At 64.9% G+C, this 44,437-nt stretch carries 36 protein-coding genes, 1 tRNA gene and 1 pseudogene; 22 read left to right on the top strand and 16 right to left on the bottom strand.

Annotated elements, in window-relative coordinates; translation table 11 throughout:
- Positions 1–95 precede the first annotated feature (95 nt).
- The 3 genes from B7Z76_RS11975 to B7Z76_RS11985 all read right to left on the bottom strand — a co-directional run bounded on the left by B7Z76_RS11975 (position 96) and on the right by B7Z76_RS11985 (position 3,316).
- Positions 96–563 (bottom strand): GNAT family N-acetyltransferase, encoded by a 468-nt coding sequence (locus B7Z76_RS11975; RefSeq protein ID WP_174503958.1) that lies wholly within the window; start codon positions 561–563, stop codon positions 96–98.
- A gap of 194 nt (positions 564–757) precedes the next feature.
- Entirely contained in the window at positions 758–1,927 is a 1,170-nt protein-coding gene (locus B7Z76_RS11980; RefSeq protein WP_291344164.1) for an iron-containing alcohol dehydrogenase, read from the bottom strand.
- A gap of 6 nt (positions 1,928–1,933) precedes the next feature.
- Positions 1,934–3,316, bottom strand: a complete 1,383-nt coding sequence (locus B7Z76_RS11985; protein ID WP_291344166.1) for a glutamine synthetase family protein — start codon at positions 3,314–3,316, stop codon at positions 1,934–1,936.
- A 206-nt stretch (positions 3,317–3,522) separates the two neighbouring features.
- On the opposite strand from B7Z76_RS11985, the gene B7Z76_RS11990 reads away from it, so the two are divergent.
- The 3 genes from B7Z76_RS11990 to B7Z76_RS12000 are packed head-to-tail and all read left to right on the top strand — an operon-like array spanning position 3,523 to position 7,597.
- The gene (locus B7Z76_RS11990) at positions 3,523–4,584 is read left to right on the top strand and encodes an AraC family transcriptional regulator (RefSeq protein ID WP_291344168.1); all 1,062 of its coding nucleotides are present in this window, start codon (positions 3,523–3,525) and stop codon (positions 4,582–4,584) included.
- Positions 4,585–4,605: 21 nt separating this feature from the next.
- Positions 4,606–6,156, top strand: coding sequence for an amino acid permease (locus B7Z76_RS11995; RefSeq protein ID WP_291344170.1), 1,551 nt, complete (start codon positions 4,606–4,608; stop codon positions 6,154–6,156).
- Positions 6,137–7,597, top strand: coding sequence for a gamma-aminobutyraldehyde dehydrogenase (locus tag B7Z76_RS12000; RefSeq protein WP_201712615.1), 1,461 nt, complete (start codon positions 6,137–6,139; stop codon positions 7,595–7,597). The genes B7Z76_RS11995 and B7Z76_RS12000 overlap by 20 nt, the downstream gene beginning before the upstream one ends.
- A gap of 97 nt (positions 7,598–7,694) precedes the next feature.
- On the opposite strand, the gene B7Z76_RS12005 is transcribed toward B7Z76_RS12000, so the two are convergent.
- The gene (locus tag B7Z76_RS12005; protein WP_291344173.1) at positions 7,695–9,059 is read right to left on the bottom strand and encodes an aldehyde dehydrogenase family protein; all 1,365 of its coding nucleotides are present in this window, start codon (positions 9,057–9,059) and stop codon (positions 7,695–7,697) included.
- Between the two features lie 202 nt (positions 9,060–9,261).
- On the opposite strand from B7Z76_RS12005, the gene B7Z76_RS12010 reads away from it, so the two are divergent.
- Both B7Z76_RS12010 and B7Z76_RS12015 read left to right on the top strand, forming a co-directional pair.
- Complete coding sequence (locus tag B7Z76_RS12010) at positions 9,262–10,383, top strand: alpha/beta fold hydrolase (protein ID WP_291344175.1); 1,122 nt, start codon at positions 9,262–9,264, stop codon at positions 10,381–10,383.
- A gap of 342 nt (positions 10,384–10,725) precedes the next feature.
- Positions 10,726–10,854, top strand: a pseudogene (locus B7Z76_RS12015) (IS630 family transposase); the annotation flags it as partial.
- 368 nt (positions 10,855–11,222) lie between these two features.
- Here B7Z76_RS12015 and B7Z76_RS12020 read toward each other — a convergent pair.
- The 4 genes from B7Z76_RS12020 to B7Z76_RS12035 form a co-directional block, all read right to left on the bottom strand.
- Positions 11,223–12,377 (bottom strand): aliphatic amidase, encoded by a 1,155-nt coding sequence (locus B7Z76_RS12020; RefSeq protein ID WP_236656390.1) that lies wholly within the window; start codon positions 12,375–12,377, stop codon positions 11,223–11,225.
- Complete coding sequence (locus tag B7Z76_RS12025; RefSeq protein WP_201712616.1) at positions 12,337–14,010, bottom strand: cytosine permease; 1,674 nt, start codon at positions 14,008–14,010, stop codon at positions 12,337–12,339. Before B7Z76_RS12025 ends, B7Z76_RS12020 begins: the two co-directional genes overlap by 41 nt.
- Before the next feature lie 120 nt (positions 14,011–14,130).
- Positions 14,131–15,021, bottom strand: coding sequence for a DNA-binding response regulator (locus B7Z76_RS12030; protein ID WP_174503964.1), 891 nt, complete (start codon positions 15,019–15,021; stop codon positions 14,131–14,133).
- Positions 15,018–18,374, bottom strand: coding sequence for a hybrid sensor histidine kinase/response regulator (locus B7Z76_RS12035; protein ID WP_291344199.1), 3,357 nt, complete (start codon positions 18,372–18,374; stop codon positions 15,018–15,020). Before B7Z76_RS12035 ends, B7Z76_RS12030 begins: the two co-directional genes overlap by 4 nt.
- A gap of 202 nt (positions 18,375–18,576) precedes the next feature.
- Between B7Z76_RS12035 and fmdA the strand changes: the two genes are divergently transcribed.
- The 3 genes from fmdA (at position 18,577) to B7Z76_RS12050 (ending at position 21,344) form a co-directional block, all read left to right on the top strand.
- The gene (fmdA, locus tag B7Z76_RS12040; RefSeq protein WP_174503966.1) at positions 18,577–19,809 is read left to right on the top strand and encodes a formamidase; all 1,233 of its coding nucleotides are present in this window, start codon (positions 18,577–18,579) and stop codon (positions 19,807–19,809) included.
- A gap of 14 nt (positions 19,810–19,823) precedes the next feature.
- A complete protein-coding gene (locus B7Z76_RS12045) occupies positions 19,824–20,153 on the top strand; it encodes a zinc ribbon domain-containing protein (RefSeq protein WP_174503967.1) in 330 nt (109 codons plus the stop codon).
- A gap of 192 nt (positions 20,154–20,345) precedes the next feature.
- A complete protein-coding gene (locus B7Z76_RS12050; protein WP_291344177.1) occupies positions 20,346–21,344 on the top strand; it encodes a HoxN/HupN/NixA family nickel/cobalt transporter in 999 nt (332 codons plus the stop codon).
- Between the two features lie 48 nt (positions 21,345–21,392).
- Here the strand turns inward: B7Z76_RS12050 and B7Z76_RS12055 are convergent, their stop codons facing one another.
- On the bottom strand, positions 21,393–22,394 hold the full coding sequence (locus tag B7Z76_RS12055; protein ID WP_291344179.1) for an alpha-E domain-containing protein: 1,002 nt from the start codon (positions 22,392–22,394) through the stop codon (positions 21,393–21,395).
- 1 nt (position 22,395) lies between these two features.
- A complete protein-coding gene (locus tag B7Z76_RS12060) occupies positions 22,396–23,892 on the bottom strand; it encodes a circularly permuted type 2 ATP-grasp protein (protein ID WP_291344181.1) in 1,497 nt (498 codons plus the stop codon).
- 236 nt (positions 23,893–24,128) lie between these two features.
- Between B7Z76_RS12060 and B7Z76_RS12065 the strand changes: the two genes are divergently transcribed.
- From B7Z76_RS12065 to B7Z76_RS12080, 4 genes are all read left to right on the top strand, one after another.
- Positions 24,129–26,270 (top strand): circularly permuted type 2 ATP-grasp protein, encoded by a 2,142-nt coding sequence (locus B7Z76_RS12065; RefSeq protein ID WP_174503971.1) that lies wholly within the window; start codon positions 24,129–24,131, stop codon positions 26,268–26,270.
- Positions 26,267–27,109: a transglutaminase family protein gene (locus tag B7Z76_RS12070; RefSeq protein ID WP_174503972.1), complete on the top strand. Its 843-nt coding sequence runs from the start codon at positions 26,267–26,269 to the stop codon at positions 27,107–27,109. The genes B7Z76_RS12065 and B7Z76_RS12070 overlap by 4 nt, the downstream gene beginning before the upstream one ends.
- A gap of 258 nt (positions 27,110–27,367) precedes the next feature.
- A complete protein-coding gene (locus B7Z76_RS12075; RefSeq protein WP_291344184.1) occupies positions 27,368–30,835 on the top strand; it encodes an ATP-binding protein in 3,468 nt (1,155 codons plus the stop codon).
- Positions 30,822–31,739 carry a response regulator gene (locus B7Z76_RS12080; protein WP_291344185.1) on the top strand — a complete coding sequence of 306 codons (918 nt, stop codon included), beginning with the start codon at positions 30,822–30,824 and terminating at the stop codon, positions 31,737–31,739. The genes B7Z76_RS12075 and B7Z76_RS12080 overlap by 14 nt, the downstream gene beginning before the upstream one ends.
- A 22-nt stretch (positions 31,740–31,761) precedes the next feature.
- On the opposite strand, the gene urtE is transcribed toward B7Z76_RS12080, so the two are convergent.
- From urtE to urtA, 5 genes are all read right to left on the bottom strand, one after another.
- A complete protein-coding gene (urtE, locus tag B7Z76_RS12085; protein ID WP_174503974.1) occupies positions 31,762–32,469 on the bottom strand; it encodes an urea ABC transporter ATP-binding subunit UrtE in 708 nt (235 codons plus the stop codon).
- On the bottom strand, positions 32,453–33,214 hold the full coding sequence (urtD, locus tag B7Z76_RS12090; protein ID WP_174503975.1) for an urea ABC transporter ATP-binding protein UrtD: 762 nt from the start codon (positions 33,212–33,214) through the stop codon (positions 32,453–32,455). Before urtD ends, urtE begins: the two co-directional genes overlap by 17 nt.
- A 12-nt stretch (positions 33,215–33,226) precedes the next feature.
- On the bottom strand, positions 33,227–34,330 hold the full coding sequence (gene urtC, locus B7Z76_RS12095) for an urea ABC transporter permease subunit UrtC (protein ID WP_174503976.1): 1,104 nt from the start codon (positions 34,328–34,330) through the stop codon (positions 33,227–33,229).
- Positions 34,331–34,340: 10 nt separating this feature from the next.
- Positions 34,341–35,249 carry an urea ABC transporter permease subunit UrtB gene (gene urtB, locus B7Z76_RS12100; RefSeq protein WP_174503977.1) on the bottom strand — a complete coding sequence of 303 codons (909 nt, stop codon included), beginning with the start codon at positions 35,247–35,249 and terminating at the stop codon, positions 34,341–34,343.
- A gap of 82 nt (positions 35,250–35,331) precedes the next feature.
- Entirely contained in the window at positions 35,332–36,528 is a 1,197-nt protein-coding gene (gene urtA / locus B7Z76_RS12105) for an urea ABC transporter substrate-binding protein (protein WP_174503978.1), read from the bottom strand.
- A 292-nt stretch (positions 36,529–36,820) separates the two neighbouring features.
- Between urtA and B7Z76_RS12110 the strand changes: the two genes are divergently transcribed.
- The 10 genes from B7Z76_RS12110 (at position 36,821) to B7Z76_RS12155 (ending at position 43,570) form a co-directional block, all read left to right on the top strand.
- Positions 36,821–37,591 carry an urease accessory protein UreD gene (locus B7Z76_RS12110; RefSeq protein ID WP_291344190.1) on the top strand — a complete coding sequence of 257 codons (771 nt, stop codon included), beginning with the start codon at positions 36,821–36,823 and terminating at the stop codon, positions 37,589–37,591.
- Between the two features lie 12 nt (positions 37,592–37,603).
- Positions 37,604–37,906: an urease subunit gamma gene (locus B7Z76_RS12115; RefSeq protein WP_174503980.1), complete on the top strand. Its 303-nt coding sequence runs from the start codon at positions 37,604–37,606 to the stop codon at positions 37,904–37,906.
- A gap of 95 nt (positions 37,907–38,001) precedes the next feature.
- Positions 38,002–38,310 (top strand): urease subunit beta, encoded by a 309-nt coding sequence (locus B7Z76_RS12120; protein ID WP_241419521.1) that lies wholly within the window; start codon positions 38,002–38,004, stop codon positions 38,308–38,310.
- Positions 38,310–40,031 carry an urease subunit alpha gene (ureC, locus tag B7Z76_RS12125; RefSeq protein WP_174503982.1) on the top strand — a complete coding sequence of 574 codons (1,722 nt, stop codon included), beginning with the start codon at positions 38,310–38,312 and terminating at the stop codon, positions 40,029–40,031. Before B7Z76_RS12120 ends, ureC begins: the two co-directional genes overlap by 1 nt.
- A complete protein-coding gene (locus tag B7Z76_RS12130) occupies positions 40,031–40,480 on the top strand; it encodes an urease accessory protein UreE (RefSeq protein ID WP_291344195.1) in 450 nt (149 codons plus the stop codon). The genes ureC and B7Z76_RS12130 overlap by 1 nt, the downstream gene beginning before the upstream one ends.
- Complete coding sequence (locus B7Z76_RS12135; protein ID WP_174503984.1) at positions 40,477–41,172, top strand: urease accessory protein UreF; 696 nt, start codon at positions 40,477–40,479, stop codon at positions 41,170–41,172. Before B7Z76_RS12130 ends, B7Z76_RS12135 begins: the two co-directional genes overlap by 4 nt.
- A complete protein-coding gene (ureG, locus tag B7Z76_RS12140) occupies positions 41,169–41,819 on the top strand; it encodes an urease accessory protein UreG (RefSeq protein WP_174504887.1) in 651 nt (216 codons plus the stop codon). Before B7Z76_RS12135 ends, ureG begins: the two co-directional genes overlap by 4 nt.
- A gap of 83 nt (positions 41,820–41,902) precedes the next feature.
- The gene (gene cynS / locus B7Z76_RS12145) at positions 41,903–42,352 is read left to right on the top strand and encodes a cyanase (protein WP_174503985.1); all 450 of its coding nucleotides are present in this window, start codon (positions 41,903–41,905) and stop codon (positions 42,350–42,352) included.
- Between the two features lie 206 nt (positions 42,353–42,558).
- A complete protein-coding gene (locus B7Z76_RS12150) occupies positions 42,559–43,068 on the top strand; it encodes a hypothetical protein (protein ID WP_291344197.1) in 510 nt (169 codons plus the stop codon).
- A 199-nt stretch (positions 43,069–43,267) separates the two neighbouring features.
- Entirely contained in the window at positions 43,268–43,570 is a 303-nt protein-coding gene (locus B7Z76_RS12155; protein WP_174503988.1) for a hypothetical protein, read from the top strand.
- 768 nt (positions 43,571–44,338) lie between these two features.
- Here B7Z76_RS12155 and B7Z76_RS12160 read toward each other — a convergent pair.
- Positions 44,339–44,428 (bottom strand) — tRNA-Ser (locus B7Z76_RS12160).
- Positions 44,429–44,437 lie beyond the last annotated feature (9 nt).

Raw genomic sequence — 44,437 nt, forward strand, 5'->3', positions numbered from 1 at the left:
CCATCGCCACACGATATGACAAAACCGCACGAAATTTCCTCGCTGGTATTTGCCTCGTCCTCGCCGTCACATCATGGATCAGTTGAGTCCAGAGCCTAGGCCGGCGGATAGCGCATCAGCGTGATCGGCTTGCCGACGTAGCTGTCCAGCTCGATGGTCTGCCAGCCCAGTCGTTCGTAGAGCGCGGCCTGGTCGGCGGTGTAGAGGTAGAATGGCACATCCAGCTTGCCGGCATAGTCCATCACGTGTTTGACCAGCGCGCCGCCGATGCCGCGGCGGCGCCATTGCGGCAGGACCAGCACGTTGGCCAGCCAGGGGCCGAGCGCCGGGCGGGTTGGCAGGTCGTGCGGCACGATGCTGGCGATGCCCACCAGTTCGCCGTCGATGCGGGCACCGAAGAATTTGGGAATGGTGACCGCTGCATCGCGCGAGCGCGCGATGTCCTGCTGGTTCTCCGCCCATGTCTCGTCCGACTCGAATCGCGCCCATTCCTGGTAGATCCATTCTGCGGCTAGTTCTGATTCGCGGCCTTCGCGGAGTACGGAAATGTCATGGTTGCTCATCGTGGTCTCCGTCACATTTCGCAGTCACTTTCAAGGATCATAGCTGCTGTCGGCCGGCGCAACAAAGACCGGCAATGACACCAAACCCGTCATCACGACCCGCGATACTCCCCCTGACCGGTCACAATCAGGGGAGCGTGTCGGCCGGGCGTTTGTCCTCGGCGCCGGCGCCCGTTCCGGAAGACGGCGGCGGTTCAGCGGGACAGTCCGTCAAGCCGGCCTTCGAGGGCGGCGACGAGGATGCGGCGCAGGGCGGCGGCGTCGGCCGGGCGGGGGTTGTCCGGCGTGTTGGGATCGCGGAAGGCCTGCTCCGACAGCGCATCGAGCATCGGCGCGGTGACGCCGAGCGCGTCGACCGTGTGCGGGATGCCGAGCGTCTTTCGCAGGTCGATCACCCAGTCGCGGACGCCTTCGAACCCGCCTTCGATGCCGAGGCTGCGGGCGAGCTGCACGATTTTCGGCTCGATCGCCTGGCGGTTGAATTCCAGCACGTAGGGCATCAGCACGGCGTTGGTCAGGCCGTGATGGGCGTGGCACTGCGCGCCGATCGGGTGGCTGAGCGAGTGGATCGCACCGAGGCCCTTCTGGAAGGCGGTCGCGCCCATCGAGGCGGCGGCGAGCATGGTGCCGCGGGCCGCGAGGTTGCGGCCATCGGTCGTCGCGGTGACGAGGCTGCCATGGATCAGCCGCATCCCCTCGACCGCGACGCCGTCCGCCATCGGGTGCCAGGCGTCGATGCAATAGGCTTCGAGATTGTGGGCGAGCGCGTCCATCCCGGTCCAGGCGGTCAGGGTCGCGGGCAGGCCGAGAGTGAGTTCGGCGTCGAGCACGACGAGGCGCGGCAGCATCTGCGGGTGCAGCAGGATCACCTTGCGGGCGGACTGCTCGTCGGTGATGACCGAGGCGCGGCCGACTTCCGAGCCGGTGCCGGCGGTGGTCGGCACCGCGAGAATGGGCACCATCGGCCGGTCGAGCGCGGGGGCGGCGAGGGTGATCTCGAAATCCCAGAGCGGCCGGTCGGTCGCGGCGGCGAGGGCGATGGTCTTGCCGCAATCGAGCGCGCTGCCGCCGCCGATCGCGACGACGAGGTCCGCCTCATGCGCGCGGAAGGCGGCGACGCCGGCGGCGACGTCGCTCGCCAGCGGGTCGGGGTGGGTGCCGGTGAAGCGCGCGGTGGCGATGCCGGCGGCGGCGAAGCCGGCTTCCAGCGGCGCGAAGAAGGGTAGTTTCGCCACCTGCGCGTCGGAGACCAGCAGCGCGCGGCGGGCGCCGAGATCGCGCGCGCGGGCGGCGAGTTCGCCGATGCGGCCCGGCCCGGCCAGCACCTCGGTGGGGAAGCGCCAGGTTCCCTGCAGAATGGTCATCGCGGGTTACATCCTTTCAAAGCAGCGTGTGCGTTCCCAGTCGGTCACCGCGGCGGCGAAGGTCTCGACCTCGACCTCGGCCATCCTGGCGTAATGCGCGACCACCTGCTCGCCGAACGCCTCGCGCGCGAAGGCGCTGTGGCGCCAGAGGGCGAGGGCGTCGGAAAGCGTGCGGGGCACGCGCGGCAGGTCGCCATGATAGGCGTTGCCGGTGAAGGCCGGTTGCGGCGGCAGCCGGCGTTCCATGCCGTCGAGCCCGGCGGCGATCATGCCGGCGAGGGCGAGGTAGGGGTTCACGTCGCCGCCCGGCAGCCGGTTCTCGACGCGCAGCGACCGCCCGTGGCCGAGCACGCGGAAGGCGCAGGTGCGGTTGTCATGCCCCCAGACCAGGCCGGTCGGCGCGAAGCTGCCCACGGCGTAGCGCTTGTAGGAGTTGATGTTGGGCGCGAACAGGACTGACAACTCGGCGGCATGGGCGGCGAGGCCGGCGAGGAAATGGTCGAATTCCGGCGCGTGGCCCTCACCGGCAGCGAAGACCGGGCGGTTTGCCGCGTCGCGCAGGCTGAGATGGATGTGGCAGGAATTGCCCTCGCGCTCGTTGAACTTCGCCATGTAGGTGATGGCGTGGTCCTGCGACTGGGCGATCTCCTTCGCGGCTTCCTTGTAGATCACGTGGCCATCGGCGCATTCCAGCGCCGGGGCGTAGGCGAAGTTGATCTCGTGCTGGCCGAGATTGCACTCGCCCTTGGAATTCTCGACGCGGATGCCCGACGCTTCGAGCGCGTTGCGGATGGCGCGGATGACCCTTTCCACCTTGGCGGTGCCGAGGATCGAATAGTCGACATTGTAGAGATTGGCGGGATCGAGGTCGCGATAGCCGCGCCGCATGCACTCCTCGTAGGTATTGCGGAAGAGCATGAATTCGAGCTCGGTCGCGGCGAGGGCGGTCAGGCCGGCGGCGGCGAGGCGGTCGAGCTGGCGGCGCAGGATGCTGCGCGGGGCGACCGGCGCGGGGCTGCCGTCATGCAGCGCGATGTCGCAGAGCACGATCGCGGCGCCCTCCTGCCAGGCGGCGCGGCGCAGGGTCGAGAGATCGGGGCGGAAGACGAAATCGCCATAGCCGCGATCCCACGAGGCGAAATCGTAGCCGGAGACCGGCGTCATCTCGACATCGACGGTGAGCAGGTAGTTGCAGCCCTCCGAGGCGTCGGCCAGGACGTTGTCGAGGAAGAAGCGGGGCATCACCCGCTTGCCCTGCAGCCGTCCCTGCATGTCCGGCGCGGCCATCACGATCGTGTCGATCGCCCCGGCATCGACCGCGGCGCGCAACTCGTCGAGACTCATGCCGCCGGACGCGGTGATGGCTTGTGCAGCAAGATCGTTGTTCATGATCGCACCTCCCGGCGAAACATCGCACGGGGCCAGTGTGGCGTTCTTGACATTCGGCGACAAGCGGCTTGTGCGCGCGGGTTTGTGTTCAGATGTCAAAGCGGGCCGGGGCGGAATTTGCCACAGTCGGACCACTGCCGAATTTCGTTGCGCAACGGCCGCGCCGACCGGCATTCTGGCGCGGCACCGACGGATTGAAGGGGATCATGGGTCTGCCTGCCGCCGCGTCCGGATCGACCTCCTGCCATGTGCTCGCCGCCGCGGCGTCCGGGGTGACTTCGTTCATCCGCGATGCAGGGGCAGACCCGGACCTGGTGCTCGGCGAGGCGGGGTTCGACCCGCGCGACCTTGAAGATCCGCGCGCGACGGTGCCGCTCGCGCGCTATGTCGCGATGATGGAACGGGCGGCGGCGCGCAGCGGGGATTCGCAATTCCAGCCCGAGGCGCTCGGGCTGATCGGCCAGCTCGCGCTGGCGGCGCCGGATGTCGGCACCGGGATTGCCGCCTTCGCGCGGCATTTCATCCAGCACCAGCAGAACACCGAAACCCGCCTCGCGCGGGAGGGACGCGCGCTGCGGCTGGAATACCGGATCGTCGATCCGCTGATCTGGTCGCGCCGGCAGGATGCCGAGCTGACGATGGGGATGTTCGCCAACCTGCTGCGGCGCGCGCTCGGCAGCGCGCTGGAGATCGAGGAGGTGTGGTTCGAGCATCCGGCGCCGGAACAGGCGCAGGCGCATGCGGCGGCGTTCGGCGCGCCGGTGTTCTTCGCCGCGCCGGCGAACGCGATCAGCTTTCGCGCGGCGGGGCTGGAGCGGCCGATGCCGGCGCGCGACCCGGCGCGCTTCGCCGCACTGGCCGAGGAGCTGCGCCGGATCGGCGGCGGCGGCGCGCCGCGCGACCTGCTCGGCGCGGTGACGAGCGAGATCCGCCGGAAGCTGCCCGAGGGGCCGGCCGGGATCGACCGCGTGGCCGCGAGCCTCGGCCTGCCGCGCTGGACGCTGCAGCGCCGCCTCGCCGAGCACGGACTCACCTATTCGGACTGCATCGACCAGGTGCGGGCGCGGCTCGCGCTGATGTATCTCGCCGAGCCGCATCTCTCGATCGCCACGATCGCCGAACTGCTCGGCTATTCCGAGGTGAGCGCCTTTTCGCGGGCCTGCCGCCGGCTGCACGGCGCCTCGCCCGAGGCGGTGCGGCGCAAGCTCGGTGCCCGCACGGCGCCCGACAGCACGACCGGGCGGGAAAGCCCGGCGCACACGGCCTGACGGTCAACATGGGAGACGGAGATGTCGAACGACCAGAATGAGGCGCGGATCCTCGCGGAGGATACCGCAACGCTGCACAAGATGGGCTATGCGCAGGAACTCTCGCGGCGCATGCACGGGTTTTCCAATTTCGCCATCGCCTTTTCGATCATCTGCATTCTTGCCGGCGGAATCACCTCGTTCCAGGCGGCGTTCTCGGCTGCCGGGCCGGGGGGCGTGTTCATCGGCTGGATCGTGGGGTCGATCTTCTCGATGGTGATCGCGCTGTCGATCGCGCAGATCGCCTCGGCCTACCCGACGGCGGGCGCGCTCTATCACTGGTCCTCGATCCTCGGCGGGCGGGGCTGGGGCTGGGCGACCGCCTTCGTCAACCTGCTCGGGCTGATCTTCGTCGTCGCCTCGGTGAATGTCGGCGCCTACGACCTGTTCACCAGCCTGATCCTCGGCAACATGTTCCATATCGACACGTCGCACTGGGGGTTCTGGCAGCAGACCGTCGCCGTCGTCCTGATCACCGCGAGCCAGGGCGCGTTCAACCACATGGGCATCCGCACCACCACGCGGCTGACCGATTTCTCCGGCTACCTGATCTTCTTCATCGCCATCGTGCTGACCATCGCGATGCTGGTGGGCGCGCAGCATTACGATTTTTCGCGGCTGTTCACCTTCATCAACTATTCCGGCAAGGCCGGCGGCGGCGTGGTGCCGCATAGCGGCAACCTGTTCTACCTCTTCATGCTCGGCCTGCTGCTGCCGCTCTACACCATCACCGGGTTCGACGGCGCGGCCCACACCTCGGAGGAGACGGTGAACGCACGGCGCACCGTGCCGCGCGGGATCATCAATTCGGTGTTCTGGTCGTTCGCCTTCGGCCTCGTGATGGAGGCCGCGATCCTGCTGGCGATGCCGGATCTCGGCAAGGCGGCGGCGCAGGGCGGCAACGTGTTCTTCAACCTGCTCGCCGGGTTGCCGGTGATCCTGCCGGTGAAATACCTGCTCTATGTCGGCATCGTCGTCGCCAACTATCTCTGCGCGCTGGCGGGGGTGACCTCGACCTCGCGGATGATCTTCGCCTTCGCCCGCGATGGCGGGCTGCCGGGCCATGCGATCTGGCGGCGGGTAAGCCCGACGCACCGCACACCGGTCGGCGCGATCTGGCTGACGGCGGGGCTCTCGGTCGCGGCGACGCTGTATTCGCCGGCCTTCGCGGCGCTGGCGGCGGGCTGCGCGATGTTCCTCTATATCTCCTATGCCATGCCGGTCGCGGCCGGCCTGCTGGCGGAGGGCAAGACCTGGACCGAGTTCGGCCCGTTCCGCCTCGGCGCGCTCTCGAAGCCGCTCGCGGTGATTTCGATCATCGGCGTGTTCGTGCTGATTTATATCGGCATCCAGCCGCCCAACGACATCCTGATCACCTACGGTCTCGGCCTGATCGTGCTGATGCTGGTGCTCTGGTTCGGGGTGGCGCGGGTGCGCTTCCCCGGCCCGCCGATCAGCCGCGAAGCGATCGCGCGCCGGGCGGCGGAAATCGCGGCCGAGGAACGCGCGGTTCATGAAGGGGCGGGAGGCTGAGATGGCCGCGACCCTGCCCACACACCTGCTGATCGGCGGCGCCTTCGAGCCGGGCGCGGGCGCGCCGGTTCCGGTGATAAATCCCAGGACCGGTGCGGTGATCGTCGAGATCGCCGAGGCGGATGCCGGCCAGGTGGCCCGCGCGGTGGAAGCCGCCGGGCGCGCCTTTCCCGCTTATGCGGCGCTGCCGCCGGGCGAGCGCGCGGCGATGCTGCTGCGCCTCGCCGATGCGATCGAGGCGGAGGCGGAAGACTTCGCCGCGCTGGAGGCGCTGAATTGCGGCAAGCCGCGCCCGGCCGTGCTGCGCGACGAGATTCCCGCCATCGTCGACTGTTTCCGCTTCTTCGCCGGTGCTGCGCGCTGCCTTTCGGGCAGTGCGGCGGGCGAGTATCTCGCCGGCCATACCTCGATGATCCGGCGCGATCCGATAGGCCCGGTCGCGCAGATCGCGCCGTGGAACTACCCGCTGATGATGGCGGCGTGGAAGATCGCCCCGGCGCTCGCCGCCGGCAACACGGTCGTGCTCAAACCCTCGGAACTGACGCCGCTGACCGCGCTGAAACTGGCGCGTGTCGCCGCCGGCATTCTGCCCGAGGGCGTGCTCAACGTGATTTCGGGGCGCGGGACGAGCACCGGCCAGGCGCTGATCGACGCGCCCGGGATTGCGATGATCTCGCTGACCGGCTCGATCGGCACCGGCGAGCGGGTGATCCAGGCAGCGTCGGCCTCGATCAAGCGCACCCATCTCGAACTCGGCGGCAAGGCGCCGGTGATCGTCTTCGACGATGCCGATATCGACGCCGCCGTCGCCGCGGTGCGGGATTTCGGCTATTACAACTCCGGGCAGGACTGCACGGCGGCCTGCCGGGTCTATGCCGGTGCGAAGGTCTATGACCGGTTCGTGGCCGACCTCGCCGCGGCGGTGGCGCAACTCCGCTATGACCGGGCGGATGATTCGGAAAACGACATCGGCCCGGTGATCTCGGCGGGCCAGCGCGAGCGGGTGGGCGGCTTCGTCGCCCGCGCGGCCGCGCTGCCGCATGTCGAGATCGTCGCCGGCGGGCGCGACGCGGCGGGGGCCGGGTTCTACTACGAACCCACCGTGGTCGCCGGCGCGGCGCAGGACGACGAGATCGTGCGCCGGGAGGTTTTCGGCCCCGTCGTGTCAGTGACGCGCTTCACCGATCCCGAGCAGGCGATCGTCTGGGCGAACGATTCCGATTACGGCCTCGCCTCGTCGGTCTGGACGCGCGATGTCGGGCGGGCGATGCGCCTGGCCGCCGGGCTGCGCTACGGCGCGACCTGGGTGAACTGCCACTTCATGCTCGCCAACGAAATGCCGCATGGCGGGCTGAAGCGGTCGGGCTACGGCAAGGACCTCTCGGCCTATGCGCTGGAGGACTATACCGTGGTCCGCCACGTCATGGTCCGGCTGGACTGATCCTGCCCGCGCCGGACGATGCGTTAGAGCACGTTCCGATCCATCCGGATCGGATGTCGTGCTCTATCTTGTTGATAATTAGAGCATCTTTATCCGATCAGATGATTCCATCTGATCGGATGAACAGGGTGCAGCCGCGGCCGGAATCCTTCACCCCGACCCAGGCCAGCGCCGGGTCGAGATAGTCGCAGCGGTTCATGAACACGGTGCCGGTCTCGATCGCGCCACCGATGCGGGTTGCGGCCTCGATGTCGCGGGTCCAGACCGAGGCGGTGAGGCCATAGGGGCTGTCGTTCATCAGGCCGATCGCCTCCTTGTCCGAGCCGACCTTCATGATGCCGACGACCGGGCCGAAGCTCTCGCTGCGCATCACGTCCATCCGGTGATCGACATTCACCAGCACCTGCGGCGCGAGATAGGGCGTGCCGGGTCGGCTTGCGGGGAACCGCGCCTCGTCGATCAGCGCCGTGGCACCGGCGGCGAGGGCGTCGGCGATCTGGCCGCGCACGAAATCGGCGCCGGCGGCGTTGACCATCGGGCCGAGCGTGGTCGCGGCGTCGAGCGAATGGCCGAGGCGATAGGCGTTGGTGGTCTCGACGACGCGGGCGATGAAATCGTCATATACGGCGGCATCGACATAGATCCGCTCGATCCCGCAGCAGGACTGGCCGGAATTGAAGAAGGCGCCGTCGACCAAATTGTCGGCGGCGTGGACGATGTCGGCATCGCGCCGGACATAGGCGGGATCCTTGCCGCCGAGTTCGAGGCCGATGCCGGCGAAGCGGTCGGCGGCGGCGCGGACGACGCGATGGCCGGTCGCCACCGAGCCGGTGAAGGCGATGAAATCGACGCGCGGATCGCGGATCACCGCCTCGGCGTCGGCATTGGCGAGGTGGAGCACCTGAAAGACATGCTCGGGCAGGCCGGCGGCGGCGAAGGATTCTGCGAAGCGCTCGGCGCAGAGCAGCGTCTGCGAGGCCTGTTTCAGCACCACGGCGTTGCCGGCGAGCAGGGCGGGGACGACGCTGTTGACGGTGATCAGATAGGGGTAGTTCCAGGCGCCTATGACGAAGACGACGCCGAGCGGCTCGCGGGTGATGAACCGCTCGAAACCGGCGACCGGCGTGGGTCGGACCGGTGCGAGCGACGCCGCGGCGAGCGAGATCATCATCCGTGCGCGTTCGGCAACGCCGCGGATCTCGCCCGGCGTCTGGCTCACCGGACGTCCCATCTGCGCGCTGATCTCGGTGGCGATCGCGGCGCCATTGGCGGTGAAATGCGCGACGAAGCGCTCGCAGATCGCCATCCGCCCGGCAAGGTCGACGCGCCGCCAGGCCTTCTGCGCGGCGGTGGCCCGCTCCAGCGCCTGCTCGATCTCGGCCGGCCCGGCAAGGGCGCGGGCGGCGACCTCGGTGCCATCGGCGGGGGAGAGGATGCGGTGAATCCGGGGATGCTCGGCCACGGTTGGACCTCCATTCTGCGCTTGATCAGTCTGCCATGCCGCCGCGCGGCCCGGCAATGGCATCAGAGCGCAGACTGGCGGGCGGCTTGCCAATGCGGGCCTGGCAATCGCAAGCCAGGATGATCGCGGCAGAGTCGTGAAACCGGCTGGCGCGATCTGTGGTCTTCTGGATAATTATACGTGCCGGACGCCAGGATATCTGATGCTTTCCGGCGCGATGCCCGGCATGCGGGCAGGACAGGAGACAGACGTCATTGCAATGCGCCGAGCGTGTATTCGGCCACTTCACGGGGAGAGATTCACGATGACCATCGACTATCAGATTCACGACCTTGGTGATTTTCGTCTGCAGGGCGGGGCCACGCTGCGCGGATGCCAGCTCGCCTACAAGACGTTCGGCACATTGAACGCCGACAAGAGCAATGCCATCGTCTATCCGACCTGGTATTCCGGCCAGCATCATGACAATGAGTGGCTGATCGGTGCCGGGCGTGCTCTTGATCCGGCAACGCAGTTCATCATCATCCCGAACATGCTCGGCAATGGCCTGTCCTCCTCGCCAAGCAATACGCCGGAACCTTACAACGGACCGCGTTTCCCGAAGGTGACCGCGTATGACAACGTGCGCGCGCAGCATCATCTCGTCACTGAAAGATTCGGCATTTCACGGCTCCGGCTGGTCACCGGCTGGTCGATGGGCGCGCTACAGACGTTTCACTGGGGGGCGATGTATCCCGACATGGTCGAACGGATCGCGCCATTCTGCGGATCGGCAAAATGCTCGCGCCATAATTTCGTGTTTCTCGAAGGGGTGAAGGCGGCGCTCACGGCCGATGCCGCGTTTGCCGAGGGCTGGTATACGACCAAACCGGCGAAGGGCCTCAGGGCGATGGCGCGCGTGTATGCCGGGTGGGGGTTTTCCCAGGCTTTCTATCGCGAGGAACTCGACCTGAAGACGCTTGGCTATTCCTCGCTGGAGGATTTCCTGATTGCCTTCTGGGAGGGGTTCTTCCTGCCCAAGGACGCGAACAATCTGCTGGCCATGCTGTGGACCTGGCAGAATGGTGACATCTCCGCCAACGAGCTCTATCACGGCGACTTTCGCAAGGCGCTGGGCGCGATAAAGGCCAAGGCGCTGGTCATGCCTGGCCAGACCGATCTGTATTTTCCGCCGGAAGACAGCGCGTTCGAGGTGAAGCACATGCCGAATGCGACGCTGGTGCCGGTTCCATCCATCTGGGGGCATTTCGCTGGCGGACCTGGGACCAGCGTGCAGGATGTCGAATTCATCAACCAGAAATTGAAGGAACTGCTCGCCAGCTGACGCTTGGCACGCCACCTGCGGACGCGTGGCCCGTGATCGAAAGCGCCAAAGCCATGTCGCATTTCGATCAGGCCGCGTGTTCAAGGGCGAGGCCACTCCGCCCGGCGCGGATGGTCTCGGTCTGGCGTTCTGCGGGCGTAGTGCGGGAATTCAGGCCATCGGCGTTTGGATCGCTTGAGTTTGATGGCGAAGAAGGTGTCCATCCTACAAGCAAATTAATATATCGATCAATCTCAATATAAAATTCATGATAATGTGAAAATACCTTTTTATCTACCCTGCAATTTTTCCTGCTTCGTTCGAATTCGAACCCATCGCAGGATGGCGCTTACCGACAACTGACTCTCCAACCGAGAGTGCCGAAACCACGACGACATCGTCGTTCACTGCTGCCACGCTTGGAACCGCCTTGTCGATCAGCTCTGGAGCTTCATGTCCATCGGACTGCGCCAATGGGCACACGGCTCCTGATCAATAGTATTTCCGATTGACCGGCTCAAGTGAGTGGTTAATGATGAACGTTAGTACATTCTTGTCTCCGCCGCCATGGTCGCCCCCCCCCCCGATTCCGCTTCGCTCCATCGACGGCCACTGAGCGGCCTTATCTTCCTGGCATTCGGAGGACTGATGATCTGCTTGGCTCTGACCGGCCACTGAACTTGTACCTTGCTATGATCAGAGCCTCCCTCGCACAGCTATGTGTCAAGTGACAGGCAGTTCCTTAAACATTGGCATTGTGCAACGTCTCTCATTGAACGGCCACACCCTCGCCATAAAAATGCCAAGGCAGAATCGCTTCCGCTCCATCCTCCCGCTGACGCCAGGTTGAGTACGAGCGCTCACTCGGCCGCGAGCCTGACCTCAATCGGGATGCCCTCGATCGGACATTCCTCGGTCCCGAGGCTCGGCCGTGTAAGACCTTCGACCTTCGCGCGTACCGCCTCAGGATTTTCAATCCACTCGCGATAGAAATCGTAGGGGCAGACTGCCTTGCCAGGCTCGTTTTCGTGAGAATTCACCATTCCGGTATATCCACGATGGAGCAGTTTGAAGAGGTGGTTCTCCGACTGGCCATTACGGCGTGCATCACGCAGTAGGGACTTCGAAAGTTGCGCATACTGGATGCCATACTCCTCCTCCCCGCACTCGCCGAGCGTGCGCCCGTCGAACCCGATGATCGCGGAGTGTCCGAAATAGGAATAAACCCCGTCGAAGCCAGAGGCGTTGGCAACCGCGACATAGACATTGTTGGCCCAGGCCATGGACTTGGCCATCATGACCTGCTGGTCCTTTGCGGGATACATGTAGCCCTGGCAGCGAACAACCAGTTCCGCCCCCTTCATCGCGCAATCGCGCCAGATCTCCGGATAGTTGCCGTCATCGCAGATGATCAGGCTGATTTTCAGGCCCTTCGGGCCCTCGGTGACATAGGTCGTCGACCCTGGATACCAGCCTTCGATCGGCGTCCATGGCATGATCTTGCGATATTTCTGGACGACCTTTCCTGTGTCGTCGATCAGGATCAGCGTGTTGTAGGGCATCTTGCGCGGATGCTCCTCATGACGTTCTCCGGTCAGCGAAAACACGCCCCAAACCTTTGCCTTGCGACAGGCTTCGGAAAAGATCTCGGTTTCGTCGCCGGGAATGACGGAAGCAGTCTCCAACATCTCGTTACGGTCATACATGATGCCGTGCGTCGAATACTCGGGGAATATTACCAGGTCCATGCCGGGCAGACCGGATTTCATCCCGATCAGCATTTCAGCGATCTTCTGTGCGTTGGCCAGTACCTCGGCCTTGGTGTGCAGCCGGGGCATCTTGTAGTTGACGACCGCGACTCCGACCGTGTCGTTGCTTGCGGAAATATCACCATGCAGCATGAGCTTTTGTCCTTGAGAGGTGAAAGGGACGTGGCGGGCCGCCGGCCCAGCCACGCGAATCAGCAGCGGGCGATCAAACCGTCGGCGAGCCGAACGACAGCGATGGCGCGGCATGCGGCTTCTTGCACATGTCAGCACAATCGCTGTCGAGCGAGCAGCAGAGCGAGCAGATGCTGCCCTTGTGAAATGGGCATCCGGTCATGTCCTCCGGCTCGTATTCGAAGCCGCAGGCAACGCAGTTCATCGCGGTATGCCCGACACCCGGATGATAGGAGGGGTCACGCGCGATGTAGTATCTACCCTTAGTGATGACCGCGACGATCGGCGACAGCACGAACGCAACGGCCAAAGCGATGAAGGAGGAGAAGGCGGCCGCATAGGCGCCGAAGACACCGAAGAACGCGAGCACCGAGATGATCGAGGCGATCACCATCGAGCCGAACCCGACCGGATTGAAATTGTAGAGATGCGCACGCTTGAACTCGACGTAGGACGGGCTGAGCTTGAGCAGCGGCTTGTTGATCACGAGATCCGCCGTCACCGCGCCGATCCAGGCAACAGCGACGTTCGAGTAAAAGCCGAGGATCTTGCCGAGGAAGTGGAACATGTTGAGTTCCATCATCGTCAAGGAAATGCCGATATTGAGGAAGATGTAGACGAAGCGCCCCGGATGAGCGTGCAACAGGCGGGAGAAGAAGTTGGACCACGAAAGCGAGCCTGAATAGGCGTTCGTGACGTTGATCTTGATCTGGGAGAGGATGACGAAGAATGTCGCCACGCTAATCGCCAACATCCCGGCGCCGAACATCGAAGTGAAGCCGGCATGATACATCTGGATCGGCTCGTTCGCCTGCGCCAACGGGGTTCCGTGTGATACCGCGACGGAGGCAAAGAACGAGCCCATGAGCTGTTTGGTGGCACCGAGAATGACCCAACCGGGGCCGGCGCCGAGCACGGCGAGCCACCAGCCGATCGAGTTTTTCTCCGTCTTGTCCGGCATGAAGCGGAGATAGTCGGCTTGTTCGCCAATCTGCGCGATCAGCGACAGTGCGATCCCGGCGGCGGAGCCGAACAGCAGCGGATTGAAGCCTGAGCCGCTCGGCGACGAACCGGCGAAGCCAATCCAGCCAGAAATAGCATGCGGATCGACGGCGAGCACTGCGATCGGCGGACTGAACAGCAGAAACAGCCAGATCGGCTGGGTCCACACCTGCAGCTTGGAAAGCAGGGTCATACCGAAGGCAACGAGCGGAATGATCAATAGCGAGCCGACCGCGTAGCCGACGGGCAGCGGGATACCGAAATAGAGGTTGAATGCCTGCGCCATGATCGAACCTTCAAGAGCAAAGAAAATGAAGGTGAAACTGGCATAGATGACCGAGGTTATGGTCGAGCCCAGATAGCCGAAACCCGCACCGCGGGTAAGCAGATCAACATCGACATTGTATTTCGCGCAATAATACGCGATCGGAATGCCGGTCAGGAAAATGACCGTCGCCGCCGCGAGGATGCCCCAGAACGCGTTGGCAAAGCCGAACTGCACGGCGAGAGAGCCGCCGATCGCCTGGTCGGCAAGATAGGCAATCCCGCCCAGTGCTGCCGAGAACACGGCATATTGCGACCAGGTCCGGAAGCTCCGGGGCGCGTAGCGCAGGGAATAGTCCTCGATGACAGGATTATTGACGAAGCGGTTGTAGGAACGCCGCGGCGCGGCGGGAGACATCTTGCCCGGTGTCGTTGTCGACATGGTTCTGCCTTTCGAACGGAATAGAAGAATGCCGTGAATGGCAGAAGCAGATCACAGGACGCGCGCTTCGGGGCATGGGCCGTATTGCGATCCGGCCTTCGTGGAATCGCGTAATCGGGGCTACGTAGACCCGAGCGCCTTGAGAGCGGCGACGACGGCAGTCGCGCGGTTCTCGACACCAAGCTTGACGAATATCTGTTCGAGATGCTTGTCGACCGTACGTGGACTTACCGTGAGGATTGTCCCGATATCGCGGTTCGACTTGCCACGCGCGAGCCAGAGCAGCACCTCAGCCTCACGCGGCGTCAGCGCCGCATGTGCCCGGAGCCGCGCGAGATCGCCGGCCACATCCTCGACTGTGACACGGAGCAGAAACTCATCCGCACCAATCTGGCCAAGCAGCACGAGTTCCACCGCGCGCCCGCCGGGGTCGAGCAGCCGGGTCTCGCTGCTGACTTCACGGGCGATGCGCTCGGTCAGCCAGTCGGCCGCCGTCTTCGGCAGCCTTTCGCCAGCGCCGAGTCCGGTCAATTCAGCTGCCTGTCGGGTGCTCCACAGTACTTGCCCGCCGCGATCGGCCGCGAGGAGGAAGCGACCAGACGCATCCATTGCCGCCTGCACGCTTCGGGTGAGCCCTGCATTGGCAAGATGTACTTTGAGCCGCGCGACGACTTCATCCGGCCGGACCGGCTTGGTGACATAGTCGACGCCGCCAGCCTGCAATCCGTCGATCACGTTGTTAGTCTCGGTGAGGCCGGTCATGAAGATGACCGGCACGAGGCCGCACCCCGGAATCTGCTTCATCCGCCGACATGTTTCGAAACCGTCGATGCCAGGCAACATGGCGTCGAGCATCACGGCGTCAGGCGTGATGCGCGCCATCACCGCAAGCGCCATCTCGCCCTGTAGAGCGACGAGCACATTGTAGCCGGCCTTTTCCAGCGTCTCGCTCAGCAGGCCGAGCATCGCAGGATCGTCATCGACGACGAGGATTGTCGGGCGGAAACTCATTCTACTTCCCCGCCGAGAGAGGCGAGCAGCCCCGCCAATTCGACCAGCCGGAAGGCATCGAGCTTGGCACGTAGAACGCCGACCGGTGCCGCCAGGTCGGGATCGCTGTCGGCGATTTCGTCAAGCCGCGCCCGCAAGGGACGGAGAAATCCGATTTCGGCGAGGCGACGCAGATCAACGGCATAGGGTGCCAGCCGCGAGAGGTCTGGCCTGCTCCCGGCGCCAGCCGGCAGGGGCTCGGATTGGTCGGACGTCCACTCGATGCGCAACGAGGCGCCGATCGTTGCCAGCAGCGACCGGAGGTCTACCGGCTTGGCAAGCGCGTCGTAGAACGGATGCGGGGCCTTTCGCCGGCGCACGATTTCACCCGCGTCGGCCGATAGCAGGATAATCGGCGTCGACTCGTGACCGCTTGCGCGAAGTCGTGCAGCGAGTTCGGCGCCGCTGATGTCGGGCATCGAAAGATCGACGATGAACAGGTCGGGGTTTGCTGATGCCGCGAGACGCAGACATCCCTCGGCATCCGGCGCCGTCAGTACATCAAAGCCGAGAGGGCCCAGCGCATCCACGATCAGGGTGCGGTGCAGAACGTTGTCGTCCGTCACCAGAATGCGGCGACGGCGTCCGACATAGCCAGTGAAGACCGGCCGGGGTGAAGCGACCATGACGCCGGGGCCGCGGTGCGAAAGCATCAGCCGCAACGTGAAGCGGCTGCCGCAGCCAGGCGACGAGGTTACGGTCACTTCGCCGCCCAGGATCTGGGCGAGCAGCTTCGTGATCGTGAGGCCCAGCCCGATCCCGGGCGGCGCCGCGCCATCGCCGGCCGACAGGCGCTCGAACGGCTCGAAGATGCGCGCGACATCGGCATCGGCGATCCCTGGCCCGGTGTCGCTGACCATGAACTCGGCCACCTCGCCCGGCACCCTGACGGTGAGCCGGACCTCGCCTTCCCGGGTGAACTTGATCGCGTTCGACAACAGGTTGATCAGGATCTGGCGCAGCCGCGTTGGGTCAGTCATGACCGTTTCGGGCAACGTATGCGGACAGTCGAACGTGAAGGTGATGCCGCGCCCTGCCGCCTGCAAGCTGAACATATCGGCGATCTGGGTCAGGAACTCGTGCAGGCGAACCGGCTGGCGCTCAAGCTCGATCCGACCGGCCTCGATCTTGGCAATATCCATCAGCCCCTCGATCAGGCCGGAGAGATGTTCGCCGGAGCGGCGTATGATCAGCATCTTGCGGCGAACGCCTTCGGGGAGGCTGCCGTCGATCTCGAGCAGCTGGGCATAGCCGAGGATCGCGTTCAGCGGCGAGCGCAATTCATGGCTGACACCAACGACGAAGCGACTCTTCGCCAGGTTGGCAGCTTCGGCAACCTCGCAGGCGCGCGCCCGCTCAGCGTCGGTTCGGCGATGAGCCTCGATTTCGGCAAGCAAAAGCGCAGTCTGCTGCTCGACCTCCTGCTCCACCGCCTGGCGGGATTCGCGGGCCAATACAAACAGCCACGACACCACGCCTGCGATGATCGCGAGCACGAAGAAAGCATGCCAGCCAGTGAGCACAAGCAGGGCGGCGGCATCCGGGTCTGTCGGCTGCGCGAGCCAGACCAGCGTCAACAGAACCAGTGCCAGGAAGCCGCATGAGGTCACGAACACAAGAATGAAACGCATGAGCGGCGGTGAAAGGTGCCGACGCAGGACGCCTGGAAGAACTGGTGCCAGCATCGAGGACAGTTGCGTGCCGTAGCGCCCGTGCGGCTTGCAGGCGTCGTTGCAGCGGGCCTCCAGCGAGCAGCATAGCGAACAAATCGGCGCCGCATACACAGGACAATGCGCCATGTCGGCGATCTCGAACTCTTTGGCGCAGACGCCGCATTGGCACTCTGCCCCCCCGGCATGATCCGGTGGCGCGCGCCGGGCGAGGTAAAACCGCCCACCGGTCGCCGCGGCAATCGCGGGGGCTGCAAGGATCGCGGTCGCGAGCGCCAGCACCGGCGCAAACGCATGCAGGACCGGGCCCATCACCCCCCGCATCGCGATTCCACCCGCCGTCACCGCGAGCAGCATCGCTCCGAGCCCCACGGGGTTGAGGTCATAGAGATATGCGCGCTTGAATTCGATTGCCGGTGGCGCAAGCCCTAGCGGCTTGGCGATCGCGAGGTCGCCAAAGATGGAGCCGACCCAAGCACAGGCCAACACCGAGTAGAAGGAGAGGATCGGCTCGATGGCATGGTAGATGCCAAGATCCATTAGCAGCAACGCGATCGACACGTTGAACCCCATCCAGACGATACGCCCCGGATGGCGGTGGGTCAGGCGGGAGAAGAAGTTCGACCAGGCGATCGACCCCGCATAGGCATTGGTGACGTTGATCTTCAGCTGCGCCACGAGCACGAGCGCCACCGTAAGCGGCAGAGCCACCCTGCCGATACCGGGCGGCAGGATCGTCTGCCACGCCACGAGATACATCACGACTGGCTGGCCCGCGGCGCGCCCGGCCCCGCTGTGTACCGCGAGGACGACAAGCAGTGAGCCGGCGAGCAGTTTGATAACCGCGGGCACCACCCAGCCGGGCCCGGCAAGCGCAACCGCACTCCACCAGCGGATGCGCCCGCCAGGCCGCGGTGATGGCAGAAAGCGCAGGAAATCCACCTGTTCGCCGATCTGGACCACCAACGACATAATAACCGAGAGGGCCGCTCCGAAGTGGAGAGGGTCGAACGGCGCACCATAGCTGTGCCAGACACCGAGATCGAGCCTGCCAGCGGCAGCGGCAATCATCAGACCCAGCAGCGGCATGAAATTGAGAACGAGCCATGCACTGCGGGTGCGAGACTGAAACCGGCTTATGAAAGTGATGCCAAACGCCACCATGGGCAGCACCACGAGCGCGGCAACGATGTTGCCCAGCCAGGCGGGGACGCCGAAGCAGTAGGCAAGCATCCCGCTAACAATCGACGCTTCTATCGCGAAGAATATGAACGTGAACGACGCGTAGATCAGCGAGGTGATGGTCGAACCGAGATAGCCGAAGCCGGCGCCGCGGGTCAGAAGATCGATATCCACCCCGGCCCGTGCCGCGACCGCGGCAATCGGCCCTGCCGTCAGTCCGATGAGCAGTGCGCCGACGATGATCGCCGGTATTGCGTTGCTGGCGCCATAGGCGAGTGTGACTGTACCGCCGATCGCCTCAAGGGCGAGGAAGGCGGTCGCACCGAACGCAGTGTCGGCAACGCGGCCAGGTGAAAAGCGGCGCGCCCGATTGGCCGTGAAGCGGAGAGCGTAATCCTCCATCGTCTCGTTGCCGACCCACTGATTGTAGGTCCGTCTGGGGGGCGTGATACGCTGGCGCACGTTCAAGCGCTGTCCTTTCGGTCCTGCGGCGTATCTTCCCCTGACAACCATCTCGCCGCTTCGGTGGAATGACGTGGCGGATCGTTGACTGATTCATCACCCGCGGAAGTGCTTATGCATATACGGCGAACGCCGTATTCAATCCCGGCCCGATTTTGTCGACGGTCTGTGCAGATTTTGCAGCACATAAAAGGAGCATTCCGTGACGGAAACCCTGATCAAGGTCGACCTTGCCGGTTCGCCCTACGACAACGACATGATCCACAATCGCTGGCATCCGGATATCCCGATGGTGGCCACGGTCAAACCTGGCGACGATTTCATCCTCGAATGCTTCGATTGGACCGGCGGGTTCATCAAGAACAACGAAAGCGCCGCCGATGTGCGCGACATTGATCTGAGCACCGTCCATTTCCTCTCCGGTCCGGTCGCCGTCGAGGGGGCGGAGCCCGGCGATCTCCTTGTCGTGGACATTCTCGACATCGGGACTCTCCCCGGTAATGAGTGGGGATTCAATGGCTTCTTCTCGAAGCAGAACGGCGGTGGCTTCCTGACGGACCATTTCCCGCAGGCCCAGAAATCGATCTGGGACGTCAAGGGAATGTTCACCAGCTCACGACACGTCCCGGGTGTGCGCTTTGCCGGGCTGATCCATCCGGGCCTGATCGGCTGCCTGCCGGACGCGAAGCTGCTCGAAACCTGGAATGCGCGGGAGAACGCACTCATCGCGACCAACCCGACGCGTGTGCCGCCGCTGGCCAATCCACCGTTTCCGTCCACCGCACACATGGGTCGGCTCACCGGCGAAGCACGCACCGCCGCCGCGGCGACCGGTGCGCGCACCGTGCCGCCGCGCGAACATGGCGGCAATTGCGACATCAAGGACCTTTCCCGCGGTGCCCGCGTCTATTTCCCGGTCTATGTAAAAGGTGCCGGGCTGTCGGTGGGCGACCTGCATTTCAGCCAGGGCGACGGCGAGATCACCTTTTGTGGCGCGATCGAGATGCCTGGCTGGATTCATCTCGGGGTCCACAGCCTGATCAAGGGTGGGATGGCGAAATACGGGATCAAGAACCCGATCTTCAAGCCGAGCCCGATCAAGCCGGACTATAACGACTTCCTGATCTTCGAGGGCATCTCCGTCGATGATCACGGCGGCCAGCATTACCTCGACGTGTTCGTGGCCTATCAGCAGGCTTGCCTGAATGCGATCAACTACCTGACCAAGTTCGGGTACTCTCCGGCCCAGGCCTATGCCATTCTCGGGACCGCACCGGTACACGGGCACATCTCGGGCGTCGTCGATATCCCGAACGCCTGCGCGACCCTGTATCTGCCAACCGAGATTTTCGATTTCGACATCAACCCCGGCGCCGAAGGTCCGACAGTGCAGGCCCTCGGCGGTGCCGACGTCCTGCTTGCGCCCGATCTCTGACGGAGGATCATGCCATGCCGGTCTATGATTACGAATGTAAGAGTTGCGGCACGTTCGAGGCGCTTGCGCCGATGGCAGAATACAAGCGCTGTCAGCCCTGTCCGGGATGCGGCGCCTCGGCTGAGCGGGTGCTGATCTCGGCACCAATGCTGACGACACTCTCGGCTGCGCGCCGCACCGCATTCGCGGTCAACGAGCGGAGTGCCCATGCTCCGGACACCAGCCGACGGAGCGGCCGTCACCCGGCCGGTTGCGGCTGCTGCAAACCCAAGACGAAGGCCGACGGCGCAACTGCGAACAAGTCCTTTCCCGGTCGGCGTCCGTGGATGATCAGTCATGCGTGAACAAAAGCGCGTCCCGCACCCGACGCCACGATGCCCGCCACCGTAACGCGGTGGCGGCGGTTCCGGTCTGGCGAAAAATGCCCCGTTTCAGTTGCCGGCTGATGGTCATGATTGACAGCCCTTGCAGGACCCAGCGATCTTTTAGGCGACATGACGGCAATCCGCATGCCGGCGGGATGTCGAGGGGGCCGGATGGAGGCGAAAGGACAGAAACGGCTGGGCGCGACCATTCCTGTGCAGCGGATTTTGTGGGGGCTTGGCGCCGCCAATGTCGTGGCCTGGATCTGGGCGGCGGCTGCGTTCGGCGGGGCACCGCGGCTGCTCGGCATCGCGGGGCTGGCCTGGCTGTTCGGACTGCGGCACGCGATGGACGCGGACCATATCGCGGCGATCGACAATGCGGTGCGGCGGCTGGCCGGGCGCGGCCGGGCAGCGAGCCTCGCCGGGCTGTTCTTCTCGCTCGGGCATTCGAGCGTCGTCGTGCTGCTGGCGGCGGCGGTCTCGTTCGGGGCGGGGGCGCTGCGGGGGCATCTCGACAGCGTGACGCGCTATGGTGCGTGGGTCGGCACGATCGTCTCGGTCGGGTTTCTGGCGCTGATCGCCGGAGCGAATCTCGTGGCCTTGCGGGCGGAGACACGCGGCGCCGCGGCGCCTGGAGGCGTGCTGAGCTGGCTGGCACGGCCGCTGTTCCGCCTCGTGCGGCGGAGCCGGGACATGTATGCGATCGGGTTCCTGTTCGGCCTCGGCTTCGACACCGCGACGGAGATCGGGTTGCTCGCGCTCTCGGCCGCGGGGACGGCGCACGGGATTGCCGCGTGGCGGCTGATGGCGCTGCCGGCGCTGTTCACCGCCGGGATGTCGCTGGTCGATACCGCTGACAGCGCGCTGATGACGCGGGCCTATGGCTGGGCGCTGCGCGACGGGCGGGTCCGGCGGCGGTATAACGTCACGTTGACGCTGGTATCCGCTGTCACCGCCGTGATCATCGGCGGCGTGGAACTGATCGGTCTGATGAAATCTTCGTTCGGGTACGGGCTCTCGCGGGCGGCGGCGCTGCTTGCCGCCCACTGGTCAGAGCTCGGCATGGCGATCGCGCTGATGCTGGCGGGACTGTTTCTGGCCGCGATCCGGCGCGGCCGGGCCGCGGCAAGGATTGCGGGCCGGAGTCCCCCGGGCGCGCCGCCCGGCTGATACCTGCCCCCCCCCCACGCGCCTGGTTCCCAAGCAGGGGTGATCGTATCAGCCCTGTGCGTCCTGTGTCGTCGCCGGGGCGGGCCGCCAGTCGCGGAAGTACAGGCGGCCCAGACTTGCAGCAAGATCCATCAACAGGAGCTGAGCCTGGTCCAGATAGTCGTGAAGATTGCCGGCGAGCAGGCGCTGTGTTGGCGCGACATAGACATACTCGCGCAGGTACTCCGCCTGTTCGAGCGGATCGCCGAGGCCTTGGAGATGATGTAGCCGGGCGAGATCGCCGAGATGCGCCTCAATCCGGCGAACACAGAGCAGCAGCGAGCGCGGAAAGGACGGATCGCGCAACAGGAAACTGACTACATCCCCGATCGAGGCGCGGGCAGAGGAGAGCTGGCGGAACGCGTGATACCCGGCTGCGGCCCGCAACACTGCATACCATTGCGTAATCTCGATGACCTTGCCGGTTTCTCCTGCCCGCGGCGAAAGCAGGTGATATTTGATGTCGAGCAGGCGCGTCGTCTGGTCCGCCCGTTCGATCAGCCGGCCCAGCATGTAGAAATGCCAGCCCTGGCCGCGATACATCGTCCCCTCAGTGATGCCGGTATGGGCCTGCACGGCTTCCTTGAGCCGGACGCAGAGACGGGAAAGCCTGTCGCCATCCAGGGCGCCAGGCTCGATCTGACTTACAAAGCGATGGAACATGTTGATCTGGCGCCACATCTCGGTGGAGATCAGGGACCGCAGCGTGCGCGCGTTGGTTCGTGCCGCGGCGAGGCAATAGGGCACGCCCGTCGGGTTTTCGCGATCGAGCAGATAGAAGCGCCTTACGATATCGGGATACTGCGACACATCCGCCCCGGCTTCGGCCAGTCGTTGGGCGTCGTCATTGATGGCGAGCAGGGCGGACCACGCATCGGCCTCGCGACCGGGGCTTTCAAAGCTCTGGGTCACGTCGATAAGTCTCGCGAGATTTTCGATCCGCTCCAGATAGCGTGCCATCCAGAACAGGCTTTCGGCATCGCGGGCGAGGAGTTCGGGCTCGGCGCGCATGTCAGTTGGCCGCCGCGCGACCGGGCTGGTCGGCGAGCACCCAGGTGTCTTTCGAACCGCCGCCCTGGGAGGAATTGACGATCAGCGAATCGCGCCTGAGTGCAACGCGGGTAAGACCGCCGGGCAGAACCCAGCTGTCGCGACCGGTTACGACGAAGGGACGGAGATCGACATGGCGGGGCGCGATCCCATCATCCGTCAGCGTCGGGCCTACGGAGAGCGGGATCATCCCCTGACTGATCCAGTTTGCCGGATCGGCGAGCAGCGCGGCACGAGCTGCCTCGAGCTCCGCCCGGCTGGCACGGGGGCCGACGGTGATGCCATATCCGCCGGATTCGCCAACCGGCTTGACCACCAGCTCATCCAGATGATCGAGCGTGTATGCGAGCGCATCCTTCTCCCGACAGATATTGGTATCGACATTGGGCAGAATCGGATCTTCACCGAGATAGTAACGGATGATGCGGGGCATGTAGGCATAGATCGCCTTGTCGTCGGCGACCCCGGTCCCGACGGCGTTGGCGATGGCGACATTGCCAGCCCGCCATGCATCGATCAGTCCGGGAACGCCCAGCATCGAATCCGGTCGGAAAACGGTGGGATCGAGGAAATCGTCGTTCAGGCGCCGGTAAATCGCATGAACCGGGCGCGGGCCGGCCGTTGTGCGCATGTAAACACGCGCGTTCTCGACATTGAGGTCCGACCCCTGGACCAGCGGAATACCCATTTCGCGCGCGAGGAAGACATGTTCGAAATAGGCCGAGTTATAGATGCCGGGCGACAACAGCACCGCGCGCGCCTCGGGATCGGGGACGGGGGCCATCTCTTCCAGCGCGGCCCGCAGACGATAGCCGTAATCATCGACAGGGCGGAGACGCATGCCGGCGGCCAGATCGGGAAAGGCGCGAAGCATCAGGTGCCGGTTTTCGACCACATAAGATACACCGGACGGCGTGCGGGCATTGTCCTCCAGGATCCGGAACGTGCCGGCCTCGTCGCGCACGATGTCGATCCCGCAGACATTCACATAGCTTCCATGTCGGATCGGAAACCCGATCATCTCCGGGCGGAAACAGGGGTTCTGAAAGACAAGATCGCCAGGAACGACACCGTCCTTCACGATTTTCGCATCACCGTAGATGTCGCCGAGGAAGGCGTTGATTGCGGCGACGCGCTGGATCGCCCCGGCCTCGATATGTTTCCATTCCGACGGCGTAAGAATGCGCGGTATGCAATCGAACGGAAGGATGCGATCGATCGCGGTACTGTCGGAATAGACCGTGAATGTGATCCCGAGATCGATCAGCTCGGTTTCCGCCGCCTCGGCGCGACTGCGCAAGGCCTCCAACCCGATATGAGACAGGCGGCGACGCAGAAGAGCCGGAACGTCACCATCATCTGGACGCGGATGGGTCAGTTCGCAGAAGAAGCCGCCCGGATTGTAGCGCGCGAAGAGATCAGCAGGGATATCGGCTTCTGTCAGCCCCGTATGCGCCATAACTACCGCTACCTCCGCTTGTTTCAGCGCCGGGGCTCGGGCGGATCTGTCGCCGGCCGCCGGCGCGATGACGTTTGCGCTGCGCTAGGCCGTGTCTTTCTGGCGTTATCTGCTATCCTCATGTCAAGTATGACATGCCTTTGGAGCGCTCGGCAATAACCCACGATGACCTCTCCGATGATCGACGATTCTGATATGCTGAAACGATGGATGATGGTGCTTAAGCGGCGCGCAACGTGACCGGGACCAATCCCGCAAGGCGCTTTCTCCCCTTCGCGATGACGTTGGGGACGCGGGAGCTGGCGGCGCGCAAGGCGGCGCTGCGGCGGATGGCCGCCGTCCAGCTACCGGGCGTCGCTCGCGCGCCGGAATACGACCCGTTGCCGGTCATGTTGCCGGGTGGGTTAGCCGCGCGGCTCGGGCGAGCCCTTTGCCGCCGGGCAGCGCTCCTGGGGGGTGCGATCGACGATCTATACTCCGTTCGCAGCCTCGTTGCGGCGGGCACCGTATCGGCGGCCACGCTGTCGGCGGCCGATGGCTGGCTGCGACAGATGGTTGGCGATGCGGGGCTCGTCGCACCACGGCTGGCGCTCTACGCCGCCGACCTCGCGATCGACGCCGTGGGTGGCGCTGTAGTGCTCCGCGACCATGTCGATATCGTGCCTGGACTCGGCCATGCGATCGCGCTGCGCCGCTTTACCGGGGCAGCGATGCCCGAACTGGTGCGGTCGGTCACGTTGGTCGGGCGGGGGCCGGTGATCGAACGCTGGCGGGAAGACCTCGCGCACTGGGCGGGCGGCGGCCTTGTCGCGCTGTTGGAGGGCGAGGCAGAAAGCGCTGCGGATGATGGGGCCGATGCCGCGCTGCTAGCCCGGGCGATCGGCGCGCCACGGTTGCGACCTGCGGATCTGGACTGTTTCGGCGAGGCGCCCGAATTCCGTACGCTCACGGGCAGCCGGCCCGTGCGGCTGCTGATCCGGCGTATGGCGGCATCGGCGATCGATCCGCTGGAGCAGGGCGGCAACCCAGCAGCCGGCATTGCCGGGGTGTTGGGTGCGCTCCGGCGCCAGCAACTGGCGATGCTCAATGCGCCGGGAAGCGGGGTCATCAACGAGCCAGCCATCGCCGCCAGTATCGAGGTGGCTATCGGCGCGGCGCACGAGGCGGCATTCGGTGAGCCGATGATGTTGTGTGCCGGGGCTGGGGCAGATCTGCCGATCGTCCCCCTGGCGCCTGAGTCGGACAGTGCGGCGATGGGAGAGGCTGCATGTGTGCTGCGCCTGTTCGCGCTGCACTGTGGCTCGACCGGCTGGGTTGCGTTGCCCGGCGGGCTGGGCCTCGCACAGGGACCGGACGGGATGACGCACATGAAAGACGTCTGGGTGGTCGATCGCGGCGAGGACGCGGAAATGCCACGCCTGCCTGTCCGCGGCGCGGTCAGCCTCGCGCGGGCGGCGACCTCGGTCTTGCCGAGCCGTGCCGCGGACGATCTGTTCTGGCTCGGCCGTGCGGTCGAACGGCTGGAGGCGGCGGGGCGCCTCTGCGCGCTGGCGCAGAGCGGATTGGCGGAGTCAAGCGCACTGCCGCATGAACAGTTTCAGCGCGAGCTGCTCCTCAGGTGCCTGGCACGCCAGCAATTGATCTCCCCCGATCTCGCAGGGCGCAACGTTACCGCGCGGCAATTGCGCGAGGCGATCAGGGGCGAGGCGGTGTTCGCACCGCTGATTGAGGCGGTGCGCCGACTTCTTGCGGCAACGTCCGACCGGTTCAGCCCGACGATGCTGGCCACGATCGAGGGCGCGCTGGAACGGGTGCTGGCCGCGCGGGCAGCCGGCCTCGTGAAGCTAGTGCCGGCCATCTTCGGATTCGCCGCCACTTGTGCCGGCGTGATCGGCGAGGACGCGGCGCGGGACGGAGCACTCCTGTTCGCAACGCTCGGCCAGCGTCTGGAACGGCTGTTCGGGCTGGCGGGCAGTTTCGCGATCCTGCTCGAAGAGGAAGGCGGGCGGCTGGCTGCGGGGGCTTCGCTGGCGATCGAACTGATCGATGCGGGGATGACCTGCGAGCAGCGCTACGGCGGCATCCCCGAACCCGATACGGCGCTTCGGTTGCTACTGGCAGATCCGGCCTATCCGCGCAGCCTGCTTTTCCAGGCGATCGCACTGGCCGAGGGCTTCGAGCGGCTGGACGCGGCGGCCGAAGCGGCGGAGGCCAGAGCCATCGGCGTCGCGCTGAAGGCTGCGGCGGGTTCGGCGTCGCCGCGAACGGCATTGGCGGCCGTCGAGGCGCGGGCGGCGGATCTCTCCAGCGCGCTGACGGGGCGCCTGTTCGCGCCGCCGGCGAGCTGCCAGCATCGTGATGGAGCAGCACCAGCGTGATCTACGACCTGACCCATCGCACGCTTTATAAATACTCCGAACCTAGCCTGTTTGCGCGGCATCTCTTGCATCTGCTGCCGCGTACCCGTTCCGGGCAGCATGTGCGGGAGGCGTGTCTGAGGATCCTGCCGGTGCCGGATTTCCGTTTCGAGGAGATCGATTATTTTGGCAATGCGCTGACGACGATCGTGCTTGTCGCTCCACACGATATGCTCGAAATTACGCTTCGGGCCGTGATCGAGGTCGAGGCGCCGGCGGCGAGGAACGCCACGGCTGCGGGCGGAAGGGCGTGTGGCGCAACGGCGGCAGAGATTGCGGAGTTTTCGGTGACGACGGCGCTGACCCGCGCGGATGCAGCGATTGCAGCCTTTGCGCACGACGCTGCGGCAGGGCGGGGCGATGCGTTCGGCGTCGGGCTGGCCATGATGCAGGCGATCCATGAACGCTTCACCTATCGTCCGGGCGTGACCTCGGTGGCGACCACGGCGGCAGCGGCGCTGGCGCGCCGCGAAGGCGTCTGTCAGGATTATGCCCACGTCATGCTGGCGGCGCTGCGTGTGCTCGGCTTGCCGTGCCGCTACGTCTCCGGCTGGCTGCGCTCGGGTGAGGCGACGCGAGGGGCGGAACAAAGCCATGCCTGGGTCTCGCTGTGGACCGGTCCCGGACGCGGCTGGGTGGATTTCGACCCGACCAATAACATCGTGGTGGGGTGCGAGCACGCGACCCTCGCCTGGGGGCGGGATTTCGACGATGTCAGCCCGGTGCGCGGTGTCATTCGGGGCGGCGGGCAGCATATCCCGACCGTCGAAGTGGCCATGCAGCCGCGCACTTCCAGCTGATGTCGAGCCTCCTCGCGGCGAGACCGGACGGCGCGGCCGATCCATACAATGACTCACCCGATGCCGCGAATGCCCGAACGCACCACCTGCGCCCTCGCTCCCGCTGGCGGTTTCGCGCTACACTTCGTGCCCTGGCCCTTCCATCACCGCGGAAGCGCGTTCTGGCGGGTTGAGCGAGAAAACAATGACCGAACCGACAGACCATCGTGACGGCGTCGCCTTCCCGCAGGAGCGGGCCGTGCCGGGCAATGCCCGATTTTGAGCACCGCGCGCACCTCCCGCACATCCGTCCAGCGGATCATTCCACCGCGCCGCGCCTATAACCAATGGGTCGCTGATGACACGATGGAGGATTATGCGCTGCGCTTCACGGCGTCCCATGCCCGGCGCTGGTCAGCCTTTCGCGTCGGCAATACCGCCCTCGGTGCGATTTCCTTCCTCGCCTGCGAGGCGATCGGCGGCGCGATCACGCTGAGCTTCGGGTTCGACAACGCGATCGCGGCGATTCTAGCGGTCGGAATAGTGATGTTCATCCTCGGCCTGCCGATCTGCCTGTACGCCACACGCTATGGTGTCGATGTGGATCTGCTCACCCGTGGCGCGGGCTTCGGCTATATCGGCTCGACGGTCACCTCGCTGATCTATGCTTCGTTTACCTTCATCCTGTTCGCGATCGAGGCCAGCATCATGTCGGTCGCGATTAATCAAGTGCTCGGCATCCCGCCGTGGTTTGCCAACGTGATGAGCGCCCTCATTGTCGTCCCGATCGCCTTTTTCGGCTTTCGTGCGATCAGCCGGCTCCAGGTCTGGACCCAGCCGCTCTGGTTGTTGCTCCAGTTCGGCCCGCTAGTCTGGTTCGCCTGGCGGCAGACATCCCTGTTCGGGGGCTGGCGCGATTTCGCAGGCATCGGTGCCGGACATGAGCTTGGGCACGGGCTTGCGCTGATCCCGTTCGGCATGGCCGCATCGGTCTTGCTCTCGCTCCTGCCCCAAATTGGCGAGCAGGTGGATTATCTGCGCTTCCTGCCAGAACGTAGCGACACCGGAACGTTTCGCTGGTGGAGCACCATGCTGCTCGCCGGCCCGGGCTGGGTCGTGATCGGCTGCGCCAAGCTGGCTGCGGGCTCCTTCCTCGCCTATCTCGCCGTGACCCATGGAATCGAGGCAACTGAGGCAACCCAGCCGGCAACGCTCTATCATCTCGCCTTTCTCGACATCACCGGGCATAGGGCGCTGGCTGGCGCCCTGACGCTGGTCTTCGTCGTCACCTGCCAGATCAAGATCAACGTCACCAACGCCTATGCCGGCTCGATCGCCTGGTCGAATTTTTTCTCCCGGCTCACCCATAGCCATCCGGGCCGCGTGGTCTGGATGATCTTCAACGTGCTGCTCGCCCTGCTGTTGATGGAAATCGGCATCTTCCGGATAATCGACAGCATCCTAGGCCTCTACGCGAATTTCGCGATCGGCTGGATGGGCACGCTTGCTGCCGACCTGATGATCAACAAACCGCTCGGTTTCAGCCCACCGGGGATCGAGTTCAAGCGGGCACACCTGTTCGATGTGAACCCTGTCGGCATCGGCGCAATGGGGCTGTCGGTTCTCACCTCCACCGTCATGGGTCTCGGCGGGTTCGGCGCCGCCGCCCACGCGCTGGCCCCCTTCGCCGGCCTCGTTGTCGCCCTCGTTGCCGCCCCCGCGATCGCCATCGCCACGCGCGGCCGCACCTATATCGCCCGTACGTCTGCGGCGGACGATGCCACGCCGTCACCGCGGCGCTGCATCGTCTGCGAAAACCCATTCGAGGCGCCGGACATGGCGCATTGCCCGGCCTATGGCGGCGAGATCTGCTCGCTCTGCTGCTCGCTCGATGCCCGCTGCCACGACATGTGCAAACCGGCCGCGCCCTGGCAGACCCTCCTTAGCACGCGCGTGCGCGCCGCCGCCGCAAGCGTCTTACCCGCTCCGGTAGCCGACCGGATCGACCGTCGCATCACCTCGTTCCTCGCCGTCTTCGCCCTGCTCACGCTTGCGACCGGGGCGCTCCTGCTGCTGATCGGCCTGGAATACCGTGCGATCGACCCGGCAGAGCGCGAGACCATCGCGACCACGCTCTGGATCGTCTTCCTCGCTCTTTTCATCATTGCCGGCGTGATCGCCTGGGTGCTGGTCCTGGCGCAGGCGAGCCGCCGCGCCGCCGAGGCCGAGAGCGCGCGCCAGACCTCGATGCTGATGGACGAGATCGCCGCGCACGAACGCACGGACGCCGCACTCCAGGCCGCGAAGGAGGCGGCAGAGTCCGCGAACATCGCCAAAAGTCGCTATATGGTCGGTGTCATCCACGAGATTCGCGCGCCGCTGAATGCGATCTCCGGCTATGCCCAGCTGCTGGAGCGCGCCGGCACGCTCGACCCGCAGGACGCCGCCCGCATTATCCGCCGCAGCGCTGAGCATCTTTCCAATCTCGTCGACGGGCTGCTCGATATTTCCAAGATCGAGACCGGCTCGCTGCAGCTCCACCGCGACCGCATCAATCTCGCCGAGTTCCTCGACCAGATTGTCGACATGTTCCGCCTCCAGGCCGCGGCGAAAGGGATCGCCTTCATCGACGACCGGCCCTCGTTGTTGCCTCGACTCGTCCATACCGATGCGAACCGGCTGCGCCAGATCCTGCTGAACCTGCTGTCGAACGCAATCAAATACACTGCCTCCGGCCATGTCCGCCTCCGACTCCGCATCCGCAGCCAGGTTGCCATCTTCGAGATCGAGGATACTGGCTGCGGCATTCGCGCCGAGGACATCGACCGGATCTTCGAGCCGTTCGAGCGCGGGCATCTTCCGGCGGCGCATGTGGTTGCCGGCACAGGGCTCGGCCTGACCATCAGCAAGCTGCTTGCCAACGTCCTCGGCGGCGAGATCACCGTGACCAGCATCGAGGGGCAGGGTAGCCGGTTCCGGTTGCGGCTGATGTTGTCCGAGGCTGAAGCCGGCGATGTGTTTGCCCCCGCCGACCGGCGCATCGCCGGCTATCGCGGCCCGCGCCGCACGATCCTGCTCGTCGACGACGACCAGGCCCATGTCGAACTCATGCACGAAATCCTCGATCCGCTCGACTTCGCAGTTTTTGCCGAGCCAGATGGCGCGCGCGGCCTGTCGCGTGCGCGCGCCATCGTACCGGACCTCGCGATTCTCGATGTCTCGATGCCGGGCATGTCAGGCTGGGAGCTTGCGTCCCGCCTTCGCGAGGACGCCATGGGCAGGGAGATGCCGATCATCATGCTCTCGGGCAACCTGCACGAACTGCCCGCCGCGGCCGCCTGTGCTACCGCTCATGATGCCTTTCTGGCCAAGCCGCTGGATATCCGCGCCCTCCACGAGACCATCGGCCACCTGCTCCGTATCGAATGGATCGAGGCGCCCACCGAAGCGGAAGCGCCTTCGGAGCCGGTGATGCGTGCTCCTCCGGCGACACCGCCTCCCGCCGCAGCACCGGCGGTGGCTCCGGAACCGCTCGCGGCGGGGGATCTGCGCGACCTTCTCGAACTCGGCCGGATTGGCTATCTCACCGGCCTTGAGGAAAAGCTGGCCGAAATTGCGCGGAAGGATCCAGACCGCGCCGGGACGGTCGCCTATCTCGGGGCGCTGGTCGGCGATTTCGCCCTCACCCGCTTCACCACACTGATCGAGGCATGGCTTGAGGATGCGGAGAACGATGCCGGAGCCTGACAGCATCAAGCGCCGCGATACGGTTCTGATCGTGGACGATTCGCCGGAAACGCTGGGGTTCGTTCGCAGGGCGGTCGAGGCCGCCGGCATGGCGGCTCTGGTCGCGACCGACGGCGCCAGTGCGCTGCGGCTGTTGCACCGGATCACCCCCGATCTGATCCTGCTCGATGCGGTCATGCCCGGGCTCGATGGTTTCGAGACGTGCCGCCAGATAAAGACGGACGCGGTTCTCGCGCCGCTGCCGGTGATCTTCATGACCGGCCTGGCCGATACCGGCGATGTCGTGCGCGGGCTCGAAGCCGGCGGTGTCGACTATGTCACCAAACCGATCGTGGTCGACGAACTTCTTGCCCGCGTGCGCGTGCATCTCGAAAATGCGCGGACGGCGCGCCGCGCGCGATCCGCACTCGATGCAACCGGCCGCTTTCTCATCGCGGTCGATCGGGAAGGCAAGCTGATCTGGTGCACGCCGCAGGCCGAGCCGCTGCTCGCGGGCGCCGATCCGGCGCGCGGTGCGGCGGGGTTCGTACTGCCGCCCCCGCTGGTGCGGCTGCTCGCCGAACCGCATGCGGCCCCGCTCGGTGAAACCATGCTGGCCGTCGGGGACAGGACCGTCTCGATATCGTATCTGAGTCGCACCGCGCCCGACGAGTTCCTGTTCCGCATGAAGGAAACCGGCTCCGGGCAGGACGAGGCATTCCTGCGTGACTATCTCTCGCTGACAATGCGCGAGGCCGAGGTGCTGATCTGGATCGCGCGCGGCAAGTCCAACCGCGACATCAGCGACATTCTCGGTATCAGCCCGCGCACGGTGAACAAGCATCTCGAACAGATCTTCACTAAGCTCGGCGTGGAGAACCGAGCCTCCGCCGCGGCAACCGCCGTGCACGCGATGAGCCGCTGAACACCCAAGCGTTGGCCGCGCTTCAGATGTTCACCAGATGCGCGACGTCGTCGGCCTTCTCCTCGCTCGTGCTTCCCTCGCGTATGATCTGGCCGCGCTGCATCACCGCGAAACGGTCGGCGAAACCCCAGGCGAAATCGAGATACTGCTCGACGATGACGATCGTCACGCCGAGCTGGTCGCGGATCCGCCTGAGCGCCTCCTCGATCTGCTGGACGATGTTCGGCTGGATCCCCTCCGTCGGCTCGTCGAGCAGCAGCAGCTTCGGCTGCCCGGCAAGTGCCCGCCCGATCGCAAGCTGCTGCTGTTCACCACCGGAGAGAAGCCCCGCCTTGCGCGAGGCGATGGTCGCGAGCTTGGGGAACATGTCGAACACATAGTCGGGCACGCGTCGGCTGGGGTCCGGGCGGCCATCCAGCGCGGCGAGGCCGGTCGCGATGTTCTCGGCGACGGTGAGCTGCGGGAATACATGCCGCCCCTGCGGCACGAAGCCTATGCCCGCCCGCGCGCGCAGATGCGGCGCCGCTGTCGTGATCTCGGTGCCGCCGAAGCTGATCCGGCCCGAGATGCTCTTCTTGATACCGACGATCGTCTTGAGCAACGTTGTCTTCCCTACACCGTTGCGGCCGACCAGCGCGAGGGCGCCGCCATCCGGCACGGCGAGATCGACGTCCCAGAGCACCTGCGAGCGGCCATAGGCAGCACTCACCCGATCAAGCGTGAGCAGCATCCTTCGCCCTCCCCAGATAGACTGCCTCGACCTCCTTGTCGGCGCGGATGTCGGAAACGCTGCCCTCCCGCAATATCCTGCCTTGATGCAGCACCGTCACCGGGCCGTCCAGTGCCTCAACGAAGCTCATGTCGTGGTCGATCACCACCACCGCATGCCGCCCGGCAAGCGAGCGGATCAGCGCCGCCGTCCGCGCGGTATCGTTCCTGCCCATGCCCGCGGTCGGCTCGTCGAGCAGCAACAGGTCGGCGTTCGTCGCCATGACCATGGCGATCTCGAGCCATTGCATCTCGCCATGCGCGAGACTGCCGGCGGCAACGGTGGCGCGGTCGGCGAGGCCGACCCGTTCGAGGATGTCCGCGACGCGTGCCGTCTCGTCCGGCGGCACGCGTGAGGAGAGGCTCTGCCACAAGCCGCGATCTCGGCGCGCCGACACAAGCAGGTTTTCCGCGACGCTGAGATTGGGCAGCACCCCGGGAGCCTGGAACTTGCGGCAGATTCCGCGACGGACGATCTCGTGCTCCGGCAGATCGGTAATCGCCTTATCCTTGAACAGGATCCGCCCGGCGGTTGCCCGCACGCGGCCGATGATCGTATCGCACAGTGTCGACTTGCCGGCGCCATTCGGTCCGATCAGGATCCGCAGCTCGCCCGGTTCCACCACGAAGTTGACATTGTCGAGGGCCAGAAATCCGTCGAAATCGACGCTCACGCCCTCGACGCGGAGCAGGGGAGGTGGACGCATCACCATCTCGTTTCACTCCGCGTTGCGCGGGCGCAGGAGGGCCAGCCCAAGCCGGCGCCAGCCAGTTGCCAGTCCTCGCAGCTGCACGAGACCCGCGATCCCCTCGGGCAGAAAGGTTACGACCAGCACGAACATCAGCCCGAGCGCATAGAGCCAGGCGGATGGGAGCGCGCTACTGATCTCGTCCTTGGCGAAATTCACCAGCAGCGTGCCGGCGACCGCTCCCCACAGCGCGCCTCGGCCGCCGACCGCGACCCAGACGACCATCTCGATCGAAGGGATCACGCCAACCATCGCCGGCGAAATCACACCGGCCGCAAGGGTGAACAGGGCGCCCGCGAGCCCTGCGAGCATGCCGGCGATGGTGAAGGCAAGGACTTTGTAGGGTGTTGGGTCGTAGCCGAGGAATCGCACCCGGTTCTCGCCGTCCCGCGTGGCCCGGAGCACGGCGCCGAACCGGCTCGCCATCAGCCAGCGAAGCAGCAGGTAGGAGGCGATCGTCGATCCAAGCGTGACGTAGTAGAGCCCGACGCCGAACCCGTTGGAGTTGGTGCTGAAGCCGAACAGCCGCGAGAAATTGGTCAGCCCGTTGAACCCTCCGGTCAGAGATTGCTGGCTGACCAGCAGCGTCGAGAAGGCGAGCGCCAGCGCCTGGGTGATCAGCGCGAAATAAACGCCGCCCACCCGCCGGCGGAACACGAGCCAGGAGAATGCGGCAGCGACAAGGCCCGGCACCGCGATTACCGCGATCACCGAGACCAGCGCCGAGCGGAATGGCACCCACGCCAGCGGCAGGGTGGCGATCCCGCTCCAGACCATAAAGTCCGGCAGGTCGTTCGCCGCGTGCCCGGCGAGCTTGAGATGCATCGCCAGCATGTAGCCGCCGAGACCGAAGAACACGCCCTGTCCCAGGCTGAGAACGCCGCCCTGGCCCCAGATCAGCCCGATTCCGAGGGCGAGGATCGAATAGGCGAGGAAGCGCGCGAGCAGTGTCAGCGAATAGGACGAGACGAGTGAGGGTGCCGCCAGGCCGAACGCCACGACGGCGAGGCCGATGAGCAGCGGGGTGCGCGCCCCCGGATCGGCCAGACGCGTGCGGATGGTTTCGATGATCATGGCATCCCCCTCAGCTTTCCAGCGCGCGCGAGCGGATCGCGATTACGCCCTGCGGCCGCACCTGGAGGAACAGGATGACGAAGACCAGGATGAGCACCTGCGCAACGCTGACATCGACGAAGATCTGCGCCAGTGCAGAGATCATGCCCACCATGAAGGCCGCGATCGTGGTGCCGGTCAGGCTGCCGAGGCCGCCGAGAATGACGACGAGAAAGGCCGGTACGATATAGCTTTGCCCCACCGTCGGCGTGACCGGGCCGAGCAGGGCCAGCACTACGCCTGCCATGCCGGCGATGCCGGTACCAAGGGCGAACACCATGAGGTCGATCCGCCTCGCGTCGATCCCCGTCGCACTCGCGACCGGCCGGTCCTGGTTGACCGCGCGGACATACAGCCCGAGCCGCGTCTTCGTCAGCAGCAGCGCGATGCCGCCGAGCACGGCCGCGGTCAGAGCGAGGATGAAGAGCCGTGCCTCCGGCACTGCGAGACCGGCGAGCGGGCCGTGCTGGATCCGGATTGCCTTGTCCAGCCAGCGCGGTGCGACCACCTCGACGCCGATGGCCCCGAACAGGCTGCGTGCCCCTTGCTGGAGGATCAGGCTGACACCCCAGGTCGCGAGCAGCGTATCGAGCGGGCGGCTCGACAGCCTGTGGATCACGCTCCACTCCAACAGGGCGCCGATCAGCGCCGCGCCCAGGAAAGCCACCGGCATCGCGACCAGGATTGCGAGCGGCCCGGGCACGACATGCAGCGTCAGATAGGCGAGATAGCCGCCCAGCATCAGCATTTCGCCATGTGCCATGTTGATCACCCGCATCAGCCCGAAACTCAGGGCGAGGCCGAGTGCCGCGAGCACGAAGAGCGAGGCGACCGAAATGCCGTTGAAAATCTGCCCCAGGAAGAATGCCGTCTCGGTCATGGTAGCGGTTCCGTCATCGGGATGACATCCGGTCCGGCCCGAGGGCGATCACCTGCTCCGGCCGGACCGTTATCAGGTCATGTCAGTGAAGCTTGCAGCTCTTGCCTGGGAAGGTGAGCGGATCGTAGGGCTGTGGCTCGATTTCTTTCGGCGAGCTCCAGACGATCTTGAATTGCCCGTCGGGCTTGAGCTCCCCGATATAGGCCTTCTGAACCATGCTCTGGTTCTGCGCGAACTTTACCTCGCCAAGCGGGCTGTTCATGAAACCGAGCTTCACCGCCGCGGCACGCACCTTGTTCGGATCGAAGCTCTTCGCCTTCTCCGCCGCCGCCGCCCAGATGTAGACGTCTTCGTAGCCATGGACCATCGGGTCGTCGACCACCTGGTCCTTGCCGAACTTCGCTTGGTAGGCCTTGATAAATGCCTGGTTCATCTGGTTCGGCAGGCTCATGTAGTAGTTCCACGCGGTGAAGCTGCCTGCGAGCAGGCTCGGCCCCATCGCCTTCGCTTCCGGCTCGGCGATCGAGAAACTCATGATCGGCAGTTTGTCGGTGCTGATGCCGGCGGCGTTGAGCTGCTTGAAGAAGCTGACATTGGAATCGCCGTTCAGCGTGTTGATGATGATATCGGGCTTGCTCTGCTCGATCTTGGCGATGACGCCGCTGAAATCGGTCCCGCCGAGCGGAACGTACTGCTCGCCGACGACCTTCAGCTTGTCGTGGATGATGTGCTTGCGCAGGATCAGGTTCGCCGTGCGCGGATACACATAGTCCGACCCGAGTAGGAAGTAGCGCTTGTAGCCCTTCTGTTCCGCCCAGGTCAGCGCGGGCAGCGCCTGCTGATTCGGCTGCGCCCCCGAATACATGATGTTGGGCGAGCACTCGTTCCCTTCGAACTGGACCGGGTACCACAGCAGGCTGTGGAATTTCTGGAAGACCGGCAGCATCGCCTTGCGGCTGGCCGAGGTCCATCCGCCGAAGACTGTCACCACGTGGTCCTGCTGGATAAGCTTGGTCGCCTTCTGGGCGAATGTTGCCGGCTCCGACGCCCCATCCTCCTTGATCACCGCGATCTTGTGTCCGAGCACGCCGCCTTTGGCATTGATCTGGTCGATCGCGAGAAGTTCCGCGTTCTCCAGCGGCACTTCGCTGATCGCCATCGTTCCGGAGAGCGATTGCAGAACGCCGACCTTCACCGTTGGTTCGGCGTGAGCGAGCGGCGCACACAGGGCAGTTCCGGCGAGCATGAGAAGGGATAGGCCCGCTTTTTTCAGACGCATCGATGATGACTCCCCACAGGGTATTTGTTCAGGGCGAAAACGTGGCAGAACGGTAGGCGTCATTCGTTGCCTCGCGGTATCGGGCATTTGACGTATGGCCGCCCCTTATCAGACCGGACGAATTTGCACCGTCGCCCGCCGGAGGGCGGTGCTGTAATTTCGAGCGATGTCGGGGAAAATGTTCGTGGGCTCCAACCTTGTTGCAGTATCGCCTGGCAGCGGTGCCGGTTCGGCAGGGGGGGAGTGTGTCTCCGGCGGCCGCCAACGTGCGATCAGCGCAGCGAGGATCGGCGTGACACGGAGGGCCGGAAAGACCGTGCTTGGTCGTCTCCATCAATCCGGGTCGCTGCGCCTCCGGCTGCCACGCGAAACATCGGCATCGGCGCCGACCGCGGTTCTGCTGAACACGGCGGGCGGCGTTGCCGGCGGCGACAGCCTTTCGCTGGATGTCGATTGTGGCGCTGCTACGTCCCTGACTGTCACTACCCAGGGTGCGGAACGCCTCTACCGTGCGCTGCCCTCGGACCCTGCATCGCGCATCGTCACGAGCATTAACCTTGCGGACGGAGCCTGCTGCGACTTCCTTCCTCAGGAGACGATCCTGTTCGACCGTTGTTCACTCGATCGGCAACTGGTGATCAACATGACAGGCTCTGCCCGCTTTCTCGGCATCGAGGCGATCATTTTTGGCCGGGCAGCGATGGGCGAGACGGTGCAGACCGCCAGGCTGCGGGATTCGATCACCCTGACACGCGACGGCGTGCTGCGATTTCACGAGGTTTTCCGGCCGCCCGGGCAGGTCGCCGCCTGGCGCCAACGGCCGACCGCCCTCGGCGGCGCGACGGCGATGGCAACGATCTTGCTAGCCTGTCCGGACGCGGGCGAGCGTCTTGTCCCCTTGCGCGATGCGCTGGCATCGTTTCAGCTGGGTGCAAGCGCCTGGGACGGGCTGCTCGTGGGCCGGATCGTTGCGGCGGATGGCGCCGAACTGCGGCGTGCCCTGCTCGCATCGATGGGCGTGCTGCGGCAGGGCCGGGCGATGCCGCGGGTCTGGTCGTGCTGAAGGGAGAGAACGGTGAACCTGACTCCACGTGAGAAAGACAAGCTGCTGGTGGCGATGGCTGCCGAGGTCGCCCGACGGCGCCTGGCAAGGGGCGTCAAGCTGAACCACCCGGAGGCGGTTGCCCTGATTACCGATTTTATCGTCGAGGGTGCGCGTGACGGAAGCAGCGTTTCGGCGCTGATGGAGGAAGGCGCGCATGTCGTCACCCACGCACAGGTCATGGAGGGTGTCGCCGAGATGATTCACGACGTCCAGGTCGAGGCGACGTTTCCCGATGGCACCAAGCTCGTCACCGTCCACCGGCCGATTCGCTAACGCGTCAACCGGTCGGCCAGGGACGCACCGCTTATCAACATGAAAGCGTGCCGTATCCGGTCCGGCGGGATCGGAAAGGGCGCGAGGAGAACAGGATGATTCCCGGAGAAATCATTTGCGCCGATGAAGAGATCGTCCTGAACGACGGGCTCGAGGGGATCGCGCTCGATGTCGCGAACACCGGCGACCGGCCGATACAGGTCGGCAGCCACTACCATTTCGCCGAAGCCAATGCGGCCCTGCGGTTCGATCGCGCGGCGGCGAGAGGCCGCAGGCTCGACATTCCGGCCGGCACCGCGATCCGTTTCGAGCCTGGCCAGAGCCGGCAGGTGGTGCTGATTCCGCTCCGGGGCGCCCGCCGTGTTGTCGGGTTCCGGGGCCATGTCATGGGAGACCTCGACTGATGGCACGTCTCCCGCGCTCAGCCTATGCCGATATGTTCGGCCCAACCGTCGGCGACCGCGTCAGGCTCGCGGATACCGAACTCTTCGCCGAGGTCGAACGCGATTTCACGGTCTATGGCGAGGAGGTGAAATTCGGCGGCGGCAAGGTCATCCGCGACGGCATGGGGCAGTCGCAGCGCGCGCAGGCAGATGGCGCCGCCGACACCGTCATCACCAACGCCCTCATCATCGATCACTGGGGGATCGTGAAGGCCGATATCGGCATCCGTGACGGCCGGATCAGCGGCATCGGCAAGGCTGGCAATCCCGACATCCAGCCGGCCGTCACCATCGTGATCGGACCGGGCACCGAGATCATCGCCGGCGAAGGCAAGATCGTGACCGCCGGCGGCATCGATGCGCACATCCATTTCATCTGTCCGCAGCAGGTCGAGGAGGCGCTCGCTTCCGGCATCACCACCATGCTTGGGGGCGGCACCGGTCCGGCGACCGGCACTGCCGCGACCACCTGCACGCCAGGGCCTTTCCACCTTGCGCGGATGTTGCAGGCGAGCGAGGGATTGCCCGTCAATCTCGGCTTTGCCGGCAAGGGCAATGCGTCGGCCCCGGCGGCGCTTGAGGAAATGATTCGCGCCGGCGCCTGCGCGCTGAAGCTGCACGAGGACTGGGGCACGACCCCGGCGGCGATCGACACCTGCCTTTCGGTCGCGGATCGCCACGACGTGCAGGTGATGATCCATACCGACACACTGAACGAGAGTGGCTTCGTTGAGGACACGATCGCGGCCTTCAAGGGGCGGACGATCCACGCCTTCCACACCGAGGGCGCGGGCGGCGGACATGCGCCGGACATCATCAGGGTCGCCGGCTTTTCCAACGTCCTGCCCAGTTCGACGAACCCGACGCGCCCCTACACCGTCAACACGATCGACGAACATCTCGATATGCTGATGGTCTGTCATCATCTTGACGCCTCGATCCCCGAGGATCTGGCCTTTGCCGAGAGTCGCATCCGGCGGGAGACGATCGCCGCAGAGGATATTCTGCACGACCTCGGCGCGCTGTCGATGATGGCCTCGGACAGCCAGGCGATGGGCAGGGTCGGCGAGGTGATCACGCGCACCTGGCAGACCGCCCACAAGATGAAAGTCCAGCGCGGCAAGCTTGCAATCGGCGACGAGGCAAGCGATGCCGCCGCCGACAACGCGCGGATCCGCCGCTACGTCGCCAAATACACGATCAACCCGGCCATAGCGCATGGGCTGTCGCGCGAGGTCGGCTCCGTCGAGGTCGGCAAGCTCGCCGATCTCGTCATCTGGTCGCCTGCGTTTTTCGGTGTGAAACCCGATCTGGTGATCAAGGGAGGGGTGATCGCGATGGCGATGATGGGCGATCCGAACGCCTCCATACCCACGCCGCAGCCGGTGCATGCGCGCCCGATGTTCGGTGCGTTCGGTCGCACCCTTGCCGCGACATGCGTGACCTTTGTCTCCGCGGCGGCGTTCGAGGACGGCATCGGCTCGCGACTCGGCCTGTCGCGCATGGTTCGCCCGGTTGCGAATGTCCGCGGCGGCATATCCAAGGCCTCGATGATCCTGAACGGGGCCACCCCGCTGATCGAGGTCGACCCCGAGACCTATGACGTCCGCGCCGATGGCGAATTGCTCACATGCGAACCCGCCGCGGTCTTGCCGATGGCGCAACGGTATTTCCTGTTCTGATGCGCGCGCAACGAGTGATCCGGGCCGGTGGATGGCTAGGCGACAGCGCTACCGACAGCGTGACCCTCGATTATGACCGCCGTCACCGCCGGCGTCTGGCGCTGACCACCGATGGCGGGCGCAACCTTCTGCTAGACCTCGCGGAAGCCACCCATCTGCGAGATGGCGATGGTCTGGACTGCGGCGATAAGGGGATCGTGCGGGTCATTGCCGCACCCGAGTCGCTGATCGGCATCGCCGCGCCCCCAGCCCTGCTGATCCGTATCGCGTGGCATCTCGGCAACCGGCATCTCGATGTTGCCTTTCAGCCCGGCGACGAATGCGGTTCGCTCCTGATTCGCGACGATCACGTGATCGGTGATATGGTCCGCCGGCTCGGCGCGACGGTAACTCCCGTCACCGCCCCGTTCGACCCCGAGTCAGGGGCCTATGACGGGCATCATCATTGACGACCAGCGGCGGCATAGGGTCAGGCGGGCTGATTCGCCTGCTGACGCTGTTGTCGCCGGCCTTCCCGATCGGCGGCTTCGCCTATTCGCACGGCCTCGAACAGGCGATCGACGCAGGCGACATCGCGAATGACGCCCAGCTCACGGACTGGCTGGCGGCAATGCTGACCGAGGGCGGCGGGCGGAACGATGCGATCCTGCTCCGCTTGTCGTATCGGGCGGTGGCCGGCGATCCCTCCGGCGCCGACCTCGCGGCGATTGCACTGCTCGCCCGGGCCATCGCCCCCTCCGCGGAACTGGCGCTCGAAACCCTGCAGCAGGGTGATGCCTTTGCCATCGCCGCGTCACCCTGGATGCCCGCTGCGCTTGCCCGGCAGCTCCGCGATCTGCGCCCGCTCGCCTACCCGGTCGCCTTCGGCACGGTCGCCGGGGCACAGGATTTCGGCGAGGACACCGCCGTTGCCGGCTATCTGCATGCCTGGAGCGCCGGGCTGGTCTCCGCCGGCGTGCGGCTCATCCCGCTGGGCCAAACCGCCGGGCTGGCCCTGCAATCGAGGCTTGAGGCGATCATCCTGGAAGTTGCCGCGGCAACTTGCGACGCCTCCCCGGACGATCTCTGGAGCGCCTGTCCGCGTGCGGACATTGCCTCCATGCAACACGAAACAACACACACGAGGCTTTTCCGCACATGACAAGACATGGACCCTTGCGCGTCGGCATCGGTGGCCCGGTCGGTTCCGGCAAGACCGCGCTGATGGACGCTCTTTGCCGGGCCTTCCGCGATCGCTTCGAGATCGCTGCGATCACCAACGACATTTACACGCGCGAGGATGCGGAGTTCCTCACGCGCGCCGGCTCGCTGGTTCCCGAGCGAATCATGGGCATCGAGACCGGCGGCTGCCCGCACACCGCCATCCGGGAGGATGCCAGCATCAATCTTGCCGGTTGTGCCGAGCTTTCCCGCCGGTTCCCGGGGCTTGATCTGCTGCTGATCGAGTCCGGCGGCGACAATCTTGCCGCAACCTTCAGCCCCGAACTTGCTGACATCACGATCTACGTGATCGATGTTTCCGCGGGCGACAAGATTCCGCGCAAGGGCGGTCCTGGCATCACCCGCAGCGACTTGCTGGTGATCAACAAGATTGATCTCGCGCCGCTGGTTGGAGCCAGCCTCGAGGTGATGGACCGCGATGCCCGGCGCATGCGTGGCGATCGTCCGTTCGTGTTCACGAACATCAAGGCAGGAAACGGCGTCGACGCCGTCGTCTCCTTCATCGTGAACGCTGGCGGCCTCGACGGCCGGAAGCAGGACTGGCAACACGATACGCCCCCCGACTAGCCGCCGTGGACGACCAGTTTCCGACAGGATCGGTCATGATCCAGTCACCACGCACATGCTGTGCAGATCGAAGGAACGAGTGGATGAACGATGCCAAAACCGCCCTCGGGCGCAAGATATTGCAGATCAAGAAGGCCAAGGGCTTGAGCTGGACGGAGATTGCCGCGCGGCTCGGCCATTCGCCCGTCTGGGTCTGCGCAGCCTGTATGGGCCAGATGTCCATGACCGCCGAGACCGCCGAAAAGGCGGCAATGCTGTTCGGTCTCGATCCTGAGGAGGCCGCGCTGCTGGCAGAAATTCCTTATCGCGGGTCGCTGCCGACTGAGGTCCCGACCGATCCGCTGATCTATCGCTTTTACGAGCTGGTTTCGGTCTACGGGACAAGCTGGAAGGAATTGATCCAGGAAGAGTTCGGCGATGGCATCATGAGCGCGATCGACTTCGACATGGCGATCGAACGCCAGCCCGACCAGAAAGGCGACCGCGTGAAGGTTACAATGAGCGGGAAATTTCTTCCCTACAAGCGATACTAAGCCCTGTGGGTATCGAACTAAGCCGCTGACGCGGTAGTTGCGTCTGAAGCAGCGGCTTTCCTGACGTGGTCTGGCGCGAGGCTCTGGACTCACCTGATCCATGATGTGACGGCGAGGACGAGGCAGATGCCTGCGAGGAAGTTTCGTGCGGTTTTGTCGTAGCGTGTGGCGATGGCGTCGAAGGGCGGAATGGCACGCTGACGGTGATGCGGTTCGGTCAGTTGGTTATCGACCAGGGCGAGCTTGTGCTGCTTCGCTTTGCGGCGAAGGAGGTAAAGAACGGGCGGCGTCTCGAATGCGAATTGCCGTCGCACCTGCTGCCGCACTTTCGCTACTACGTCGACGAGATCCTGCCCTTGATGGGCGGAGCCCAACCCGGGCCCTCGTTCTGGCGAAACGTCGACGGCTCACCGTTCGAGTATGCCGGGATCATGCAGATGTTCCGCCGCCTGACCGCCCGGGAACTTGGGCAAGCATTCGCCCCCCACGCCGCGCGCAGCGGAATGTCGACCGCGCTGGCCGCGATCGCACCCGACCAGCCCGGCCTTGCGGCTTCGGTGCTCGGGTCGTCCGAGCAGGTCGTCGAGCGGCATTATCTCAAGGCGACCATGCTTGAGGCCTCACGTCAGGCCAATGCGGCGCTGGAGGCCGAGCGGGAGGAGCTCAGGCTGCGTGCCCGCACCCTGCTCGCGCGGAGGAGGGGGACTCACATATAGGCGCCATAAAATATCAATATAATCATATATTTATATAGATATATGTCTGTATTTATGCTATATTATTCATGCAGACATCCTTGCATCGCAACCCTGACGCACCCGCGTGGACTATACCACGCGGGGCGGTTCCGTCTGCCTGACCGGCACGATCATCCATGCCGGTGCGTCTCGGGCTGATGCTTTCTGGAAACTGAACATGACCACAACAACGCTGATCCAGGCGCTGCGTGCTGATGCGCGCGCGAAGCTGGAGCTCGTCCATACGCTGGACGATCTCTACAACGCGACCGCGGTGCTGGCCGAGCTCATCGGCCTCATGCGCACGGCGCCTGAAGACCGCCCCCATGCCGCGGCGGGAGATGATCCCGAGCGGCTCCTGGCCGGCGACCTTCTGATGCTGGACACGGCGCGCGCGGATCTCGTCGCGCGTCTCGATGCCCATGGCCGCGCCCTCACGGCCGGCCTGTTCGGCGCCCATCAGGCGGCCGACCAGACCTGACTGCAGCCCCACCCTGCACAACGCGGGGTGGGGTTTTTGGCTTTCTGGCGGACGTTAATCGCACCATCCCCAAAAATTTTTCGCATTTATCCCTTTGATAAAGACAATCCCTGTATTGATCTGTCATTGCTAAATAGCACTACGGAGATGCGAAGGATTATTCGTCTCGTAGAGGGCATCTACGATGATGACCTTGAGAATGATGAGGATAGGGGCTCATTTGGCTGGTGGATTTGGCCGAATGGGGAATTGGAAGAGTGTCCAGACGCGGGCACCCATGTCGATCTTACGTGGGAGGAACTGGATCAGGACTTCGAAATCGTTGGCAAATGAAAATCTCAATCCACGGAGGAATTCTACGGAATCCGTAACCAGAGTTCTTCCCAGCGCCTTTAGCGGCTCCGTCACCACCGCTTTCGCCACTATGCCCTCGATCACCACCTGCTTAACGTCAGCTAGACGAACCTCGATCCGACCTTGGTTTTTGAGTGTGGCTGCTACATATTGCCAATTTTGCTGATCACGGACGTGTGATGCTTATTAACCTTATCTACTGCCACTAGTCTCGCGGCGTGTCGCCATCACAACGCCCGCAGAATACGCCGTCATGGCATGCCTTCAGTCAGACCACGCGCAGCTTAAAGATGTCCGAACGGTCCCATAAAATTGTGATCCGGAGAGCATTATCGGAGTTTGGGACAAATTTGTGGGCAAATCTTGCCGAAAAAGGGAAAAATTATTAAATATCAAGATAATAAAAAGCGGGTCTGGCGGAGAGGGTGGGATTCGAACCCACGGTACCCGTGAAGGCACAACGGTTTTCGAGACCGTCCCAATCGACCACTCTGGCACCTCTCCGCGGTCGGG

Source organism: Acidiphilium sp. 20-67-58 (assembly GCF_002255515.1).
Lineage (GTDB): Bacteria > Pseudomonadota > Alphaproteobacteria > Acetobacterales > Acetobacteraceae > Acidiphilium.

Excerpts from the sequence above, each read along its gene's own strand:
- cynS (WP_174503985.1), top strand. The coding sequence starts at position 41,903 with ATGAACGATGCCAAAACCGCCCTCGGGCGCAAGATATTGCAGATCAAG.
- B7Z76_RS12130 (WP_291344195.1), top strand. The coding sequence starts at position 40,031 with ATGCGCGCGCAACGAGTGATCCGGGCCGGTGGATGGCTAGGCGACAGC.
- ureC (WP_174503982.1), top strand. The coding sequence starts at position 38,310 with ATGGCACGTCTCCCGCGCTCAGCCTATGCCGATATGTTCGGCCCAACC.
- B7Z76_RS12150 (WP_291344197.1), top strand. The coding sequence starts at position 42,559 with ATGCGGTTCGGTCAGTTGGTTATCGACCAGGGCGAGCTTGTGCTGCTT.
- B7Z76_RS11985 (WP_291344166.1), bottom strand. The coding sequence starts at position 3,316 with ATGAACAACGATCTTGCTGCACAAGCCATCACCGCGTCCGGCGGCATG.
- B7Z76_RS12055 (WP_291344179.1), bottom strand. The coding sequence starts at position 22,394 with ATGCGCGCCGAGCCCGAACTCCTCGCCCGCGATGCCGAAAGCCTGTTC.
- B7Z76_RS11995 (WP_291344170.1), top strand. The coding sequence starts at position 4,606 with ATGTCGAACGACCAGAATGAGGCGCGGATCCTCGCGGAGGATACCGCA.
- B7Z76_RS12060 (WP_291344181.1), bottom strand. The coding sequence starts at position 23,892 with ATGGCGCATACGGGGCTGACAGAAGCCGATATCCCTGCTGATCTCTTC.
- urtA (WP_174503978.1), bottom strand. The coding sequence starts at position 36,528 with ATGCGTCTGAAAAAAGCGGGCCTATCCCTTCTCATGCTCGCCGGAACT.
- B7Z76_RS12000 (WP_201712615.1), top strand. The coding sequence starts at position 6,137 with ATGAAGGGGCGGGAGGCTGAGATGGCCGCGACCCTGCCCACACACCTG.
- urtE (WP_174503974.1), bottom strand. The coding sequence starts at position 32,469 with ATGCTGCTCACGCTTGATCGGGTGAGTGCTGCCTATGGCCGCTCGCAG.
- ureG (WP_174504887.1), top strand. The coding sequence starts at position 41,169 with ATGACAAGACATGGACCCTTGCGCGTCGGCATCGGTGGCCCGGTCGGT.
- B7Z76_RS11975 (WP_174503958.1), bottom strand. The coding sequence starts at position 563 with ATGAGCAACCATGACATTTCCGTACTCCGCGAAGGCCGCGAATCAGAA.
- B7Z76_RS11990 (WP_291344168.1), top strand. The coding sequence starts at position 3,523 with ATGGGTCTGCCTGCCGCCGCGTCCGGATCGACCTCCTGCCATGTGCTC.
- B7Z76_RS11980 (WP_291344164.1), bottom strand. The coding sequence starts at position 1,927 with ATGACCATTCTGCAGGGAACCTGGCGCTTCCCCACCGAGGTGCTGGCC.
- B7Z76_RS12120 (WP_241419521.1), top strand. The coding sequence starts at position 38,002 with ATGATTCCCGGAGAAATCATTTGCGCCGATGAAGAGATCGTCCTGAAC.
- B7Z76_RS12025 (WP_201712616.1), bottom strand. The coding sequence starts at position 14,010 with ATGTCGACAACGACACCGGGCAAGATGTCTCCCGCCGCGCCGCGGCGT.
- B7Z76_RS12155 (WP_174503988.1), top strand. The coding sequence starts at position 43,268 with ATGACCACAACAACGCTGATCCAGGCGCTGCGTGCTGATGCGCGCGCG.
- urtB (WP_174503977.1), bottom strand. The coding sequence starts at position 35,249 with ATGACCGAGACGGCATTCTTCCTGGGGCAGATTTTCAACGGCATTTCG.
- B7Z76_RS12080 (WP_291344185.1), top strand. The coding sequence starts at position 30,822 with ATGCCGGAGCCTGACAGCATCAAGCGCCGCGATACGGTTCTGATCGTG.
- B7Z76_RS12045 (WP_174503967.1), top strand. The coding sequence starts at position 19,824 with ATGCCGGTCTATGATTACGAATGTAAGAGTTGCGGCACGTTCGAGGCG.
- B7Z76_RS12030 (WP_174503964.1), bottom strand. The coding sequence starts at position 15,021 with ATGAGTTTCCGCCCGACAATCCTCGTCGTCGATGACGATCCTGCGATG.
- B7Z76_RS12010 (WP_291344175.1), top strand. The coding sequence starts at position 9,262 with ATGCTTTCCGGCGCGATGCCCGGCATGCGGGCAGGACAGGAGACAGAC.
- urtD (WP_174503975.1), bottom strand. The coding sequence starts at position 33,214 with ATGCGTCCACCTCCCCTGCTCCGCGTCGAGGGCGTGAGCGTCGATTTC.
- B7Z76_RS12050 (WP_291344177.1), top strand. The coding sequence starts at position 20,346 with ATGGAGGCGAAAGGACAGAAACGGCTGGGCGCGACCATTCCTGTGCAG.
- urtC (WP_174503976.1), bottom strand. The coding sequence starts at position 34,330 with ATGATCATCGAAACCATCCGCACGCGTCTGGCCGATCCGGGGGCGCGC.
- B7Z76_RS12020 (WP_236656390.1), bottom strand. The coding sequence starts at position 12,377 with ATGCCGCGCCATCGCTGTCGTTCGGCTCGCCGACGGTTTGATCGCCCG.